This window comes from Bacillus sp. FSL K6-2971 (assembly GCF_038006405.1).
Classification (GTDB): domain Bacteria; phylum Bacillota; class Bacilli; order Bacillales; family Bacillaceae; genus Bacillus; species Bacillus pumilus.
This window is the reverse complement of record NZ_JBBOVD010000001.1, coordinates 1,035,965-1,093,635: the sequence shown is the minus strand read 5'-3', so window position 1 is coordinate 1,093,635 and position 57,671 is coordinate 1,035,965. Positions and strand designations below refer to the sequence as shown.

Genomic DNA, 57,671 nt, shown 5'->3' with positions numbered 1-57,671 from the left:
ATATCATCAGCTCCCCTACAGATGATCATCAAATTCTTTGGTACCAAACAGACGAAGGCGAATTATTTGGAGTAGACAAATCAAAGCTTACAGCTAGAGAAACACTTCTCCTCAATACTTTCCTTACACCAATTGATCTTTCTCACACAAAGCAGACTGAGGATGAACAAAAATGGTACAGCTATCTTTTTGATAACAAACCACTAACTGTTCAGCACCCCGTCCGTGTATATTATTTTAAAATGTCACATCAAGCAGAACAAAGGCAGCAAATAAAAGAGGCTGTGGTCCACAGCCTCGAACAAACTCATTTCATTTGGACAGGCGCTCATACAGCGATGCTGATTCAAACAAACGCTACATCAGAAAATAGTCAATTAGAGCTACTATATGATTTGTCTCTAGCCATTACAAGTGACTTTTTAACAGACTCAGTCTTTTTACAAGGACAGCTCCATTTGCCAAATGAACATTTACAGAATAAATTGTTAAAAGAACAGCAGCTTGTCTTGGGCCATATGCAGCGAGCTAAGCCTAGGTCAGGGATTTGCACAATTTATCAATGTCTACCCTCACTCTTACGTTATGATGAATCCGCCCTCTCTCATGCTATTTCAGATGCTTTTAAAGAGGCGGTCCTTGATCGGGACGTTTACCGTACCCTCATGACTTATATGCAATGTAACTTAAATGCATCTAAGGCAGCAAAAGCTTTATATGTTCACAGAAACAGCCTTCAATATCGAATTGATAAATTTATTGAGCGAACAGGAATTGATATACGACATTTTCCAGAAGCATCTGCCGTCTATTTTATGATGAATCTTCTCGACCTTTCATAACATTCAGTGACATGAGCACCCTGCCCAAAAATGAAAATGAGATGTTGTGCACGTTGTCCATTTACAGACGCTTCCCCATTTTATACACTTTATTTACAAGTAAAGCGCTTTCAACAAGTAAATGGGGAGGTTATCATCTATGGCTGAAATGATGCTCAATCAAATTTATAAAGTGTATGATAACAAGGTAACAGCAGTAGACAACTTTAATCTACATATAGAAGATAAAGAATTTGTTGTATTTGTTGGTCCATCTGGGTGCGGAAAATCAACAACCCTTCGCATGATTGCAGGACTTGAAGAGATTTCACAAGGGGATTTTCTTTTAGACGGAAAACGGATGAATGATGTAGCACCAAAAGACCGGGATATCGCAATGGTTTTCCAAAACTATGCATTATACCCTCACATGAATGTATACGATAATATGGCTTTTGGATTAAAGTTGCGGAAGTTCCCGAAAACAGAAATTGATGAGCGGGTTCGAAATGCCGCTAAAATATTAGGCCTTGAGCAATATTTAGACAGGAAACCAAAAGCACTGTCTGGAGGTCAAAGACAGCGTGTTGCACTCGGGAGAGCAATTGTGCGTGATGCAAAGGTCTTTCTTTTGGATGAGCCGCTTTCTAATTTAGATGCAAAACTTCGCGTTCAAATGCGTGCTGAAATATCTAAGCTTCATCAGCGTCTGCAAACGACATTTATCTATGTCACACATGATCAGACTGAAGCTATGACAATGGCTACTCGTCTTGTCGTAATGAAAGATGGCTTTATTCAGCAGGTTGGAGCGCCGAAGGATGTATATGAAAATCCAGAGAATGTATTTGTAGGTGGATTCATTGGTTCTCCTGCGATGAATTTTTTTACAGGAAAGCTCTCTGACGGTGCCATTGCAGTTGGAAAAACGCATATACGTGTACCAGAAGGAAAGATGAAGGTATTACGCAGCCAAGGTTATATAGGAAAAGATATCATCCTTGGTATCAGACCAGAAGATTTTCATGATGAACCCGTGTTTATAGAAGCGTCTGAGGGCACAAAGATTGATGCTAACGTAGAAGTTGCTGAATTAATGGGAGCAGAAACGATGCTTTACTCTTCTCTCGATGGTCAGTCTTTTATTGCACGTGTTGATTCTCGTACCGAGGTTCAGGCCGGACAATCTATACCTCTTGCCATCGATATGAACAAAGCCCACTTCTTTGATTCGGATACGGAGCTCCGCATCCGTTCCGCTGAATAAAGAGATATATGCAGTGCCATCACTCATGATTGAGTGATGGCTTTTTTGCATGTTGAACAACATTTACCATGTTCTTTTCTCGTATGTTTTTTTCGAAAATCACCATAATACTTAGTACAAAGCAGTTACTGCACTGGGTTTCGCCAAGTGGCAAATGACTTGATCATTTCGCTGGTGCGATTCCAGCAAACCCAACCAAAAACCAAATCATATACAAAAAGGAGATTCACATCATGGCAAATTCTAATAGTTCAAATCAATTACTAGTTCCAGGAGCAGAGCAAGCAATCGATCAAATGAAATACGAAATCGCTTCTGAATTTGGCGTTAACCTTGGAGCAGAAACTACAGCTCGTGCTAACGGTTCAGTTGGTGGAGAAATCACAAAACGTCTTGTGTCTTACGCGCAACAACACATGGGTGGAACAAAAGCTTAATTTCATATCTGGATATTAGAAGGCACCTCTTAAGGTGTCTTCTTTTTTTATTATTCTCCCTCACCAATCTCCTTTCCAACTCATATCATGGAGTAGAAAGGAGCGGATCTTCATGGACATTATTTCCGGTATGAACTTTGAACTTCTACAATTCGTAGGTATCTCTCTATTATGTGAATATGCTCATAGTATTCGGTCCTTTCACCTTTATAAAAAAAGCATCACATAAAAGTTGTACCATTTTCGGTTCTTTTCACTTATAGTATGTAGTGGAGGGATCGAACAGATGAAAATAGCTATTTTCGGTGCTCATGGACGTGTAGGACAAGCATTTCTTCGTTTCGTTCAAGTAGATGATCGTTACATAGTTCGTTCATTGATTCGGACAAACCGAGAAGAAATGCTTGCGGGTATGTTTCAAGTCACCGGCAATTCAAGAAATCGAGAAGATGTGCTTGAGACGATCAAAGGAGCAGATATTGTTGTGAGCTGTCTATCGACAGATGGTGATGATACATTATCTGTTTCAATGGAGCATATCGTAGAAGCCATGAAGCAATCAAATACATCAAGAATTATTACAATAGGTACAGCAGGTATTTTAAAGGCAAGGCAGCAGCCGGAACTTTACCGTTTTGAAACAAATGAATCAAGGCGGACCACTTCCCGAGCAGCTAAGGAGCATGCCAAAGCGTTTGAACTCCTTCAATCGACTGATTTAGATTGGACCATTATTTGTCCAACCTATTTACCAGACGGAGAAGTGACACGGTCATATCGCTATGAGAAAGATTTTCTCCCTATAGATGGAAAGAAAATTTCAGTTGAAGATACCGCACACTTTTTATATCAGCAGTTAAATTCGAAGGAATTTGTACATCAACGCGTCGGCATTGCCTACTAATGACGCATAACGAGTAAAGATCGAGGTCAAAAACGATTTCTCGACTTTTTTATGCAAATCAAAAGAGCCTCATTCAATATGAATAGGCTCTTTTTTGTGATTCATCAACTGTTTGCCACAGCACCCTTTTGCAGTTCGTACATTTGCGCATATAGCCCTTCTTGCTGCATGAGTTGATCATGACTACCCCGCTCGACAATTTCCCCTTTTTCTAAAACCAAAATCATATCGGCTTTCTTAATGGTGGATAATCGGTGAGCAATGACAAAAGTTGTTCGTCCTTCTTTGACGACATCAAGTGCTCGCTGAATGATCGCTTCTGTTTCTGTATCAATGTTTGCGGTGGCTTCATCTAAAATTAAGATCGCTGGATCGTACGCTAGTGCACGAGCAAATGAAATTAACTGACGTTCCCCTGAGGAAAGAGTACTTCCCTTTTCAACGACTGGTTCATCAAATCCTTCTGGCAGATGCTTCAATAACTCTACTGCGCCTACTTGTTTTAATGATGCTTCAATCGTTTCTCTTTTAATGTCTTCATTTCCTAAGCTGACATTAGATGCAATCGTTCCGGAAAATAAATACGGGTCTTGAAGCACAATGCCCATTTGTTTCCGCAACGTTTGCCGAGACTGGCGATAAATGCTTTCTCCATCAATGAGAATGTCTCCTTGCTGAATGTCATAAAAACGCAGCAGCAAGTTCATGATCGAGCTTTTCCCAGAACCAGTATGCCCCACAAGTGCAACCGTTTGGCCTTTTTTTGCCTCGAACGTAATGTTCTTTAATACATTATTTCCTTCATTATAAGCAAAGGTGACATCTTGGAACTGAACGTGTCCCTCCATTTTCTTTTGAACAGGTTCTTCCACTGTTGTTCCTGGCTCATCCAATAATCGGAAAACCCTTTCCGATGAAACCCTTGCTAATTCCAATCTCGAGAATTGGTTCACAATACCTGTAATCGGCTGAAATAATCGATTTAAATAATCGACAAACGCATAGAGCACACCAATTGACACAATGCCCGTCGGACTTAAGGACGCACCGCCAAAATACCAAATGAGTGCCACATAGGCTAAATTCCGAAGCAGGTTAACCAAGTTATGCGACAGAAGTGAATTTAAATGCAGCATCTTTCGCTGATATCGAAAGTGATTGTTGTTCAGCTCATCAAATTCCTCTTTCGTCACTTTTTCATGACGAAACGCTTGAATAATGGTCATCCCTTGAATGGCTTCATTTAGCTTGGCATTGATGTCACTAATGATCGAACGAATGCGGTGGTTGTACACTGATGCAAACTTTCTGTAGGTCATCGACCATAGGAAAATAATCGGTACCGCCACTAAACAAATGAGTGCCAGCTTCACATTTAATAAAAACATGGCAATATAAATTCCTATCATGTAAATCGCACTCGTCACGAAATTAGCGAGGACTGTCACATATAAATCACGAATGGTTTCTGTGTCATTGGTAATCCTCGCTACGACCTTTCCAGCAGGTAAATTATCAAAATACCGGATAGGCAGTGTTTGAATATGCTCAAATACATCCACCCTCATTTTTTGAATAATTCGGTTGGCTATTCGCTGTAACAGATAATGCTGCGCATATTGAAAGAAAATCGCAATAACGAGAAGCCCTAGATAAAATAGAACAAGCTGCACCAAACCACTGATTTCCGGCTCATAAAAAGAGAAAATTTCCTCTTTCGATAAACGCTGTACTTGATAGGTCTCGTGCTCGTTTCCATTTTCAATGGTAAGCTGATCTCCCGAGATCTTTCGGTTTCCATCAAAGCGAATCGGCTCATTCACAAAATAGTAACCGAATCCGACTTGCACCACATTGATTTGTTTTCCAGATTCCATACCACTGTCTAATCGATCGCTTCGTATATAGTTATTTCCCTGGTAATAAACGGTTTTGTCTGTTTTTTCATTGACCTCGACATAAGGCTTTTCTACACCTAAAATATGATCATCAATCATTTTCTTCCCAATAAATGGTCCTGTCAGTTCAGCACCTACTGCAATGATGAGAAAGATCAAGGCAACAGACAGTACTTTCTTATAAAGGAGTGCGTAGGCAAGGAGTCTTCTTCCTGTTGTCATGCCTCATCCCCTCCTTCCAGCTGGTTTGTCAGCTGCTGACGTAGAAATTGTTCTTTGTACCATCCATCTTGCTGAATGAGCTCTTCGTGAGTTCCCTTTTGGACGATGCGTCCTTCTTCCATGACAAGTATGAGATCTGCATGCTCAACAGCTGATAGACGATGAGTCGTAATAAACGTCGTTTTCCCATGACGATTTTGCCTTAAATTTTCTAAAATAGCGGTTTCTGTTTTTGCATCTACCGCAGAAAGCGAGTCATCCAGTATTAAAATGTCGGGATCTATTAATAAAGCGCGTGCAATGGAAATTCGCTGCTTTTGTCCACCTGACAGCGCCACACCTTTTTCTCCGACCATGGTTTCGAGACCCTCTGGCAACAGACGTAAATCTTTTTCGAAATAAGCATCTTTGATCGCTTGTGCTAATTCATTTTGTTTTGCGTCTCGATGACCAAAACGCATATTCTCTTCTACACTTTTAGAAAAAAGAATATGATCTTGCGGTACGTATCCGATCCATTGAAATAGCTGATCCAATTCGATTTCTTGGATTGGGACTCCTGATAGCAGGATTTGACCATCACCTGTTGGATACTGGCGCAGAAGCTGTTTTACGATAGTCGTTTTACCGCTTCCTGTTTTGCCTGTAATTCCGATCGTCTGCCCCTTTCGAACTCTAAAGGACACATCAATTAAATTATCTTTAGGGGAAGTTGGATACCTGAATGTCACTTGGTCAAACCGAATATCGCCAGGCTCTTGTAACGTTTTTGGCTGAGAAGCGTCTGTGACATCCGGCTTGTAGCTGAGTGTATGATTCAACCGGTCTAACGACGCATTTCCTCTTTGCATAATATTAATCAACTCGCCGATCGCAAACATTGGCCAGATCATCATCCCAAGATAGACGTTAAAAGCGACAAGCTCACCAATGGTTAAATCGCTTTGGAATACAAGATAGGCTCCGTAGCCAATTCCTATTAAGTAGCTGACACCGACAAGTAATTTCACTGTCGGCTCAAACAATGAATCAATGACCGCCACTCTCATATTTTTTTGAAATACATCATCAGTCATTTGACGAAAGCGTTCGACATCTTGCTTCTCCTGTACAAAAGACCGGATGACCCGGACGCCTGCGACTGATTCAAGGACGCGGTCGTTCATATCACCAAATGCATCTTGAGCAACTGTAAAGCGATCATGAATCTTGCTGCCATAATACGCAATCAAGAGCGCCATTAGCGGCATAGGGATAATCGCCATTAAAGTTAATTTCCAGCTAATCGTCAGCCCCATCGTAAAAAAGATCATCAGCATATAAGCAGTGGAATCCACCAATGTCAGAACGCCAAAACCTGTCGTTAAAGCTACAGCATTCAAATCGTTTGTACCTAATGCCATTAAGTTACCTGTTTTTTTCTTCTCATAAAAGGTAGGTGTCATCTTAAGTAAGTGGCGCATGAGTTTCCCACGCATTACACGCTCCATGACATTTGCGCCGCCAAATAACTGATACATCCAAAAATATGTCAGCGTATAGACGACGACACCTAGCAAGCAAAAAATAGTGACATAAAACATTATACTGGATGTTGTAAATTGACCAGAACGAATGTCATCAACTGCCTGCCCAAGATATCTTGGCGGCAGCATTTCAAGCACATTCACAATGAGCAGGAGTGTAATGGCGATCGTATAACGCCTCCACTCTTGTTTGAAGAACCAGCCTAATTTCGTAAATACTGAAAACATGTGTGTCTCTCCTTTTAAAGCTAGCCGCTTTCTAGATTTTCTTGGCTGTCACCTTGAATTGTTTTTTTGGTTTTTGTCATTTGTCTTGTTTTTGGCATGTTCACATGCTTTCACTCCTCTTCATTTACTTGTTGATCTTCATCCCTTTATTTCGAAATGCGAAATGAATACAACAAAAAAAGAGGCAACCAGCTATCTGGTACGCCTCTTTTCGTCATGTAAAAAGGCGCATGTTGACAAATACGCAACATACGCCTTGATTCATCCGATCAATTGGAACATACGAGTCCCTTTTCAATGACCAATGAAGGTGTAATTGTCACGTGAATCAACCCATTCATACAGTTTGATTTCATTCTTCCAATGATGTTGCACATGACATTTCCTCCTTTTGGCTCTTGAATCTTTTTTTATCTTATAGTGGCTGTCACCATTTTGTCAATAAATATTTTTCAATAAATGAAATTTTCTAACAAAAAGTTCACCGCCTTCATGTGTATCTTTTTCAGATAACGGGTATACCATGAGTGTAAAGACTCCTTTTGAAAGGAATGAGGACATTGTTTCAAGCTGATCGGATGGTCGTTGCGTTTGATGGACATGAAGACAGTAAGAAAGCATTAAAAAAGGCAATCGCTTTAGCCAAAACCTTGAATGCCAAGCTGACCGTTGCCTATGCACATGATGGCAAATCAAGCAGACAGGTGTTTGATGCACCGCGCCCAATGACTGGCGGAGCTTATATCGGCGGCGGCATGGCAGACCTTCAAACACCCCCTGTGTATGTACCTCATGATGAACAGCAAAGTCCTTTGATTTTTGAAGATCATACAGAAGAGGTCGTTGCAGAAGCAAGAATGCTTTTAAATGAGGAGCAGTTTGAAGCTGCCATTGAAATTGTTGAGGGGGAACCAGCGGAAGCGATTATCGAATATGCTGAAGACATTTCAGCAGACCTCATCGTCATGGGAGCCCGTGACCAAAGCAGATTGAAAAAAATGCTCTTTGGCAGTGTAAGTGAAAAGTTATCATCAAAATCAGATATACCTGTGCTTATTGTAAAATAAAAGAATCACAAAAGGCTGTAAACATTCGTTTACAGCCTCTTTTTATTTATGAAGAAATCGATGCTTCACTTTCCTGTTTAATTTTTTGTTGGAAGCCTTCCTGTACACGCTTTGTCAACTCTCCTGGAACGCCTTCACCTACTGGCTGACCATCAATTTCAACAATCGGAATGACCTCAGCCGTCGTCGAGCTGATGAAGATTTCCTGCGCGCGCAGCAGCTCTTCTTTACTTATACGCGTTTCTTCAACGCTACATCCCTCTTCATCACATACTTCAAGAAGCTTTCTACGGGTAATACCGTTTAGAATAAAATTGTTTGCGGGATGTGTGCGAATCACGCCATCAATGATGGCATATACATTCGAGGAAGTACCCTCTGTCACAAAACCGTCTCTAATCAGAATGGCTTCAAACGCACCAGCTTCAGATGCTTTCTGTTTTTCCATGACGTTATATAAAAGATTTAAGCTTTTAATATCACATCTTAACCAGCGAAGGTCCTCAGATAATATAGCCTTTGCACCAGCTGTCTGCTCATGAACAGGCTTTTTCACCTGGAACGTATATGCTGTAATTTGAGGAGTGAGAGAATTGCCATATTGATGTTTACGAGGTGCGACGCCCCGCGTGACTTGAATATACACACCGCCATCTGTTAATTGGTTATGGGCGACGAGCTGTTTTAACTTTTCTTCCATATCTGATACTGCACCTTGAAGATGAATGCCGATTTCTTTTGCACTCTTGAACAGACGCTCTGCATGCTCTTTTAATGTAAACAAATTCCCATTGTATACACGGATGACCTCATAGACGCCGTCACCAAATTGATAGCCTCTGTCTTCAATATCCACATGTGCATCCTTTTTTTCAATGAAATCGTCATTATACAATACTTTCATACGGAATCTCCCCTTCGCTTCGCATTAATGGTTGAATCTGATGCTATCTTAGCGGATAAATGGGTACGTTTCAATGATTATTCAGAATTATTTCACATCATGGTAAATAGTCAACTTTCTATTGTAACAAACATAGACTCATAACCAAAAAGATTCCAATTTTTTAGCATCTTCTATATTCATAGGCTCTTTTTTCCTGTATACTTACTCCATATGAACACGACAAAAAACAATGAAAAAAGACAGAATCTACTACATGATTCGACACAAATTTTTGATTTATTGGAGCGATTGAAATGCAACGGGTTACGAAAAAACAGACACCTTCAAACACGATGCTGCTCTCAAAGGCGATTGGTTTAGTGATTTTGTCACTGATCCTCTTTTTTATTTGGGATATATCTAAAACCAATATGCAGGCAGCAGATCAGCCGGCTAAAATGTCTGCGAGCAGTCAATTCCGAGACACAAGCACAAGTCTGAAAGCAAAAGATGATTCTACGAAAACATTAGATGCACATTTTAAGATCAACCCAAACAAACATGTAACGAATCAAACGATCTTTTTAACCTTCGATGATGGTCCGTCAGCGACATCAAACCAGCTTTTAGATGTGCTTAAGGCACATCAAGTAAAGGCCACATTCTTCATGCTTGGGCCACAGATTAAAGAACATCCGGCAGCTGTGAAAAGACTTCATCAAGAAGGTCATCAGTTAGGGCTTCATGGGATCACACATGATGTGAAACGCTTTTATCAAAAAAGTGATTCTCCCGTTAATGAGATGAAGGAAGATCAGCGCATTTTGGCTTCTGTCACAGGAGAGTATACACACCTTGTGAGAACACCTTATGGCAGCGCTCCAAATTTAACGGATCAGCAAAAAGCACGTTTAAAACAAAAAGGCTTTATCTACTGGGATTGGACAATTGACAGTCTTGACTGGAAATATAAAAGCTCTAAATATGTACCAGAGGTATTGAATCAGCTGCAAATGCTAGAGACAAAACATCCAAAAGAACCAAAAATCATCTTAATGCACGATCAGCCAGCGACAGCAAAATACTTAAACAGTTTGCTCACACAGCTAAAAGCGAAGGGCTATACATTTGAAGTCCTTGATGAAACAATGAAGCCGCTACAACAATAAAGTAAGACCCCGCTCCTTTTTTGGATGCGGGGTCTTTGATGATTTATAAAGCTTTCACGAGATCGCCAATTCGTTCATGAAAGACAAGATCAAACAGTGGATCGTATTCTGTTTCACTCAAATTCATCATCACCTTGAAGATGGAAGGATTTTGAGCGGCATCTTCTGGAATATATCTTGCTGGCGCTACTTCTAGGGAAGTCCCCATGACGAGCAGAAGGTCCGCTCGCTGAAGTGATTTCTCTACTTGATCAAAATGTTTGACCCTGTCTCCAAAAAGGACAACATCTGTTTTCAGCACTTGTCCACATGTCCGTCCGTCTAAGGAAATCTTTAGACATACAGGCGCTTCTTCTTGTAATAAATAAGGCAGTTCATATGTCGCTTGGCATGATGGGCAAGTAGCTGTTTGAATGGAGCCGTGAAGTTCATATACATGCTGGCTTCCTGCTTTTTTATGCAGGCCATCAATATTTTGGGTAAAAATCTCTACAAGTTTTCCTTGTTTCTCAAGGCTGGCTAAAAAGGTATGCCCGCTATTCGGCTCGTACTCCCCGCTCATTTTCATCTGAAACAATTCCTTGAATTTCGGCCAGAATTGATGAGGATTTGATAAAAAGTAGGATCGGCTCATCGCCTCCATGCGAGCGGTGTCTTCAGTCCATAAACCGCCTGTTGACCTAAAATCAGGAATACCTGATTCCGTGCTCATACCCGCACCTGAAAGTACCATTATATGTGAAGCCTGCGTTAATTTCTCTCTTAGCACTGCCACCTTTGTTTGATCCACTCATCCTTCCTCCTTTATTCACTCAGCTGTTTTTCACCTTTTTGTTTCATGTAAATGGTCTGTCCAGGGAAGGCAAATTCTACACCTTCTTCATGGAAGATATCCATAATACGGTAGTTAATGTCCTGTTTGATATTCAGGTTTTCAGCCCAGGCCGTCGTGTTTGTGTAAAAGTTAAAAAATAAATTCAAATAACTGTCTGCCAGTACATCGAGATTCACCATGATTGTCTCCTTGTGCACCCCATCATGTTCATGAAGCATTTGTTTGAGACGTTTGATACAATGATCCAGATTTTCCTTTTGTGTATTGTAGGATACACGTACGGAAAACGTAATTTGGCGTTTATTCATTCTCGTCCAGTTCGTAATTGGTTCCTTTGAAAGCGTAGAATTCGGAACTGTCACGACAGCTTCAGCAGGTGTTCTAAATTTTGTACTTCGAAATGTAATGTCCTCGACAGTCCCAAGAACACTTGGTGTCTCCACAAAGTCGCCCATTGTAAAAGGCTTCTCTGTAATGATGACGACCCCTCCAAAAAAGTTTGCCACCGTATCCTGTGCAGCAAGCGCAAAGGCTAGACCCCCTAGACCAAGACCTGCCACAAGTCCATTTACATCATAATTAAATTCCTGTGCAATGACACTAATACTTAGTGCAATAATAATAAAACGAAGCACCTTCGATAAAAACGGCGCTAAAATATCATCCATTTCTAATTCAAATTTCGAATTTACTTTTTGAAATAAGAAAGAAGAAGCTGCGGTTAAATTACAAAGCCCCCACGTCAGCATCAATATAATGGAGGATCTATATAATTTGACGATGACATCCATATGATGCTCAAAGTATGGTGCCTGTCTTAACGCAAAATATAACCCAAGTGCGACAAAAAACAGTCTGGCTGGCTTTTCGAATGCCACAACAATTTGGTTAATGACCTCCGTTTTAGACCGATTGGTCAGCCTAAAGAGAAGATGAAATAAGTACTTCGTAAATACTTTCCGAAGCAATAAAAAAAGCAATAAAATACAAAGGCTAATACCGATTTGGATCGCAACATCTACTGTAAAATATGTATCCATCCATTTTTGTGTAAACATGTTTGTCTCTCTCCTTTAAAACAATCCTCTCTAGTTTATAATATAACCTTCGTTTATGTCCTCTCATAAATGTCTGACCTCTAAATAAAAAGCCTCGGGACCAGTCCCGAGGCATGATGTTCAATTATGAAATTTTGGCTAGAGACATATCGACGGGCAGCAAACTACTTTTTCTTCTGAGCCTGATCAAGGAGAGTCGCTTTAAACATTTCAGCATCCGTTTCGACCTTAATACGTTCTTCCACTCTAATTCTCCCTTTACCCAATCATCTCGCCTCCTTTTCATCATTATAAAACATCAGAATTTTCAGTCAACATGACGAAAGCACTAATATTTTGGCGAACGCTGACGATTTGGACAAAATTGATCGAAGAAAAAATTGATGTACTTCAGATTTACTCAATCATGGCTTGGGATATTCCTGCAACTTATCACATTTGTATTATCATACTTTCTTAGCAATCCGCTTCACCATTACATACAGCTCTTCTTTCGTCCATATAGTAAAGAAGGAAAAACGGTAAAGCATTTGATATGATAAGACCAGAACTTAAGTCAGGGAGCTGGAGCATGTGTATATTATTGCGCATAGAGGGTCATCAAGCGCTGCCCCAGAAAATACAATTGCTGCATTTGATTTAGCTGTTCAGCAGGGTGCAGATTATATTGAATTAGATGTACAGCTCACATTGGACCAGCACGTCGTCGTGATCCATGATGATACAGTTGACCGAACGACGAACGGGGCCGGCTTAGTCAAAAGCTATACACTTGATCAGTTGAAAAAACTGGACGCAGGAAGCTGGTTTGACCAACAGTACACGAATGAACGAATGCCAACATTACAAGAGATTCTTGAAAGATACAGCCAGCGGATTGGGATATTGATCGAGATCAAACACCCAAAACGGCAGATAGGAATTGAAAAGGCAGTTGCCCGCATCATCAATCGGTTTGCCTATTCTCGTCATATCATGATTCAATCTTTTGATGATCATGCACTGCAAAGAATCAAAGCATTCGCCCCTTCTCTTCGAACAGCTTTGATTATAAAGCCCAATGCATTTAAACTGACGAAAAGAAAGTTAACGGCATACAGTTCGTTTGCAAATTGTCTTAATATGAAAAAAACGATGATCAACAGGTGGTGGATAGACCGCATCCACGCATTCGGGATGGATGTGTTTATATGGACTGTGAAAGATCAAAAAACAGCCGATCGAATCAAAAAATATCCCGTTGATGGTGTGGTGACGGATCACCCGCCATTTTTTCTAAAGGAGAAATGATGTAAATGAAAGCGTATCTTGCCGTATTTATTGGTGGACTGATTGGGACACTTTGCAGATATGAACTAAGCCAATCGATCGTCAGCCAAACATTCCCCTATGCAACGCTAATCGAAAACGTAACAGGCAGTCTGCTTCTTGGTTTTTCAACAGGATATTTTATGTTCCAGAAGGGAAAAAAATATCTTGCCGCTTTGATCGGAACAGGTTTTTGCGGAGGTTTTACGACAATGTCCACTTTTTCTAAAGAAACGATTCTTTTATTACAGACTGGGCAATTCACTTCAAGTGTGATTTACATCCTGCTCTCAGTCATTGCCGGAGTAGCCGCTGCCTTATGTGGTCTAATGCTAGCTCAGCAGCTCTTTCATCAAAATAAGCAGCAGAGAGGAGGCAGATAAATGATCGTTTTATATACAGCTATTGCCGGCGGGATTGGCAGCGCCCTTCGTTTTTTCATTAGCCAATCGATACAGAAAACTAAGTCTCATGCTCGTTTCCCGTACAGTATTATTCTCATCAACTTATTAGGTGCTGCCGGTTTAGGTATACTGACAGGTGCCGTGACTGCCAATCATCCGCTGCTTGTGATCATTGGAACAGGTTTTTTCGGTGGTTTCACAACATTCTCTACGTTTAGTGTAGAGTCTGCGACCATGCTAGAGCAGCGGCAAAACGGAAAACTTGCTGTCTACTTATTGACGACAATCATCGGGTCTTTCTGTCTCTTTGCTGCGTTCTATCAAATAGGACAACACCTTTTTTAAATATTGGTAATCGCAGCTAAGCTAATGAGCAGTTGATCCATAAGCTGGCGCTTCATTAAAAAGAGGGTTTTTTCACTATAGCCGATTTCCATCGCACATTTGGCCATACGCCAATCTCGAAAGTATTTGTAATCGATGAGCTGCTTCTCTATCTCATCCAGCTCTTTTAGTGCTGTTTCAATACAAGCAACGATGAGTTCATACTGATTTTTTTGCTGTTCTAACTTCTTCCGTGTCATGTGATCCAAATGATGCGTACTTCTTTTTTCAAGCTGTCTTTCGATATTTAAAATCGCAGCCTGGTAATTTTTGAAATTCTTCAAATGAAACTCAATTCGTTTCATTGAGGTTTTTTTCTCCGTGATACTTGCTGTTTCATACCAAAGCATGTCCATCCCCCTCTATCGAACGTTTGTTCTTATTATAACCCGAACGAACATTCGTAAAAAGAGACTAAATACCTAAAAAAACCTTGAGCTTATTTTTCGCTCAAGGTCATTTCATTTACTAACAGCGGCTCTTTTATATCAAGCCCTGTGCGTGCATTTCCTTTTTCTGATGATGTGACGCCTTTCTTCAGGTCGATCTTTTTCACATAGCGTCCATCCATCTCCAAGACCTTCATCCGAATATCATCAAGATAAATGGATTGTCCCTCTCGGATATCAATATTCTCATTTAAGATTAACCCGCCTATTGTATCAATTTCTTCATCATGATATGACATTTCAATCAAATCTTGAACTTCATCTAATCTGACTTTGCCATCTAAAACATAATGATGATCGGCTCTTTTTTGAATAACCGGCTGTTCATCTTCATCGAATTCATCTCGAATATCTCCAACAATCTCTTCTAAAATATCTTCTGTGGTGACAAGTCCAGACGTTCCGCCATATTCGTCGGTTAAAATCGCCATATGCATTCGATCTCGCTGCATCTTGACGAGAAGCTCCTGAATAGGAATCGTATCAATGACCTCAATCACTGGATATATATAATCTTGAATCTTCAGTTGATCTTTTTCTCCTTGATACACAAGATCTGCAAAGAGCTGCTTTTTGTTCAGCATGCCGATAACATGGTCTTTATCGCCTGAAAACACGGGAAAGCGTGTATACTTCTCCTGCGTCATGATGGAGAGGATATCATCTAGCGGCATATCTTCTGGAATGGCACAAATTTCTCTCCGCGGGACCATGATCTCTCTGGCAATTCGATTATCAAAGTCGAAAATTTTGTTCATATAATTATATTCTGATGGGTTGATTTCCCCATTTTTTAAGCTCTCAGATAATAAAATCTTTAATTCCTCTTCAGAATGGGAATGTTCTTTTTCAGACCCCATATCGATGCCCATCATTTTGGTTAGAACACGGGCTGACCCGTTTAACACATAAATGAAAGGGAACATCAGGATATAAAATGCATGCAGCGGGCCTGACAGCCAGAGCGTCATTTTTTCCGCCTTTTGAATCGCCAGTGTTTTTGGTGCAAGCTCACCGACGACTACATGCAAAAAGGTAATAATAGAGAACGCAAGTGTTGCTGAGATCAGGCTGATTGCTGAATCAGGAATGTTTGTCAAACCGAAACCTCGAACCAAAAGTTCTTTTACAGCTGGCTTACCAATCCACCCTAAACCAAGGGATGTCACTGTAATACCTAGCTGACAGGCTGACAAATATTCATCCAGCCTTGATGTCACCTTTTTCGCCACGATGGCCTTTTTAGACCCTTCGGCAACAAGCTGATCAATTCTTGAGCTTCTCGCCTTTACTATGGCAAATTCAGATGCAACAAAGAAAGCTGTTAAAGCAATCAAAACACCGACTATACTCAGATTAACAATATCGTCCATTTAACCTTGCTCTTTCTTAGAAGAACAAGGAGTCACCTCCTGATTGATGATGTTATGTTTTGCAAAACGGTTAACTGATTAAATAAGACTATATTGAGGGCCCCACTTAACCACCTCCGGTTCACGTATAAATCCGCTTCTCTACATATATATGAAACGGTCTTCATTTTATCTTACCATAAATAATCTGAAAATTCCTGTATCACTATGTTAAATTTGCCAGGTCAATCTAGACTAAGAAACCCTTCTTTACTCTTCATATCGGCAGGAAATATGAACAATTAACTTGTATTTCAGGCTAGAATTATATTAAACTATTTTCATAAACTATAACGTGACGGTTAGGAGGAGATGTTCAGATGGGGCTGAGAAAAAGTATCGTATTGGTGAACTAGCACAGATTGCACAGGTGACGAAACGTACTGTAGATTATTATACAAATCTAGGGTTGCTTGCGCCTGTTAGATCTTGCTCAAATTATCGTTATTACGATGAACATGCTTTAAAACGATTACAATTAATCGTTCTTTGCAAACAGCAGAGATTGGCTCTTTCTGACATCAAATCCAGATTAGATGAACAATTCCCTTCTCAAAAGGAAGATCCTGATGAACTTGTCCATTTAACCTCTGATATCGATCGGATGAACGAGCATATGGACCGCATTTTGGTACGTTGTAAGCAGCTTCAACCAGAACAACGTGAAAAATTAAAAGAACAGCTTACACCTGAGAAGATGACGGCTGTCCAATCATTTTTACTGCTGTTAAGTTAAAATTTTTACTAAACAGGAGGTGTTACCTTCGTTCTCAAAGTCAGAACGAAGGCCTTAATTGGACATAGTTAATTTACTTATAGTTGCTTTGCTTATAGCTTTAACCGCATTTTTCGTTGCATCAGAGTTTGCGATCATTCGCTTAAGAAGCTCAAGAATTGATCAGTTAATCGCAGAAGGTAATAAAACAGCAGTTGCTGTCAAGCATGTCACGACTCACCTTGATGAGTATCTGTCGGCCTGTCAGCTCGGTATTACCATTACCGCCCTTGGTATTGGTTGGTTAGGGGAAGAAACAATTGCGCACATGCTTGCTCCACTATTTGTAGAGCTGTCCATTCCTCAATCAGCTAGTTCTATTGTCACTTTTATTATTGCGTTTAGTATTATGACGTTTTTACACGTTGTGGTTGGAGAACTTGCACCAAAAACACTCGCCATTCAAAAGGCGGAGCAAGTATCTCTTCTTTTTGCTAGACCGCTCATGATTTTTTACAAAGTGATGTTCCCGTTTATCTGGGTATTAAATGGATCTGCTCGTTTGTTAACAAAAGCGTTCGGTCTTCAGCAAGTTTCTGAGCATGACATGGCGCACTCTGAAGAAGAATTGCGGATTATTTTATCAGAGAGCTATAAAAGCGGCGAAATTAACCAGTCTGAATTCAAATATGTAAATAAAATTTTTGAATTTGATGACCGTCTGGCGAAAGAAATTATGATTCCTCGTACCGAAGTTGTCAGCTTCCCTCATGATATTACCATTGAGGAAATGCTGAAAGTGACCAAGGTAGAGAAATATACACGTTATCCAATTGAAGATGGCGATAAAGATAATATGATTGGTGTTCTGAACATTAAAGAGGTTCTTACTGCTTGCATTAGCGGTGAGTGTTCTACAAGTGATACGATCGAAAAGTTTGTCAATCCAATTATTCATGTGATTGAAACCGTTCCTGTACATGATTTATTGCTCAAAATGCAGCGTGAACGTGTACACATGGCGATTTTATCAGATGAATACGGCGGTACAGCTGGTCTTGTGACTGTAGAAGACATCCTTGAAGAAATCGTCGGTGAAATTCGTGATGAATTCGATATGGATGAAATCAACGAAGTGCGTAAACTTGGAGAAGACCATTACATCTTTGATGGAAAGGTTCTAGTGGACCAAGTCAACCTGCTCTTAGGTACGCAGCTTGATAACGAAGAAGTCGATACGATCGGCGGCTGGTTCCTTACTCAGAAATATGAAGTTGAGAAAAATGACACCATTCGTGAACAAGGCTATGAATTTATCATTAATGAGGTCGATGGACACCATGTGGTATATATCGAAGTCAAAAAGTTAAATGAACAATTAGCAGAAGCCGCTGAAGAAGGCGCTTCTTAAGAAAAAAACGACCCTTGCCAAAGCAAGCGGTCGTTTTTCTTATGCCTTTTCCATTAATTGAGCTTCAAGTTCTTTAATTCTCGTGTTTAATACTTCCGTCATGGCACCTAATCGTTCTTTTGGCGGCAGATGCTCAAATTCTGACTGCTCAATCGGTTCACCAATAATTAAGCGCATTTTCCCCTTTTTGAAAAGACTTTTCGCATTGGACGGTCCTTTGTACGCTGCTGGAACGATTGGCGCTTTACCGAGCTGTGCAATAGTAACCGCACCTCTTTTTAAAGGTACATCCTCTGTTGTACGTGTTCCACTTGGAAAGATCCCGACGATCTTTCCCTCTTTTAATAATTTAATGGGCGTTTTAATACTGCTTGGCCCAGGATTCTCTCGATCAACTGGAAAGGCATGAATCTTTTTTAAAAATCCACCGATCCATTTGTTTGCAAACAATTCTTTTTTCGCCATATAGTGGATCTCAAACGGAAGAATTCCTGCGCCTAATGCAAGAACATCCACAAAACCCTCATGTGTACATGCAATGACAAATCCCCGATCCGTTGGCAGATTCTCTTTTTGATATACTTTGATTCCGCCTCGGAGAGTAAATACTACTTTAATGGTATAGCCTGAAAATTTATACATAGTGCACTTCCTTTGTTTAAAGAATGAAGGATTTGTTTCTATTATAACAAATTTTTTATTACCTGGTACTAAAATTTTCATGAAGCAGCCAAACCATCACATCATTTTTCTTTTTAAATCATCGTTCTTTCTGTATTCAGGTCTATGGTTTTAGGAGAGAATAGAAGAGGAATTGTGTCCAATTTTGTCGTTTTTTAAGGTTTTTTCCTGATTTGTTCAATTGAAAATGCTTTATAAATGGTGCAAATTTCGCTATGATAAGGAGAAATGATTTTGATTCGGCGAAAGAAATGAGTATTGTACGGTATTGAGAAGTTTCGTGCAACTTTATGCCTTTCTTATGCGTGTATAACATAGAGGGGAGAAAAATCAGTGACGATCGATGAAATTTATCAAATGTATATGAACGATGTTTACAGGTTTCTGCTCTCCATGACAAAAGACAAACATTTGGCAGAAGACTTATTGCAGGAAACCTTTATGCGTGCTTATATACATATTCATTCCTACGACCATAGCAAAGTGAAACCTTGGTTATTTCAGGTGGCACGAAATGCTTTTATTGATTATGTCAGGAAACATAAAAAAGAAGTGACCATATCGGATGATCTTATTGGCGGCCTTTTACAAACGTCTGTACAAAGCCCTGCTGAACAGGTTGAAATAAAAGAAGTCCTCAACATGTATTTAGAACAGCTTCCAGATAACTACAAGGAAGCGTTGACATTGTATTATTTAAAAGAACTGAATTACAAGGAAGCATCCAAGGTCATGAATATTACTGAAGCAAATTTTAAAAGTGTTTTATTTCGTGCAAGGCAGCGCCTAAAAGCACTTTACAACAGAGGTGTTAATGATGAATGAAGAGTTTAACAAGCGATGGGAACAATATAATAATGGTGAGATGAACGAGGAAGAAATGATAGCGTTTGAAGAAGAGCTTGAAGAAAACGAAAAACGCTTAAGTCAGGAACTGAACGACTCGGATTGGACCGATTTTTCCATCAGTCCTGAAAAGCAAAAAGCCATCTTGCAATACGGAAAAAGAAAGTCTTATTTACGTATTTCTGTACTTGCTGTCATCTCTACACTTATTATTTTACCGCTTTGTACATTAGGGAGTTATCTATACTACGGCGTTGGCGGAGCAGAGAGTAAAGGGAATCACTTCATGGAAACAGCCGCTGTAACAGTCGCTTTGACGAAACCAAACGTGGCGATTGATATGAAGGATTTAAAAGGCCAAGTCAAGCTTTTTGGAATGAACACCGAATTGAAGCTGCAAAAACAAATTGGCAATAAAACAGAAGCCATTGGCAGTGAACAAATCGAGATGTTTTTCGATAAATTAAAACAGCCAACCATCTCATATTATGGTGACAGCGCACGCGATACGGAGGATTTTTTTACCCATCCTTCTACTCAGGCAGATGCATCAAAAAAACAAACACTCACTACTTTAGACAAGCTTCCTGAAGGAACAGTCAGTGAAGTGTATGTCTCCTATGACAAAGCGTATACACCAATGGACGTTTATTCCTTTGCTAAAAAATATGATATGAAAGTGCTCTGGAATGCGATTAAAACAGAGGATTCATTAAGCGAGAATCAGCGGCCAATTGGCTTTCCTGGAAGAGACTCTGAATTCTTAAAAGAGCTTCAGCACACATCAAAAACAGAGGTAGATCAATTTAAAGATGCCCTTACTTATGTCAATCAGCACCCAACCTGGGCAAAAACAATCTCTGGCAGACCTGAACTGGATCTGTCAAACCGAATACGCTATATCAACCAAAATGGTGTCACGATTTATGGCTCTGTGATCACAGGTCCTTCGAAAGAAATCGAGAAATTTGTGAAGACAAAACGCATTAAAACGGCAAAAGTGAGCGAGGTGGAATTATGGAATTGGTAAGAATTTTTAAAGAGCATAATGTATTTGGCTGGATTTCTGTCGGTACTGCGATATTATCCCTGCTCATGCTGAACCTCGCCATTATCAGTAATGTGACATTTTATTCTTTTCAGATGCTCCCTTTTGCAATGGCCGCAGTTCCATTTGGCATTATTGAACTGTTCATTAAAAAAGGCCGTACGGGCCCTGGGTTTCTCGGTGTCGTACTGAATATCTTTGTCATTGTATGTGTCTATGCCATCGTATCAATCGATATCGATCTTCAATTAGGCTTTTAAGCCGCTTTCAACATGAAAAGCCCGTGTTACTTGACTAATGCCAAGTAGCACGGGCTTTTTTGAATATCGATTTATTTTCTTAAGTCTACAGCGCAAATAAAAAAGACTGCTTCATCAGCAGTCTCAGCGTGTAGACAAACCCTCGCATTCGGTGTCAGTCCTGCGTGCTGGTGCTCACGAATGTCGAATTCGCTCCGCGCCAGTACTCGTCCTTCCTAGACTGCAAAGGTTTTCTATCACGCTGAAAAGAAGACAAAGGGCTAAAATCAAGATCATTTTAGCCCTTTGTCAACAATCTGAGACTGCTTCATCAGCAGTCTCTTAAAATAAATTAGTTTACAAATGTTTTCGCTCCAAGGTAAATCGGCTTCCAGTAGCTTGAATTCATATCACTGATCGTCACACCATCGGAAGCAGCATGAATAAACTTGTTGTTCCCAATGTAGACACCCATGTGAGATGGACCCGATTTATATGTTGTAAAGAACACAAAATCGCCAACCTTTGGAGTTGATACGCTTTTCATTGATCCCCAAAAACCTTCAGTTGTTTGTCTTGAAATCTTTTTTTGTTTGTTAATGATATACCACATAAACCCGCTGCAATCAAAGCCCTTTGGTGTCGTTCCACCCCATCTATATGGTGTGCCATTGTGCGCTTTAGCATCCGCAACAAGCTTAGACGTGTTTAAAGAAGAAGCAGAAACTGTTTTTTCTTTAACAGGTGTTGTTTTCACTTTTTTAGACGTCTTTTTGACCTTTAGCTTTTGCCCAATTTTGATCAGGTTTGTTTTGAGTTTATTTAACGATTTCAGCTCTTTTACAGTCATGCCGTACTTTTTGCCGATTTTAGATAATGTATCACCTTTCACAACTTTATGAGTGGCTGTGGCTGACGCCGCTTTTACTTTTGTTGTTGTTTTTGATGTTTTCGTTATTTTTTTTGCGGCAGTACCATTTACTTTTAACGTTTGTCCAACAAATATCGTGTTAGATTTCAGCTTATTGTCTGATTTAATCTTGCTCACGCTTGTTTTGTATTTTTTCGCTAGAACAGAAAGAGAGTCACCTTTTTGAACTTTTACTGATTGTGCTGAGGCAGCTCCGGCAAATAATGTCGTCCCAAGTAAAACTGCACTTGCAGCTGTGATCAATTGTTTTTTCATTTGTTCCTCCTGTATGTATCTATCGAGATCCGAATTTTTATCTACTTACTATTATAAGGATCAAATACCAGAAGAAATAGTCTTGACTTCCTACGACATTATGCTTATTAATTCGGCAAAATTTATTTTTTTTTAGGGTTCTTTATATTTCATTTTCATTACACAATCATGACAAAATAAACGCATCTTGTCATGGATAAATGATACATTCATTTCTCTTTTTGGCTCATTCTATGTAAAGTGGGCCTTTACAATTTTAAAGGGAACTTTACGATCCTGTAAATGGGAATCCACAATTCTGCTCTACCATTGTAAACGTAAGAGCGATACATAAACATTGAGGAGGCAAAATGAATGAGTGTGTTGAAAAGCTCGAAAACGAAAATCGCTGCAGTGGCGGCAGCATCTGTGCTATCGATTGGCATTTTTTCAGGAATTGAATTTGGACAAGCTGACAAAGCAGAGGCTAAAAAGAAGCCAAAAAATGACGTGCAAAATGTGATCGTGCTGATCGGGGATGGCATGGGAACACCGTATCTTTCAACTTACCGTTCATTTAAGCATAACGGAGACCTTTCAAAGCAAACAGCGTTTGACCCTTACCTCACTGGCATGCACAAAACATACCCTAGCGACTCGAAAAGCAATATCACTGATTCTGCCGCAGCTGGTACAGCTATGGCAACTGGTAAAAAGACTTACAACAATGCGATCAGTGTCAATAAAAACGGTAAAAAATTAAAAACAGTTCTAGAAGAAGCAAAACGGAAGGGAAAATCTACGGGACTTGTCGTGACCTCTGAATTAACAAATGCCACCCCTGCTGCGTATGTGGCTCACGATGTATCGAGAAAAAACACAGCAGCCATCGCTGATGATTTCTTCGATGAAAAAATCGGTAAACAGCATACAGTCGATGTCATGCTTGGCGGAGGTCTCGTCGATTTTGTCCGAAAGGATCGTGATTTAACGAAGGAATTTAAACAAGCCGGATATGATTATGTCACCAATAAAGATGCCTTACAAAAAAACAAAAACCAAAAGGTGTTAGGCATTTTTGCTGATGGCGGTCTTGATAAAGCGATTGATCGTGATAAAAAGACCCCTTCCCTGCAAGACATGACATCTTCAGCCATTAAACAGCTGTCTAAAAACAAAAATGGATTTTTCCTTATGGTAGAAGGCAGTCAAATTGACTGGGCAGGACATGATCATGATATTGTGAGTGCCATGAGTGAAATGAAGGATTTTGAAAAAGCATTTGAAGAAGCGATTCGTTTTGCAAAAAAGGATAAAAATACGTTAGTCATCACCACTGCCGATCATTCAACTGGCGGACTTTCCTTTGGGGCAGACGGCTCAGGCAGCTGGGATTACAAACCGGTAAAAGCAGCGAAAAAGACCCCTGATTTTATCGCAAACAAAATCGTCAGTGGCATGCCTGTTGAATCAGCGCTGAAACAATATATCGATCTTGATTTCACAAAAGAAGAAATGGCCTCCATTCAAAAGGCCGCTGAAACAAAGGATGCTCTTAAAATTGATGATGCGATTGAAGAAGTGATCAACGTGAGATCACATACAGGCTGGACCACATCAGGTCATACGGGCGATGAAGTGCCATTCTTTGCGTATGGCCCAACAAGCCAAAAGCTAAAAGGTCTGATGGAAAACACCGATCAAGCAAAACACATTTTCAAACTGCTGAAAAACCAATAAAACTGGCAAAAAAGATGTCTGCTAAGAGACATCTTAGATTGTTGACAAAGTGCTAAAATGATGTTTATTTTAGCACTTTGTCTTCTTTTCAGCGTGATAGAAAACCTTTGCAGCCCTAGGAAGGGCGGCTACTTTTGCGGAGCGAATTGAACATTCGTGAGCACCAGCGCGCAGACCTGACAACGAATGCGAGGGTTTGTCTACACGCTGAGATGTCTGCTAAGAGACATCTTTTTTTGTTTTTTTATGCGAGATATTTTCTGTGGACTCCTTTTCCATCATACGAAAACATGACTTCTTTTCCTTCAAGAATGGATTCGATATGCACACTTCTTCCCCATAGCTGATGCAAATATGGGAGTACTTTTTCTAAGTATTTCAGATCTAGTTCAATGCCCTCATACCAATGTTTAATATAGAGTTCATTGTTTTTTAAATAGTCGCCATCCATCACGGTCAAATAAGGAAAGCCGCCATTGACCCTCATGCTGACTAGCTGATCACGAACAGCCTTCCATTCTTTATCGATGACTTTATAATCTCTCCCTTGTTTTTGAAACAAGTACAAATCTTCTCTCATCACAAGGTCTTTTGTTAAGTAATTTCGAATGAAGGAAATATCTGATTCAATCTCCCTTACTTCAAACATTTTGCTTCGGCCCGATCCTTCTGTCACCCCTGCTTTTTTTAATTCTTCACATGGGTTGTCATAGCGCTCTTCGATATCTTCAAAAATCTTCAAACCTAAATAGTAAGGATTGATGCCTGTTTTTGATGGCTGTACCACGCCAGCATTTAATTTGGCAAACTCGATCGATTCACTTGAATCTAAATCAAGCTCTCGCATTATCCGCTGATGCCAATACGATGCCCAGCCTTCATTCATAATCTTTGTTTCTAGCTGCGGCCAAAAATAGAGCATTTCCTCCCTCAGCATCGTGAGGACGTCGCGCTGCCACGGCTCTAACTCCCGGGAGTGCGCCTCAATAAAAAGTAAAATATCTTTTTCCGGCTTTGGGGGAAATGGCTTGGCGATTTTCTTTTTCTCACGTATTTTCGGCTCATCCATTCCCCACAAATCATCATACGGCGTCTGACGCTTTGGTTGGTCATCTTCATATTCTTCTTCATCGCCGATATTCCAGCTTAGTTTTGAACGAACAAGAGACGGATCAATATGCTCCTGAAGAGCCAATACGGCGTCTAAAAAGGATTCAACTTCTTTTGTTCCATGAAGATGCTCATATTCCTTGATCCGCTCTGCCGCTGCTGACATGCTTTCTACCATGTCTCGTTTTGTGTTTTGGAAACGGCAATTATTTTTGAAGAAATCACAGTGTGCCAGTACATGAGCCACAATTAATTTATTTTGAACAAGCGTGTTGTTATCAAGTAGAAAGGCGTAGCAAGGATTTGAATTGATGACTAGCTCATAAATTTTGCTTAATCCTAAATCATAATGAAGCTTCATTTTATGAAATTGTTTACCAAAGCTCCAGTGGCTGAATCGTGTTGGCATTCCGTATGCACCGAACGTATAAATAATTTCCGCGGGACAGATTTCATACCTCATCGGATAAAAATCTAGACCAAATCCTTCTGCAATTTCTGTAATTTCATCAATGGCTCTTTGTAAAAGACGTTTTTCTGATACGCTCAAGGAAACCATCCCTCCTCATCGGACTTATCCCTACTATATGAGCGCATCTAAAAAAACATGATGTTCCGCCATTCGTTTAGACGACTTCCATTTCTTTCGTGGATTGCCCGCCGAATGACTCGAAATGTATATTCTGTTCTGGAATTCCCAGCTCTTTTAGTATATAAATCATCTCCTGTGTAAACACCGGGGATCCGCATAGATAAAATTGGCCTTTCCCTTCTCCAACCACTGATTGAAGGAAAGGACGGTCAATGCGGGAAGCTGCCTTTTCAACAAGCTCACCCTTACCCGACTTCGCAAATTGTTCATTACATAAGATGATGCGGCCATGCGGAGCTGATGCTAGAACGCTTTCAAATTCATTTTCAAAAGCGGTGACATCCTCTAATCGATCTGCATGAATCATTGTAAATGGATGGCTGTTTTGCGCTGCTGTTTTCAATAAACCGATCATTGGCGTGACTCCAGAACCAGCACTAATGAAATAAACAGGCTCTTTTGTGGCTTCTTGCAAGCAGAATATTCCCTGCGGCATACTCACTTGAAGAACGTCTCCTTCTTCCATTTCATCATGCAAAAATGTAGACACATGACCATCGCGCTTCACTGTGATGCGGTAATAAGATGGATGATGCTGATCTGATAAGCTGTATTGTCTGCTACACATATAAGCCTCACCTGGCATATCTGCCTGAACCGTCATATATTGACCTGCTTCAAACATTGGCAGCTCTGATTCATCTTCTGGTACTAAGTAAAAGGAGATCAGCGCTGGAGATTCCTGTACCTTTTTCTTTATCACAAACGGCTTCACATCTGCCCATCCACCAGGTTGCTTTACATTCACCTCCATCATTTCTGCTTCAATCGTGATAAAAATATTTGCAATGATGTCATATGCGGCCTTCCAAGCTAAAAGCGTGTCATCTTTTTCCGTTAAACCAAACACTTCTTTCATCGCTTCAATCAAGTGATATCCGACGATTGGATATTGCTCTTTTTTGACCATCACACTGACATGCTTATGGGCAATCTGTTTGACCGCAGGAAGTAATTCTTCTAATCGATCGATGTGTAGTGCAGCTTGATATAGTGTCGCAGCAAGCGCCTCTGGCTGACTTCCGTTCATGAGGTTTGTTTGATTAAATTGATTGAGTAGCTCTGGATGCTGACGAATCATATTTTGATAAAAAACAGTCACAAGGTTGGTTCCCTCGGCTTTTAATAGAGGGGCTGATTGTTTAATAGCATTCATTTGATCTTTAGATAACATCGTCATTCCTTCTTCCTAAAGATGTATTTTAAATATATCTTTATCGTAACGGATGACAGCTTATAAAAGCAATATTTATAATACATGTTTTGAATGTTGACACATTTAACACTTTCTCGAACAGTTCTTGTCTAAAATGTGTTACGATGATACAAAACTCTATAGGGTTTAGAGGTCGTCAAAATGAAACTAACGAATTATACAGATTTCTCATTAAGAGTACTCATTTATTTAGCATCAAGAGAGAACAATGAACTGTCAAATATTCAGCAGATCGCCGATGTTTATGGCATTTCTAAAAATCATCTGACAAAGGTGATTTATCATCTTGGAAAACGCGGCTATGTTGAAACGATCCGTGGAAGAAATGGCGGGATTAGGCTTGGGAAAAGCCCAGAAAGCATTAACATTGGAGAGGTTGTCCGTTATACAGAGGATGATTTAGTCATGGTTGAATGCTTTGATCCAAGGAAAAACAGCTGTATCATCTCCCCGATTTGTTCATTAAAGCATGTACTTCATGAAGCACTTACTGCTTACTTGCGCGTTCTTGACAAATACACATTAAAAGATTTAACACAAAACAAAGATGCTCTTAGAGAGCTCCTCCTTTAGACGAAAGAATTCTATTCTTTCGTCTTTTTCTTTACCTTCTTGTAATAATAATTAATTTAAAATTATTATAAATAGATATTGACTATCATGTTTGATTCAATATAATTAGGGTATATAGATTGCTAGAAACCATTTTTTTGTTTACAGGAGGAGAAAAAGAATGACAAATTCAAATCATAAAAATTTGACAACGAACCAAGGCGTACCTGTTGGCGATAACCAAAACTCAAGAACAGCTGGTCACCGCGGACCTACATTTCTTGATGATTACCATTTGATTGAAAAACTTGCACACTTCGATCGTGAACGTATTCCAGAGCGTGTCGTTCATGCGAGAGGCGCCGGCGCTTATGGTGTGTTTGAAGTTGAAAATAGTATGGAGAAACATACAAAAGCGGCTTTCTTAAGTGAAGAAGGAAAACAGACAGATGTTTTTGTTCGCTTCTCAACCGTTATTCATCCTAAAGGTTCACCTGAAACATTGCGTGATCCGCGTGGCTTTGCTGTCAAATTTTACACAGAAGAAGGCAACTATGATTTAGTTGGTAACAACTTGCCGATCTTCTTTATACGTGATGCATTGAAATTCCCTGATATGGTTCACTCTCTCAAGCCAGATCCTGTAACCAATATCCAAGATCCTGACCGTTATTGGGATTTTATGACCTTAACACCTGAATCCACTCATATGCTCACATGGCTCTTCTCTGATGAAGGAATTCCAGCGAACTATGCTGAAATGCGCGGTTCTGGTGTGCATACATTTAGATGGGTCAACAAATATGGAGAAACAAAATATGTGAAATATCACTGGAGACCTTCAGAAGGTATTCGCAATTTATCTATGGAAGAAGCAGCAGAAATCCAAGCGAATGATTTCCAGCATGCGACAAGAGACTTATATGACCGCATTGAAAATGGCAACTACCCAGCATGGGACTTATATGTCCAGCTGATGCCTCTGAGCGATTATGATGATCTTGATTATGATCCATGTGATCCAACAAAGACATGGAGCGAAGAAGATTACCCGCTTCAAAAAGTAGGACGCATGACTCTGAACCGCAATCCTGAGAACTTCTTTGCTGAAACAGAGCAAGTTGCTTTCACACCAAGTGCACTTGTTCCAGGAATTGAAGCATCTGAAGATAAATTGCTTCAAGGTCGTCTGTTCTCTTATCCAGATACGCAGCGTCATCGTCTTGGTGCCAACTATATGCGCATTCCGGTGAACTGTCCTTATGCACCTGTACACAATAATCAGCAGGATGGCTTTATGACAACGACTCGTCCAAGCGGTCATATTAACTATGAACCAAACCGTTACGATGATCAGCCAAAAGAAAATCCTCACTACAAGGAAAGTGAACAAGTTCTTCACGGTGATCGTATGGTGAGACAAAAAATTGAAAAACCAAACGACTTCAAACAAGCTGGGGAAAAATATCGAAGCTATTCTGAAGAAGAGAAACAAGCATTGATCAAAAATCTAACCGCTGACCTGAAAGACGTAAATGACAAAACAAAATTACTTGCGATCTGCAACTTCTATCGTGCAGATGAAGACTACGGACAACGATTAGCCGATTCACTTGGCGTGGATATCCGCTCATACCTTCAAGGAAGCATGAAATAATTGATCCGGAAATAGCACCTCTAATAAAGAGGTGCTTAGATTGTTGACAAAGTGCTAAAATGATGTTTATTTTAGCACTTTGTCTTCTTTTCAGCGCGATAGAAAACCTTTGAAGTCTAGGAAGGGCAGCTACTTTTGCGGAGCGAATTGAACATTCGTGAGCACCAGCGCGCAGACCTGACAACGAATGCGAGGGTTTGTCTACACGCTGGGCACCTCTAATAAAGAGCTGCTTTTTTATAGACGGAATACGTTAATACTAATCAAATGACCGGTCACCGGGTGAAAATAGATTTCTGCATGCGCAGCAAAAAGCGTTGAGCCTTCCTTCACGGTGACGCGAAAGACATCTTTTGTCTGATCTTCATTTACTTGTGTACGCCCGATATATTGATAATCGTTTAAAGCGGCGCCTTCATATTCCTCTTGCAACGCTGTGTACGCAAGTCTTTCCCAATTTTCAACAGGCTGCATCGCTGCATTTGTTGGAGGATGGATCATGAAACTGCCAAACAAAACCATTCCTGCTGCAAAAGGCACCCACCATTTCGGCTGCATGATATCATTGCTCTCACTTTCATGTATATTTTGTTTATGTTTTGCTGATCGATCCATTTTCATACATGAAGCATTTATTCAGCCTATAATTCCCGGTACACGATTGATGCGGACACCAACTTTTCCCCTGAAAATGTCGATATGTTCCGAGCAAACTAATGAGGACTTCTCAAGGGAAAGGAGAAGGTTTGATGAATGTGGCGGATTATGATAGAGCACTTTATTATACGCATCGCTCGCAATGGGATAATTTACTTATTCTTATGGTACGTACGCAAGATGACTTGCTCTCGAAACGTATTGAGCATTTCTTACACGCGTATCAATTTAACCGGAACGATGCTGATGTTGAAAAATGTTTATATGGGCTCCTGCAGTACATTGACCATGCTTCAGAGGCTGCTGCTTCTGAAGTTTATTCACAACCGATGTACACATAAAGAAAAAGGCTGATGATCAGCCTTTTTACATACATTTAGCAGTGCGCAGTGATTGGAAGCATAAAGTGGTCTTTTACCCAATCTTGTTTTGTATAAACAAACAGCGCATCCTCGTCATTTGGTGCCTTCACCGCGTGTAAGCCGTCAATTGACGTATCAGGTGTAAAATAGAACAGCACTTTTTCCGTCGTTTCACTCACAATATATGCAACAACTTCCTCTATATTTTGTCGCTCGAGAGAAATGATATCAAATACATGTATGGTTTCATTTTCTTCATTCATCAGAACAATCGTATCCAACGCTTCAATATAGAAAATGGCATCCCGCCAAACGAATGTAAAATAAAACATCAATAAGCTGCCATGATCCTTAGCATCTAATTTCATTGAGCCTGTTTGGCGTTTCTCTGCGAACTGTTCAAGTAATGGCAGGTCATGTTCCAACGTCAGCTGCTTGAGACGCACGTTCTTTTTCATTTGAATAGCGCTTTTGCCGATATTTAAACTAAATTCACTTTCGTCATAACGAGTAAAGCCGAACCTTGGATAAAAATCCAGTACAGTTTCATTGGCAAAAAGAAAGATCAAATCACAATCATGTTCGTACGAATCCATAATATGCTGCATTAACTTTGTCGCTAATCCCTTGTGGCGGTAGGCTTGATCCGTCATCACCGTGCCAATTTGAACAGCTCGATACGTTTGGCCATCAATGATCAGCGACATGAGATAGACGGAAGCGTTTGAGATCACTTTCCCGTGATGGACAAAGGAATAAGGAATATATTTTTCATCCCAATACCCTCTTTTGTACCAGTCACTAAAATCCAAATCAAATGTCTTGATCGCTAACTGATTAAAACTTTCTTTCAATTTTTCATTATGGCGATAATCACTCACTAATTCATATGTCTCCATGCTCATTTCCTCCTTTTATCATTTCACCTTTAGTCAGCCGGTTTATCCCCCCCTTCAAAATAAAAAAAGACTTGATGAGCATATACTCATTAAGTCTTTTTTCGTTTTACTCATAGAAATTAGACTGAACATGCTTCTCTTTTCACGCAAAAGGGCACGTCAAATAAACCAACAACCGTGCTCTTTTTATTCAATTCATTGAACTGAATGTGCGCTTAAAAGTTTTAGCATAACGACTAAATTCCCTTCCGTTATAGCAGCTCTTTAGGCTGACTTTTTTGATAATCCACTGCATACAGAGCCGCTTGGGTACGATCTGCCAGCTCTAGTTTTGATAATACATGAGATACGTGCGTTTTGACAGTTTTTTCAGAAATAAACAAGGATGAGGCAATTTCTTTATTGCTTTTCCCCTTTGCAATTTCGAATAAGACATCTCGCTCTCTATTGGTCAGCTCTTTCATTAACTCCCATTTTTGCTCTTTTGGCTCAGTCAAATGCTGCACAAGAAAATTGGTGATATGACCATCTAATTGATAGGTGCCTTTTTGTACGTCAATCATTGTCGTAAGAAGTTTTTCTGGCGCTACATCCTTGAGTTGATAGGCTTTTGCCCCTGCTTGAATGGCGGGAATAACATAATCTTTATCCGCATAGCTTGTCAGGATCACAATGGGGGTATCAGGCATTTCCAGCGTCATTTGTTTCGTTGCCTCAATGCCATTCATTACAGGCATCGATAAATCCATGAGAACGATATCAGGCCGCGTTTGTCTGACAATTTCTAATGCTTCTTCTCCATTAGAAGCCTCACCAACGATTTCGACGTCAGGCTGTGTCTGCAGGAAAAACACAAGCCCTTTTCTCACAATATGATGATCATCTGCAATGACAACTCTCATGACGACCCCTTCCTTTCTTGAGAAAATGGCACCTTCACTTGAATAGTGGTTCCTTTACCGAGCTCAGACTCTATACAAAATGTTCCACCAGCTCTTTTGATACGGTCAGACATCCCTTTCAGACCAAGTGAAGGGAGGCTCATTTGCTCGTCATACTGAAACCCTTTTCCGTGGTCGATGATTTTCATCTCAAACGTGTCTTTTGATTGTTCAAGCTGGACCTTGACTTCCTCTACTTCCGCATGTTTTTGACAATTATTCAGCGCTTCTTGGCATACCCGAAACAACGTTTCATGCTGGGAATGATCCATCTCCATACAGCCTGATAACGATAATGTACAGCGTAATCCTAAAAGCTTTGCATACTCTTGAATCCCTGTTGTGAATCCTTTTTCAAGTCCTCTTGGCCTTAGCTGCCAAATGAGTGACCGCATTTCAACCAGTGCATCTTGTGACAAATGCTGAATAAAATCAATCATTTCCCCTAGATTCTGATCGTTTGTCATTTGACGGGCGGCTTTAGCAGTCAGGCTGACTGAAAATAGCATTTGGTTAACGGAATCATGTAAGTCCTGTGCAAGCCGGTTTCTTTCTTCCAAAAGAGCATGCTGATGTTCGTTTTGCACAAGCTTCATCCGTTGAATGGCGGTACCAATTTGAAGCGCAATGCTTTCAAGCAAGTTCAATTCTTCTTGCGTAAATGTGACTTTTCCTTTTGCCGCCACATTCAATAACCCGAACGTACGCTTACATGCTTTGAGGGGAACCGTCGCATGATGCGTAATTCCTTCAGTATCCCCAAGCTGCTTTTTCATCGCCGTTTCGATGCGTTTACAATTCATAATGTTTGTGGCTGATTGGAGTGAACCTTTTGTGTATCGATTGATGCAATAGCAATCGTTTTGGCACATGAGCTGCTTTTGATGCTTTGCCAGCGCTTCGGGTAAGGAGACCTCTGCCATCAGTTCGTACGAGCCGTCTTTTTCTATAAAATAAATCCATGCGGAATGAAAGCCTGTGACATCCATCAGCATATGGAGCACTTCATGAAGCGTATCTTTCATTTCCGTGCCTTCATTTAGCTTTTCAGCAATTTCTTTTAACGTTTTTAATGTTTCAACCTTCTCTTGATATTCTCCCATACTGTTTACCCCCGGCATTTGCTGCCTTCTCTTTTCATTACGCTCATTATATCATGAGCATTCTGCCGGTTCTTTCTCTAAAAGGATGATTTTTTCTCATCCTTTTGATGGAGAAAAAGCCATCATGTATTCACACAATGGCCTTGTTTGTTTATTTAGCTGTTTCTTCCACAATTTCATAAACGACTTTCATCACTTCTTCTGACAAATGCTTCAGCTTTTCTTCGCTATCTGTTAACGATGTACCTTTGACAGCAATATAAAATTTCACTTTAGGCTCAGTTCCGGAAGGTCTTAAGCAGAACCACGAACCATCCTCAAGGAAATATTTCAGCACGTTTGATGCTGGAAGGTGAATGGTTTCTTCTTTCTTTTCGGCAATCAGATATCTTTGACTTGATTGGTAATCCTCGATGACAGTGATGCGCTGACCCGCGATAGCAGCTGGCGGATTTGTTCTAAAGGTATGAAGGATCGCTGAAATTTGCTCTGCTCCTTCTTTTCCTTTTAAGGTTAACGACTTTAACCCTTCCCGGTAAAATCCAAACTCCTTGAAAATATCAACAAGCGCATCATACAAGGACTTGCCTTGTTTTTTATAGAAAGCAGCGACTTCGACAGCTAACAGCGCTGCTTGCACGGCATCTTTATCTCGGGCAAAGTCACCGATCAAATAGCCATAGCTTTCTTCGTACCCGAATTGAAACGTGTATTCCCCGCTCTCTTCGAATTGCTTGATTTTTTCACCGATAAATTTAAAACCAGTAAGCGTGTCAATCGTATGGGCACCAAATGCTGAAGCAACAGCACGCCCGAGCTCACTTGTGACAATCGTTTTCATCACAACAGGACGAGGCGGCAGCTGACCAAGCTTTTGTTTTTCAGACAATAAATAATGGAGCAATAGGGCTCCTGTTTGGTTGCCTGTTAAGACGGTAAACTCTCCATCATGATCTCTGACCGCAATACCTAGCCTATCCGCATCTGGGTCTGTTGCAATGAGGATATCGGCATTCTGCTTTTCGCCAAGCTTGATGGCATACTCAAATGCTGCATGCTCCTCTGGATTTGGCGATGTCACTGTTGAAAATTGTGGATCTGGTCTTTCTTGTTCAGGTACAACGGTTACGTGCTGATAGCCTAAAGCTTGAAGCCCTTTTCGGACAGGCTCGTTGGCCGTACCATGAAGCGGTGTGAAAACGACTTTGACATCGACCTCATCTGCCAGCTCAGGGTGCACACTGATGGTTTTTAATTTTTCAATATAAGCATGATCGATTTCTGCTCCGATCATGTTGATCAGCCCTTGTTGTTTTAACATTTCTTCTGAATCAACTGAAATCGACAGTTCATTTTCTATTGCATCTACTTCTTGAATGACTTGATCTGCTTGAAGTGGAGGCAGCTGTCCGCCGTCTTCTCCATATACTTTATAGCCATTATATTCTGGTGGATTATGACTTGCTGTTACGACAATCCCAGCAAATGCATTCAGCTCTCGTACAGCAAAGGAGAGCTCTGGTGTTGGACGCAGTTCGTCAAATACGTATGTTTGAATGCCCTGCGCGGCAAGAGTTTTGGCTGCTTCCATCGCAAATTCAGGCGATTTATGGCGTGAATCATATGCAATGGCGACGCCTCTTCTTTTTGCATCCTCTCCATGTTTCGCAATATACGCAGCAAGACCTGCAGATGCTTTACGAACCGTGTACACATTCATTCGGTTCGTGCCAGCACCAATCTCCCCGCGCATTCCTCCAGTGCCGAACTCAAGGTTTTTGTAGAAACAGTCTTCAAGTGCTTGTTGATTATCTTGATGTGCCTCCAGCCATTCCCTTAGCTCAGTATCCAGGTGCTTCTCATTGATCCATCGCTCATAATTCGTCTTCCAACTCATGGTCGTCCTCCCAGCTCTTATCATCAATAAAATAACCTCTACTGCTATTTTATATGGAATCAACCTTTATGTCATGCTATATCATTGAGAGATGAAGAAAATGCTGAACAAATAAAAAAAGCCGATGCATGATCGGCTTTTACTTATTGCTGACAAAGGGCTAAAATGATCTTTATTTTAGTTCTTTGGCTTCCTTTCAGCGTAGTCTGAAAACCCTTGAAGTCTAGAAAGGACGAGCACCGGCGCACAGACCAGACAAAGAATGCGAGGGTTTGTCTACACGCTGAAAAGCCGATACATGATCGGCTTTTCTTTTATTCAGCATCAAGCGGTACAACTGCTTCATGGAATAGTTGATCTAATTCTGTTTGATGCTTCTGTTTTACTGCTTCATCCCAGCCAAAACGCTCTGCCATATAATCAGCGACTGGCTGTGCATATTTTTTTGCCCAGTTGATATTAAATAGTAGGCTTCCTGTTCTTCTTAAGAAGAAATCGACAGGAGTAACAGCTAATTCTTCTTCGATTGCATAGACAAGCTCTGCGAGTACATACGCTGGAATGTTTCGTTTGTCTGCTTCACCTTGAAGCTGCTCTACACGCTTGAAGAGACTGCTGACGTTTGAGCCATATTTTTCGGCGAGTTTTTGAGCAATCGGTTCTGTTAAACCAACAGATGCTCCTTCTGCTGTTTTCGCTTGGACAAAGGCAGCCATATTTTTAGATCCGCCTACATGACCGCCTGAAATTGGCATATGCTTTGTTTTACATGGCCCGAAGTCTTTGCCTGTTTCTTCTTTCAGTCCATCACGTACAAGATTCACAATGTGCTCAGCCATTTTGCGGTAGCCTGTTAATTTACCGCCAGCAATGGTGATTAAGCCTGAAGATGATGTCCATACTTCATCCTTACGAGAAATTTCTGAAGGGTCTTTGCCCTCTTCATGAATAAGTGGACGAAGACCAGCCCAGTTAGATTCAACATCTTTTTCTGTAATATTGAGATCAGGGAACATGTATTGAATCGCTTTGATGACATAATCTCGATCTGCTTTTGTCATACGCGGATGTTCCAACTGCTTTTTGTACACTGTATCTGTTGTTCCAACGTACGTTTTTCCTTCTCTTGGAATCGCAAAGACCATCCGTTTATCAGGTGTGTCAAAGTAGATCGCTTGTTTTAATGGGAAGACTGATTGGTCGAATACTAAGTGAATACCTTTTGTATGCTGTAAATGCTTCCCTTCTTTTGAGTGATCCTTGTCTCTTAGTTGATCGACCCATGGACCTGTCGCATTGACGATTTTCTTCGCATATACATCGTAGGTTTTCTCCGTCATGACATCTTCAATGACAACACCGACAACTTTGCCTTTATCATAAATAAATTCTTTTACTTTCGCATAGTTGACCGCTTCTGCTCCGAATTTCACAGCCTCTTTCATGACTTCGATTGTAAGGCGTGCATCGTCCGTACGGTATTCAACATAGTAGCCACCGCCTTTTAAGCCGTCCTTTTTCACAAGCGGTTCTTTTGCAAGTGTTTCCTTCGCGGTCAGCATGCTTCTGCGTTCGCTATGCTTGACGCCAGCTAAAAAGTCATACACTCTAAGCCCAATGGATGTTGAAAACTTACCGAATGTCCCGCCTTTATGCATCGGCAGAAGCATCCATTCTGGTGTTGTCACATGAGGACCGTTTTCGTATACAATGGCACGCTCTTTACCGACCTCTGCGACCATTTTTACTTCAAATTGTTTTAAATAACGAAGTCCACCGTGCACTAGTTTCGTTGAGCGGCTAGATGTACCTGCTGCGAAATCCTGCATTTCTGCAAGACCGACGCGCATTCCCCGTGAAGCCGCATCAAGTGCTGTACCCGCGCCTGTAATACCCCCACCAATGATAAACACATCATATGGTTTTTTTGTCATTTCCTGCAGCATTTGTTCTCTTTCTAAGCTAGAAAAAGTCATCTCTTGTTCCTCCCATGTTGTACGGTAAAGAAGAAGAGACCGCAAACACCCAAAGCGTATTTCTACACTTCGGTGCCTGCGGTCTCTCCAGTTCTCCAACCGTTCTATTAACTTAATTGAAGTATACCATACTTTTGGCTTATTTGAAAGCTTGAGCTGCTTTTACAGCCTTTTTCCACCCGCTGTATAACGAGTCACGGCTGTCTTCTTCCATCTTAGGATCAAAGCGCTTGTCAAGGTTCCATTGTTTTGCAATGTCTGAACGGTCGTTCCAGAAGCCAACTGCTATTCCCGCAAGATAGGCCGCACCGAGTGCCGTCGTTTCATTAATTTCTGGACGCTCTACAGGCACATCCAGTAAATCACTTTGGAAGCCCATTAAGAAATCATTTTTTACAGCTCCGCCATCCACACGCAATGTTTTTAATGAAATGTTTGAATCCTTTTCCATCGCATCTAACACATCTTTCGTTTGATAAGCAAGTGATTCTAACGTTGCACGGACAAAGTGCTCTTTAGAGGTACCGCGTGTTAACCCGAATACAGCGCCTCTGACATCACTATCCCAGTATGGTGTGCCTAGACCAACGAATGCCGGAACGACGTATACGCCATCTGTTGACTCAACGCGCTCTGCATAAGCTTCGCTGTCTTTCGAGTCTTTAAACATTCTGAGTCCATCACGCAGCCACTGAATCGCTGAGCCAGCAACGAAAATACTTCCTTCTAAAGCATATTCAACTTTGCCGTCAATGCCCCATGCAATCGTCGTTAATAAACCATGATCCGACTTAATGGCTTTTTCCCCTGTATTCATCAACATGAAACATCCTGTACCATATGTGTTCTTCGCCATTCCTTCTTCAAAGCAAGCCTGACCGAATAAAGCAGCCTGCTGATCTCCCGCCGCTCCTGCAATCGGAATATTTCTGCCAAAGAAGTGATAGTCTGTTGTTTCACCATAAATGTGTGAAGATGGTTTCACCTCTGGAAGCATAGAAGCCGGTACGCCAAGGATATCAAGTAATTCTTGATCCCATTTCAGATCGTAAATGTTGAACATTAATGTTCTTGACGCATTGGAGTAATCTGTGACGTGTGATTTACCGCCTGTCATCTTCCAAATAAGCCAAGTATCGATTGTGCCAAACAGTAAGTCGCCATTTTCTGCTTTCTCACGGGCACCTTCTACATTGTCTAATATCCATTTTACTTTTGTACCTGAGAAATAAGCATCGATGAGAAGACCTGTTTTATTTCTAAACGTTTTACTGTGTCCTTGCGCTTTTAACTCTTCACAAATGCCAGATGTTTGTCTTGACTGCCAAACAATTGCATTGTAAATAGGTGCGCCTGTATGTTTATCCCAAACAACCGCTGTCTCACGTTGGTTCGTAATTCCGATACCAGCGATTTGGTCTGCTTCAATTCCTGATTCAATTAAAGCAGTTGAAATGACCGATAGAACAGAGCTCCAAATTTCATTTGCATTGTGTTCTACCCAGCCTGGGTTCGGAAAATATTGATTAAATTCCTTCTGAGTTGTATGTGCAATTTTGCCTTCTTGATCAAATAAGATCGCTCTTGTGCTTGTTGTCCCTTGATCTAATGCAAGAATATATTTTTCTTTTGTCATGATGTTTTCCTCCCCTTACATACTTTCATTTACAGCATTTGTTTGGTTTTTCGTAGTGATATAGAGTCCTAACAATACCACAACTAAAATAACGCTTACAATCCAAAAGGCTGGTGTGACGTTCGCTTTAAAGGCTGCATTGTAGAAAACACCGCCAAATGCACCGCCTAAAATTGGACCAACGACTGGCACCCAAGCATACTTCCAGTTCGATGGGCCTTTCCCTGGAATCGGCAAGATCGCATGTGCGATTCTCGGACCTAAATCACGTGCAGGGTTAATTGCATAACCAGTTGTTCCACCTAAAGAAAGACCAATTGCAACAATTAAGAAACCAACAATCAGCGGATTGACTCCGTCTGCAAATTTATTTGCACCAATCGCTAAGATTCCTAGAACCAATACAAATGTACCGATGACTTCACTAAGTACGTTTGCAAAAGTATGCGGAATCGCAGGACCAGTTGAGAATACGCCTAGCTTTGCACCTGGATCATCTGTTGCTTTCCAGTGCGGTAAGTAATGTAAAAAGACAATAGTAGCCCCTATTAGTGCACCAAGCATTTGACCAACAATATACATTGGAACATCAGCCCAAGGAAAAATTCCTTCTAGCGCAAGCCCAATTGTGAGTGCAGGGTTTAAATGCGCTCCGCTAATTCCACCAGTTGCATATGCTGCAATGGCTACTGCAAATCCCCATCCGAAAGCGATTACAATCCAGCCGGATTGATATGCGAGTGATTTCTTTAAATTAACTGCCGCACACACACCGCCCCCAAAAATAATGAGCAGCATTGTACCTACGACTTCTCCCCAAAATGGTGTCATGAAAAATTCCTCCTCTGGTTCAGTTGCCATCCCCTATGAATGTGTAGAAAAGATAAAGAAAAAGATCCACAACAAACATACTTTACATCAGGGTCATTTGTCACCTAGTAAAGCGTTGTTGTGGATCTCCGTTTCTCCATCACATGATATTAACTTAGTGCAATAGTATCAGAGGATGAAAACGTTGTCAATAAATATTCACATTTTATCTTTTCACTTTTGGAACGCTTTCCAAAGGGTGGTATTTGAGGTCGTCACAGCTGTAGCCCCTGCTTCAAGCGCTCTTTCTACATCTTCTTTTGTACGGATAAATCCGCCTGCAAAAATCGGGATCCCAGTTCGCTCGCGCACTTCTGTAATTAAATCTGGCACGACGCCCGGCAATACTTCAATAAAATCTGGACGATGTTTCCCAACGAACTCCATGCTTTTTTCCATGGCACTCGTATCAAGTAAAAACATTCGCTGAATGGCATATACCTTTTTTTGCTTGGCTTTTACTATGACAGAAGACCTAGTAGAAATTATTCCTGCTGGCTTCATTTCCTGACAAATAAATTCCGTTCCATACTCATCATGTTTAATCCCGTGAATGAGATCGACATGGACAAACATTTTTTTGTGATGAGCATTTGCCTCATTCATGATGCCCTTAAGCCGGCCTAAGTGAACATCAAGTAAAACACCATATGTAAATGGGCTTTTTAAAAATTCCTCAAATTGCTTCATATTGCGTACAGCAGGTAAAATGGGTTGATCATGAAAACTCATAAGCCGTCTCCTTCAAAAGTGTATTGGATCAGTCTTCTCCTAACAGTAATTGAAACTCTTCTATTTTTCAATACACCTAGTGTGCCCAATACCGATTTCATCTCACATCATCTTCATAGAACTAGCTCAAAATGATGGAAAGCAAACTTTTATTCCATAAAAAAAGCAGAGAAGTTCTCTGCTATAGCTGTGCCATGCTTTCTTTTAAGGTATTGATGATAAATGAGGCGTCATCATCTGTTATATTAAGCGGCGGTGCAAGCTGGGCAACGTTATTATAGCCCGCCACTGTATCCCCATTTTTCCCGATGATCAGTCCGCGTTTTTTACATTCAGCAATCAATTGACCGACGACATGTGGCTCAGCTGGCTTTTTGGATTGTTGATCCTGAACAAGCTCTATGCCAAACAGCAAGCCTTTTCCTCTGACATCTCCGACAAATGGGTGTTCTTTTAACTCTTGCAAACGTTCAAGCATATCCCGGCCGAGCGCATCGGACCGTTCAACTAATTGCTCGTTTTCCATAATCTCTAGGTTGGCAAGTGCCACCGCACAGGAAGCAGGGTGCCCGCCAAATGTATTCACATGACGCAGCCTGTCATACGTATCTTCTCCTGCATAGGCTTCATAGATTTCTCGTTTCACGCACGTTGCAGAAAGCGGTAAATAGCCGCTTGTGATCCCTTTTGCCATGGTGATAATATCCGGCTTTACTTCCTCATGCATAAAACCAAACCGCTTCCCTGTCCGGCCAAATCCGCAGATGACTTCATCTACAATGAGGAGCGCTCCATGAGCTTCACAGATGTCTTTGACCTTCTTCAAATACCCTTTTGGCGGCATTAGGATACCTCCGCCCGTAATGATCGGCTCCATAATGACCCCTGCTATCGTCTCACTTAGTTCCCACGTCATGGCCTGATCAATGGCCGCAGCACTTGCCAAATTCTCTTGATCCTCAGGATGACGATACACATCAGGCGGTGCGACATGAATAAAGCCCTGACCTAATGGTTCATATTTATATTTACGCTGCGCTTGACCGGTTGCAGCAAGAGCAGCTGCTGTATTGCCGTGATACGACCGGTACCGGGAGATGAACTTTGTCCTAGCACTCTCTCCTTTTTGCGCATGATATTGTTTGGCCATTTTAAATGCAGCTTCATTGGCTTCAGAACCGCTGTTAGAAAAGAAGATGACATAGTCCCCGCCAAGCCACTCATTTAGCTTTTCAGCCAGCTGAATCGCCGGCACGTGGCTTTGTGTAAGCGGATAGTAAGGCATTGTCTTTAATTGCTTATACGCCGCTTCTGCAAGCTCTTTCCGGCCATATCCGGCATTTACACACCAAAGGCCTGACATCCCGTCTAAATAACGATTTCCATGAATATCTGTCACCCATGCGCCTTCTGCCTCGTGAATGACCATACTTTCATTTTCCTTGTTTGTTCCTTTCATTTGATGCCAGATCAACTGATCATCTTTTGCCTGAAGATTTTGAGCCTGCTCATGTATTTTCATCTTCCCGCCCCCATGTATCCGTTTTCATCATTAAAGAAGCTTAGACCAATTCAGCAGCACATTGCCTCTCCATTCATTATATGGATGAAACGTGAGGCATATGAAACTGGAACCAGGCCGCCCGTAAGAGAGAACCAATCGTTACTTTCATTATAAAAAAGGGGTCAGGCCGATTACATTAGACAGATCGTCAACTGATTGAACACCAGCATAAGACACTTTTCTTGATGCCTTGGCAAAATGGAGCACACTCTGCTAACGTCGATTTCCTTGCAGGAATTCATAAGCAAGAATCGCAAATTCAAGCGCCTGTCGTTTCGGCGCCTGCATCATATCCTCACCGAGCAAGGCATGCAGTTTATCCAGTCTATGATAAAGGGTTTGCCTAACAATATAAAGCTGGCTTGCGGTTTCTTTTTTAGAACCGTTTGTCTGTAAAAAGATATTCAGCGTTTGATAGAGTCTCCCGTTATTTTGATTATCGTATAAAATCACGGGCTCTAAATACTCTTTCACCATACATTCAAGCAGACCGCTTTCCTTCATCATAGGCATGAGACGGAGCATATGTAGATCTTGGTAAAATGGACTTTCCACCCGCTGAGGCATCACTTTTTTTAAATGCAGCACTTCTTTGGCTGCTTGAAAGCTTTTTCTCATGTGCTGAAACTTTTCACAATATTGCCCGATACCAAAATTGATCTCGTCCCCTCGGGGCTGCTCTCGGTCATACAATTGTTTGATGTCGTTTGCAGCCTTTTCTGCACGCTCTTTCCAGTCCTCTTTCTTTCTCGTGTTTAATAAAATAAACAAGGTTTGTTCTTGATACTCATATGCAATCAGATGGAAACCCGCACGCTGAAAAATGGAGCGGCAAGAGACAAGAAAGTAAAGATTCCCTGCGATTTCTTCAATTTGATGATGCTTTTGAAAGAGCAAGACTACGCAGCCAGTTGGCTTTTTCACCCCTTCTGTTTCTTCAAGGTGCTCTATGATCTCTTGTTCTGTATGCTCTTCTTGAAACCATTTTTGCAGCCATTCAATTTCTTTTGTCTTCTTCAGCTCTTCTGTATAAAGCTCTCTTAATGTTTGCTGGGCTAGAGCATTCGCTCCTTTATCCATCACAAGCAGTTCGAATTCAGAGAGCATGTCCGCTTGATGAATGAGCACAAGATCTGCAAATGTTTGTTTGAGCGCAAGCACTTGTTTTTGTGTCACTTCGTATCCTTTTGGCACGGAAGCAAACTGCAAATAATTCATGACCAGATCTTCCGTTTGTTTGGAAGAATCACATAAAATAATCGGCTCGCCCTGAACAGGGAGGAGTAAAAGAATCCCCCTTACGTGCTGATACACTTGATCCAAAATATCCATCTGCGGATGCGGGGTCAGTAAAAGCTCATTTAGCTTTGATGATAGTGCTTCTAAATCAGCCATCATTTGATACTGACGCTCGATCATCATCGTATGAAGATGCTGCGTGATGTTGACGAACTTCACTTCTTTTGTAAACAGAATAAGTGGAAAATCTCTTTCTTCTGCATAAGTCAGTAATTCTTCTGGCACTTCGAATCTTAGCGGAACAAATTCAATACACAAGCCGGCCGCCCCTGAATCAATCAGCTGTCGTAAAAACGCTTGAAACACATCCAGTTGATCATGGAAGCCTGCGGCTGTCGTTAATATCAGCTCGCCTCCATTTAATAAATCCTCTACATCAGGCACTTCTAACACATGTATCCATTTGACCTGCCGAAACAATCCTTTTTCCCCTGCTAACACTTTTGCATGCGCAAAATGCTTCGTTTTCAACACGTCACTCACTTGGAAATGAACATCTACATTCATTCATATGTCCCCCTTTGTTTGCCGCCTATCCCCTATCCCAGAGGGTGCATGGATAAAATCCATAATAAAACTGGTAATGTCACGATACTTAAGATTGTACTGAGAAATGTCGTGCTTGAAACAAACTCAGGCTTCGTTCGAAATTGTACAGCCATCAGCGTGGTATTTGCTGCTGTCGGCATGGCTGCCACTAAGATCATAATTTGTTTCACCATATCATCTACCGGTAAAATAAGCGTAAAGCCAAATGCAATAAGTGGGGAGATAAACAGCTTCAGCAATACAGCATAAGAAATATTGCGATAATCCACTTGCTTAAAAGAGATCACAGCAAGCTGCATACCTAAAATAAGCATAATCGTCGGTATGGCAGCATTCCCTACAAGCTGAATACCCGTCATCAGCTCTTTAGGTAATGAAAGATCAATCAGCTGAAATAATAGACCGATGAGTGCCCCGTAAGCAACCGGCATACGCAGCACTTTTTTCAAGACGACCTTTCCATCTCCCGCATCCTCTCCGCCCTTTGCTGCATAATACATGCCGATTGTACTCATGACAAGCTGCTGCAGCACCATCAACACAATCGCAATATCCAAACCTGCGGCTCCGAAGACAAGCAGCACAACAGGCGTGCCATAGTTTCCATTGTTCATAAAAGCTGACGACAGAATCATGGCGCAATACGTTTCATTCGAATACCCATAAATACGAGATAAAATAAAAACACATAAAATAAGTGCAAGACAAAGCCCGACAACAAAAATGGATAAATACACATAGTCCATCGACACTTTGTTTTGATAAAAGGTTTCAAACGCAAGAAATGGTGACATTAAATATAAAGACATTGATGAGAGCGTATGTATGTCAAAACCAATCGCCTTCTGCCCGATATACCCGATCAGGAATATGCCGAACACTGGCAGTAAGACAAGTAAAAACTCCATGCTGCACCTACTTTTCTCTAGTTGAATTCCAGATTCCTTCTGCTCCTCATTATCATACCACTGATAAACAATAAAAAAGAAGCACCCTTATGAAAGGCCGCTTCTTTCCTCATCCATATAAAACACTTCCCACAAATGACCATCAAGATCCTGAAAGCTCCATCCATACATGAACTCATGATCCTGCTTCTCCTTAAACGGTGAACCCCCTGCCGCCATTGCCTTCTCGACAAGCTCATCGACCTCTTCTCGTGAATGAACACGCATAGAGATAATCACCTCTGATGCCTTTTTTGCATCCACTAATTGTTTCTCTGAGATGGATTGAAAATGCCTAAGAGATAACAGCATAACGGTGATCGTGTCATCAATGACCAAACAGGCCGCCTGATCATTCGTGAACTGCTGCTCAAAGTCAAAGCCCAGCTGCTCAAAAAAAGCGATAGATTCCTTCACATGATTTACCGGCAAATTGATATACAGATGTTTAGATTGTCGCCCCATGTTCCTCTCCTTTTTGAACACATAATCTCCTTTCAGTATATTCAGCTTTTTCTCCAGCATCCCTTTGGCAATTGAAAAAATCTGATGTCATCAAAAAGTAGCGCCTCAACAATAGGCGCTTCTTTTCATTATTTCTTATATTCAATATGGTACACGTCTCTTCTTCGGTCTTTCAGCTGACGTACGGTCCCATCTTGCCTTTGTCTTCTTAAAATTTCTAAATCGACATCACCTACGACGACCATCTCAATGTTTGGATTACACTCTCCTACAATCCCATCTCTTGCAAATTCAAAGTCTGATGGGGCAAATATAGCCGATTGCGCATATTGAACATCCATATTTTCGGTTTGCGGAAGGTTGCCAACTGTTCCCGAGATGACGGTATAAATCTGGTTTTCAACCGCTCTCGCCTGTGCACAGTAACGTACTCTTAAATAGCCTTGGCGGTCTTCTGTACAGAACGGAGTGAAAATAATTTTCGCTCCTTTGTCAGCTGCGATCCGTGCAAGCTCAGGGAATTCAATATCGTAGCAAATTTGGATCGCAATTTTGCCGCAGTCCGTATCAAATACCCGAACCTGGTCACCAGCTGAAATCCCCCACCATTTTCTTTCATTCGGCGTGATATGAAGCTTATATTGCTTTTCAATCGTTCCATCACGTCTAAATAAATAGGCGATATTGTAGATTTTCCCTTCCTCTTCTACAAAGTGGGACCCGCCGATGATATTAATGTTATATTTCACAGAAAGGTCTGTGAACAAATTAATGTAGTCCTCGGTATATTCCGTGATTCGCTGCACAGCAAGACTTGGTGACCGCTCTTCTAAATAAGACATGAGCTGCGTCGTGAAAATTTCTGGGAATACCGCAAAGTCAGCTGATGCATCTGATGCGACATCCACATAATACTCGACCTGATTCATAAATTCTTCAAAGGAGTGAATTTGTTTCATCGCATATTGAATCACACAAATTCGAACAGGGAACGCCGATTTAAAATATCTTTTCGATTGCGGGCGATAATCGACATTGTTCCATTCCATTAACGTGGCATATGTGCTGGATGCTTTATCATCCGGCAAGTAATTCGGATTGATCCGCATGAGACTAAATTCATTTAACAGCTGAAAAGATAAAACGGGATCATAGATTTGGTGAATCGTGACCTGCTCTACATACTGGCGAGGCGTCATTTCCTCTTGGTATTTATGATAATTCGGAATGCGTCCGCCAATGATGATGCTTTTTAAATTTAATCTTCTTGCTAAGTCTTTTCTTGCTTCATACAAACGATGTCCAATTTTCATGCGGCGGTACTCAGGACTCACCATGACTTCGATTCCGTACATATTCATCCCATCAGGATTATGGTTTGTGATGTACCCATCATCTGTAATGTCCTGCCACGTGTGGCGATCATCGTATTCATCAAAGTTAATTAATAAACTTGAACAAGAGCCAATGATTTCCCCCTCGAATTCAGCACAAAACTGTCCTTCTGGGAAATGCTCAAGGTGGCTTTCAAGATGCTCCCGTTTCCAAGGATCCATGCCCGGAAAACATACCTCTTGTAAGGCAATGATTCGATCAATATCCTCTTCATGGATATTACGGATCACTATTCTTTTTTCAAACCGCGTTAAGTCTAGTTTTTCTGCCATGATGTATTTGCCCCCTTACTGATCCTCTTTTTCAAGCTGATGGAATAGCTGGAGCAATTCGATTTCAGCCATGGATTCTAATCTGACATCATATTCTTCAAATTGCAGCGTGCTCGTCACTTTGTTTGGGACGATGACACATTTCATACCTGCCCGTTTGGCAGCTACTGATCCATTTACAGAATCCTCAAATGCCACACAATCTTTTGGCTCTACCCCTAAGCAGCGTGCGGTTTGCAAATAGAGCTCTGGATTTGGTTTCACTTCTTCCACATCATCTGACGTGCGGATACATTCAAAATAGTCGAAAAGACCAATCTGCTTCAGGTGATCAGACACCCATTTATAGTCTGAGCTGGAAGCAAGTCCAATCTTGATCCCCAGCTCCTTTGCTGCTTCTAAATAAGCTTCTACACCAGGTCTTGCTGATTCGTCCTTCATTCTTTTTTGAAAACGAGAACGCCGATCTGCTGTGAGTGTCTCATGATCCAGCGTCTTCCCTAGCTGCTTTTCCAAATATTCAAATGGCTTAAAGCCTGCCTGCGTACCAATGACCTTGCCCCATACGGAAAGAGGCAGATCTGACTCATGCTCCGCAAACATTTCTTGTAAAACCTCATATTCATGTGTTTCTGTATCTAAAATTAATCCGTCAAAATCAAATATAATCGCCTTTACCAACGAGGCCACTCCTTTTTTTACAAAAGTCTTAAAGATATACTCAATGCTATCATATCGTGAATAAAATTGACTTTCAAAGATGAATGTCTGCTAAAATGATTATGTATAAAAGGAGCCTGCACCGTTTTGTCAGGCTCCTACTCGTGTTCGGTTCATTCTGCAAGAGATCCAAGCGCTCCGATTCGTGGAGAAATAGGCAATGTTGAAAAAGAGCGGGTTTGGTATTACAGATCTTAAAGGTTTCTCCGTTCCCTTAAAAATAGTATGTGCGAGGTCCTTGTAAGTTAACAAGGAAGTTCACACCATCTTTTACGCATTTTGAAGGTGACGGCTGGCAAAATCGTCTAGATCAAACGGAAAAGAAAAGCCGCAGGCATTGACCTGCTCACGGTTTCGCTCGAATAGTTCACGATCTCGTTTAGTGAGATGACGTTTCGGTTTTACAATGATGGTATGTAATAGCTGAAGTCCCGATAAAATACGAAAAGCATCATCCATCGTCCCGTTATATACGCCATCAATAAAGGTAAGGGAGCGATCTTTTTGACGCATATCCCGTTGCTGTCCATTGACAGCATGAGAAAGAAGATCTTCAACATCCTTTGATATTTCTTCAATTGCCTGCTCTTGCAGGTCTGTAGCAGCTTTCATTAATCTCACGTGACATCTACCTCTCTGTCGTTATTCTCCATTCAGAATAGCACAGAAAAAAAGGCGTTCGCCAAGGTAAGTGTTTCCTATATATACCCATAGAGAGGAACGGATATCATGATCATAAAAGGACACACGCTCTCACTCAAAGTAGACGAGCAGTATCATCACACTTCACTCAGTCATTTTTTAAAGACAGCCGTCTTTGCATCAAAACCGATTATTCATTTTTGGATGGAGCATCAAAAAGTTCGTTTAAATCAAAAGCCTGCCCATCACGCGGCTAAAGTCAGTCAAGGCGATCAGATCATCATTGATTTATTTGAAACAGAAGAAAGTGATGTGACACCGGAATACGGTGAATTAGAGGTACTCTTTGAGGACGAGCATTTATTAATTGTGCAAAAACCTGCCGGCCGGCCAACTCATCCGAATGAACAAGGACAAACAGGCACACTGGCAAATCTTGTGGCATTCCATTTTCAAGCAAATGGAGAAGAAAAGCGGGTAAGACATATCCACAGGCTAGATCAAGACACGAGCGGCACCGTCATTTTTGCAAAGCATAGGTTAGCCCATGCGGCTCTTGATCAAATGCTTTCTAAAAAAACAATCAAACGCACATACATCGCCATCGCAGAGGGACTTTTCAAAAAAAAGAAAGGCACCATCGAGGCAGCGATCGGCCGTGACAAACACCATGCAGTCAGACGAAGAATCTCCCCTAATGGGCAAAAAGCTGTGACTCATTTTCAGGTCATGGACATGAATAAACGTCTGCAACTGACAGCCGTTAAACTTCATTTAGAAACGGGTAGAACGCATCAAATTCGTGTCCACCTGAGCAGTCTCGGGCATCCACTAGCTGGGGATACATTATATGACGGAGTTCGTGATTACATCAACAGGTGTGCTCTTCACGCCAAGCAAGTAGACATGAAACATCCTTTTACAGGTGAGCATCTGATCATCGAAGCACCTCTACCACCTGATATGGACCAGCTCATGAGTCAAATCATCCATTAACAAAAGAGCCTGCGTTTGAAAGCAGGCTCTTTTTCTTTATTCAGACACTCTTTTTGCATAAATAATATACCGCTCTGGCGCATTGCCGACGAAATGAAAAGGATAGCATGTGGTTAAGACCAGCTCTTCCTTTTCATTCTGCAACGTAATGATGGATGTATCATGCTGATCAACAATTTTCGTATGTGTGATTTCATATATAAATTCACCATACGGCACAGTGATTTTCAGCTGATCTCCAATATCCAGTTCGCCTGTCCTGCGAAACACCGTGTCACGATGGCCAGAAAGGACGATTTGTCCATTTTGATCAGGATAATAACTGCCTTTGTAGTGTCCTACTCCCTTTGCTAGGTCATCCGCATCCGTCCCTTCGACAATGGGAAGGTCTGCTTTTAATTTTGGAATCGTCAGGATGCCAGAAGCTTTCCCCACTTCTGGAGCAAACTGCTTCTTGGACATCCCTTGATCGTCCGCCACGACCTTCTTCGCTTCGTCTAATGATTGGGCGGTTTGAAGATGAGTAGAGGCGATTTGCCAAATTCCCCAGCCGAGCAGCACAATCCCGGCTGTCATCACAGTCAGTGCAAGCCACTTTTTCATGCTTAAACTCCTTTGCCTGTTACGTTTCTCTTAGATGATACGCTTTTTAGCTTGCTGCTTTTTCTTCTTGTTTTGCTTTTTGAATTCGTCCTTCTTTTTGATACACAATGGAAGCTCCCTCAAAGCTTTTCACAAAATCGACAGTGGCTTCTAAGTCTTCTGGGCCTGTTTCAGGGTTTTGCCCAAGCCTGCCTATTGGTGCATATTTACTGCCAGTTGCAGTTGCCATGAAGTTATTCACAGTGAGTGTATACGTTTGATCGAGAGCTACGGCTGAACCATCTGGCAGCTTCAAGTCGACTACTTTATATGTTACAGGATCATAGGAATATGAAAAGCCTGAAATGCTATAATCTGGTCCAAATTGCGGAGAAATTTGTGCTTCTATGATCTCTACTAAGTCTTTTCCCTTGATCTCTAGTTTGACTAAAACGTTACCAAATGGCTGAATATTAAAGAGATCTCCCCATGTTATCGGCCCTTTTTCAAGGTTTTGCCTAATGCCGCCTCCATTCATCATGGCAAAGTCACTTTTCATTGAATATCTCATACCATCCGCAATCAAATTACCAAGCGGCGTGTCTCCATCATTTGAATAGCCGCCTTCCATTTTGACCCTGGCTTCTCCAACAACCTCACTAATAATCGGCTCCACTTCTTTCCCGTAATGAGCCAAGATGTCTGCTGCTTCCTTGTCCTTTTCTATACCAGATTGATCTACATACTGGATATTCGCACTCTTTTTGACGATATCCTTCGTTTTACGGTCAAGTGTCACATTGACTTCGCCAATCGCCTTCCCGTATTCAAAGGCTTGCACAATTAATTTTCCATCGACCTCTCCATTGACCACTTCGTGATTATGCCCTGCAAAGATGACGTCAATTTCATCATCACCTTCTTTGGCAAGCTTTGCACTCTCCCCAGTGATCGTATCGCCATTTTGAGAGGCTGTCATATGAGCTAAAACCGCTATAGCTTTAACTCCTTTTTGTTTTAATTCCTTCGTGGCTTCATTCACAGCTTTGACTTCATCTGTAAACTGAATGTCTTTAATCCCTTCTGGCATGACCATTCCTGCGGCTGACTTGGTCACAACGCCGATAAATGCGACTGGGATTCCTTCGACATCGATGATTTCATAAGCCGGTAAAAGTGGTTTGCCAGTATCCTTGTATTCACAGTTCGCACAAACGAGCGGAAAGTTCTGTCCGTCATATCCCTTTGTGCCTTTAGGATGATCTCCGCCATTTAAGATACGCAATAGCTCGTCTACCCCTTCATCGAATTCATGGTTGCCGACCGTGCCGACATCAAAGCCAATGTTCTCCATGAGTTCAACGGTTGGTTCATCTTGCAGAAGAGAAGATATTGGAGAGCTCCCGCCAATCATATCTCCAGCATGGACCGTGATCGTATTTTTGTGCGCTGCTTGTTTTTGCTTCATATAGGCCGCGACATAATCCATCCGCCCATACATGCCTTTATTGCCATCATCTTTTAGATCCAACTCGTATTCTTGATCAATTTTACCGTGTAAATCATTCATACTTAAAATCGTTAATGGTACTTTGCCCGATTTCTTTGCCGGCTGATAACCAGCCTGCTCTGCTTCTTCTTTGGAAGCAAAAAAGATCCGTTTATCCACATCGATTTCTTTCCATTTGTCAGGGGACACGTAGGTTTTGACAGATGAATCACCAACATAGCGTGTCAGTCCTTTTTTCTGTTCACGTGCTCTAAATTCAAATGGCTGTTCCAGCAGAGGGTCCGCTTCGTTCCATATGCCCAGTCCTTTTTCCTTTGCTTCTTTTACTGCTTTTTGAAACGTATGATAGTCCTTTTCATCTCCAACTGGCCAGATGAAATAAGTAGGGGCATATCCTTTTTTCACAAGCTCTAGATTTGTATTTAACCCTTTTTTGGTTTTCACTTGAGCTAAAAGACGTCCATAGTTATCTTTCGCTTCAGGACCAATCTTTAATGTGACTTGGTCACCGCTTGAAAGTAGTGTTTTTAAATAGTCAGTCGCTTGCTGTCCAAAACGCAATTGGTTTTTGTCTAATTCGCTTTTTGGCTGATGATACGTTTCCGGCGTGTCCATATTCACAAAACGCACCTTTGTTGTACCTAGAACGGGCTTCTTTAGATGAATCGTATCTCCATCCACCACACGGTCAACCGTTGCTTTGTATTCTTTCTTCATCTTTGGCGGCTTTGGCTGACGTTTCAGCAGGTTGATATCATCCTTATGTCTTGGAAGCAACTGCAACGTATCATACCTGCTTAACACCCCTGTAAACTCGTACCATTTTCCTGTCTTTACTTTATCAATCGCATTCGTATCGACCATCACTCTCAAAGTGGTGCTGTGATATTTTTTATCAATGATCACTACATTGTATCCACCGCCAGCCGGCTGCGCTGGTTTTGTTTCTACATAACCTTTGACCTTCACTAATCTTCCTTCATGCTTACCTGCTTGTTCCGTTTCTAGCTGCTTCACAGACACTCGTTTCGCCTTTGGCAAGGTTTGGTTCACAGCATCTATCTTCAGACTGCCTTGATCTGGCACAATTTCAATCAGTCCTTTATAAGACGTGATTTTACCAGTCACTGTCACCTTCATCCCTGCTTTTAGTTCCGGGAAGTGATTGGGCTGCGCTGAATAAACATTGATTCCAGCTGATTTGTCTTGAATGTATGTGGACAGTTTCCCATTGCCTACAGCTGATTGATCTGCTGTCACAATTCCGCTCACTGTCACGGTCTCTCCTATGAGCTGACGGGCTTTTTTGATGTGCACAATCTTTTTTTGTTTCCACACCATTTCTTTCTTTTCAGATGCATTGACCTCGCTCCCTGCGGACATACCAGGCAATAAGGATTGCAAACTAAAGATCACCAAAACCAAACAACAAATCATTCGAATAGATAGCATTCGTTTCATTAGACCTCTCCCCTTTGCGCTTCATCTCTCATAGTGTACAAAGTAAATATTGATGTTGAATGGATTTCATGTAAAACTTGTCTTTTTAACTCATTGGAAAGGTAATAATTACTCGTGTCCCCTCAAAGTTTTTGCTTTCAAAACGAATGGTGCCGCCATGGCTTTCAATGATTTTAATGGTCATCATTAAACCAAGGCCTGTCCCCTTTTCTTTTGTTGTATAAAATGGTTCACCGAGTTTCCCTATTTCGTCCTCTGGTATTCCCTTTCCTTGGTCTTCAAATATCAACATCATTTGATGATCTTTCATGAGAGAGGTCACCTTGATGACGCCTGTCACACCATCCATCGCTTCTATTCCGTTTTTAAGGATGTTTAGGAAGACTTGTTTCAGTTCATTCGGAATGCCTTGAATGTTAGGGAGCGACGGAGACAGCTTTTTCTGAATGGAAACACCTTTTAAGACCGCCTGGGATTCAACGACCATGATCACTTCTTCGAGCAGAAGATTGACATGTACCGGTTCAAATTTCACCGATTTGCTTCTAGAAAGAACGAGGAATTCATTAATAATTGACTCGAGCCGATTAAACTCTGACATCATCACATCTGCATAATCTTTCTGATACTTTTTACTTTGAATCATCAGCTGTAAAAATCCTTTTAATGATGTCAGCGGGTTCCGTATCTCATGAGCGATGCCTGCTGCAAGCTGCCCTACTGCTGACAGCATCTCTGATTTCATCAGCATCTTCTCTGACTGCTTTTGATTGGTGATATCCTCTGAAATCCGCATGACGGTTGACTGCATTTTGTCAGGGTCATCGATTCGATGTAAAGAGACTCTCTCCCATCGTTCGCGTCCAGATAAATCTTGAAAGTACAGCTCACCTGTCCAGCTGCCCTCTCTTAAACAAACCTTCCATTGCTTCTCTAAATCATCACATTGACATAGCGAATGATAGACAGAAAAAATATCTTTGCCGATCAGGTCAAATTCATGCTGCTGGACAAACTGACAGAAACGCTGATTCACGCATTGGATGACTCCTTCCTCAGTTGCCACAACAATATGAATATGGCTGTTATCAAGTGCCGTCACCGCTAGATGAAGCGACTGCTTGATTTTCGTTACTTCAGTCATTTTAATCCAAGTCATCACTGCTCCTTCATGTTCTTCATCGAAGATGGGTGTGATGTGAACGGTGAATTGCTCGCCTTCGTTCGTTTCAATTTCACGTTCGATCGCGCGTCTATCCGAGATGACGGATTGGATATCATGATAGAGCGTTTCCTGCGTAAGCTTTTTAGCCATCGACCGAAAGGATTGCTGATGTCTGATTTTCGCAGAAGTAAATAAAGAGGCAGCTGTAGGAGTGTAATAGCGAATATTCATGTCCCTGTCCACAAACAACGTCGCAAGCTCCGGCTTGACAGAGGGTCTGTACAGTTCTTCTCTTGTCACCCTCAAGTTGTTTATGATATTTATATAATGCTCGTGTTTTTTCTCAAACTCCTCTAATTGCGTGTGTTTTGCTTTTAATTGAGCCCTTGCCGCCTGCTCCTTTTGTTTGACTTCATTGAGTTCATTTTCTAAATCGACAATACGCTGTTGATAGACTGAATTCTGATCTGACATCCCTATGTCCCTGCCGTTCTTTTGATTTTTTCCTCTCTCATTCATTCGAATGAGAATGACGTAAACTCCCTTAAAACGGCGGTCAAAACTTTTCACGGTAAAATCTGCATACTGCTTGCTGCCTTTTTCCGAAATGAGAACATGTTGAAACACAACCTCTGTCTCGTCTGTCCACACCTTTTGAAAGGTTTGACTGAGCATCTCTTTCATATAATCAGGTGTCACATATTCACATGATTGATCTGACACTTCTGTATGGTCTAAAAAAGAATACGCACCCTTTGATACTGCCAGGATTTTATCACTATCATTGATGATCATACATGCATCATAATCCTTGCTTACTTCTTGCATATATTGTTCGGCTCGCGCTTTCAACTCGATATCACGAGCGTCTGGTGTCCAAGGAACATGTGGTTTTGAAACGTTTGAATGGGTGTAAATGTTCCATTTTTCATTGAACAAATGAAACAAACGAGGGATATTGGGTACAGTTTCATTTGGCCCTAATATCAACATCCCTTGATCTTTTAATGCATATTGGAATCGGGACAATACTCGTTTTTGCACTTCAGGCTGGAAGTACATCAGAACATTTCGGCAACTGATAAAATCGAGGTGGATAAAAGGTGAATCGATCAATAAATTGTGAGGTGCAAAAACAATATGTTTTCTAAGCGACTGCTTCACAATAAAAGCGTCACCTTTCCTTTCGAAATATCGCGTCCGCCATTTTTCCGGCATCCTTGCCATAGACTCTACTGAGTAAAGACCTTTACTAGCTGTTTGAATGGCTTTTCGGTTGATATCTGTTGCAAATACTTGAAGTTCAATGGTCACTTGTCTTCTCTTCATTTCTTCTAAAAATAAGATCGTAAAAGAATAGGCTTCCTCTCCTGTCGAACATCCCGCAATCCAAATACGGCATCGAGATTTCCCGTTTTTCACCGCATTTTCAATGATCGACGGAATGATCTGATGTTCACATACACGAAAAGCCTCCATATCCCTAAAAAAAGATGTCATACCGCTTAGAAGCTGTACGTGCAGAAGGTCAAGCTCATCTGGTTCTCTTTCTAATAAGCAGTCGTACTCTGCTAATAATGAAATCCGTTTTTTTGCAATCCTCATTCGTTTTTGAATGACAGATAGCAGCCTTTTCTTTTGATAAGTTGAAAAGGCAATGCCTTTATACATTTCAAGACGTTCAATAATTCTCAGTAATACAGGATCTGCCTCATCGATGTGCGGAACGTTAATGATATTGGCGATAAATGCCGCAAGGGTGGAAGGGTCTTTGAATGTTTGTTGATACAAGGTGTCAAAACCACTTTCTACCTCACTGCACGATAAAGCTGTACCGCCCTGCTCAACCAACTGAAGCAAGCCACTTCCCACACAATGACCTTTTTGAAAGAAAATCGCAAAAGCCTCCTCCTTTTGAACGCTGGCGAGAGACTGAAAAAGCAAATCCACAGAGCAAGCCATGCACGGAGGCAGCTGCTCTGATAGGTGCAGCCGCTGATCTTCTGTTAACGTCACTACCGCATGCTGTGGACAAAAATAAATCGTCTTCTTCATGACTTTCTCACCATGTTTAATCGTTTTTGCCCGGTAGCCAATCGGTAAAACAAGTGCTTCCAAATCAGTTATACAATCGCCTGTCACATGATTTTGTACAACAATAAAAGAGGCATTTAGTTCATGTGGAAATGATTGAAAAAAAGCCTCAAGATGATGCTGTTCAAACGGCGAAACACCGATGCCAATCACTGGTGCCTGCACATGTTCGTCTTCTATCAAACGATTAATGATTTTGTCCTGCATCTGGTACCCCCATGTTCATTCGTCTGATACTTTTTTTCGACAAAAAGGAAGAAAACCCTCTAATTGTAAATAATGTTTTTTGCATGAAAGAAGGAAAACATCCTCACATTAAAACTGATTGTATAAACAGAAGGAGGAATCTCAATGCAAAACGATCAGCAGACAAACGTTCAAGGAAATGTCCAGCAGCCTCAATTCAATCATGGCGGGCATGAGTTATTTGATTTACATGAAGTATTAGCAGGGACCATTAATATTTTGGATCAATACATGATCTTTCGCCAATTCATCCAAGATCCCGCATTATCCGACATTTTAGATCGACAATATCAATTTGTATTGTCACAGTATAATGTCACGGTAGATTGTTTTTCTACTGGTCAAAAGCATAGTGAAGAAACATCTACGTATATGATGAAAGAACAAACACAGGTGACATACGGAATAAAACCATCTCAGCCTAAGAAGCCAAATCAATCGTTACAGGATGTAAAGGACTCGGGAATTACAGGGCATATGCTAGGTCTCGTGAAATCACATGCTGGATTACTTTCAATGACTGCACTAGAGGTAACAAACCCTGTGGTGCGACGTGTGCTTGCAGCGCAAATTCCGAACTTTATTGAAATGGCGTATGAAATTTTCTTATATCAAAATAAACATAGCTATTATCAAGTTCCGCAGCTTACAGCTCAAGATATGCAGGCGATGACGTCTACATTTGCCCCAATGAAGGGCCAAGTTCAAATGCCGCAAAACAAAGCCAATCAGCAAAAACCGCTTCATTAAACAAAGAACGGCCGACCTATATCCTCAGGTCAGCCGTTTTTTCTTTGATAACTCAGTTTAAATTGCTCTTCAAAATCTGCCAGACGTTGTCCTGTCGCTTGTTCAAAACCTCTATCAAAACGGCCAGTCTTCGCCGTTTCCTCCATAATCTCATGTATGACGTCTCGTCCATAAAGCTGCACGAGCTCATAAATCATATAGTAGCTTTGCACATAAACATCTGTCTCATACGTCGTGCGAGAATCTTGCCAGTCTTGATCAGAATAAAGAGATTCAAAAGGAATGACATCGAACCGTTCAGACGTGGCATTCAGCACATCATAGGCCGTCCATTCTGCTGTTCCTTCATGGAACCAAAGGGGAAAGATCACCGGGGACACTTCGTAAGAATGAACTTTTTCATAGAAAACAAAGTGAGCATATTCATGAATCAATAACGTGTTGAAAAAGTATAAAGGGAGTGTCTCTTTCTTCAATAATGCTTCCCGCTTATCTGGATATAACCCTATCATTTGATCATGATCGGAGTAAAAACCCGTAATATGCTTGATTCCTGCAAATTGCTCGATTGTCTCTTTATCATCAAAATAAATAATGTCTAAAGGTTTGTCAGTTTCAAATTGAAATACTGACG

The 57,671-nt window shown here is 41.1% G+C and carries 52 protein-coding genes (2 of these 52 running past the window's edge); 20 read left to right on the top strand and 32 right to left on the bottom strand.

Annotation, left to right across the window (positions count from 1 at the left end):
* The 4 genes from MHI33_RS05440 to MHI33_RS05425 form a co-directional block, all read left to right on the top strand.
* Positions 1-842 carry the 3' portion of a helix-turn-helix domain-containing protein gene (locus MHI33_RS05440; protein ID WP_065098941.1) on the top strand. Its footprint begins 34 nt before the window's first position, so only the last 842 of its 876 coding nucleotides appear in the window; its start codon lies off the left edge, out of view; the stop codon is at positions 840-842.
* A gap of 139 nt (positions 843-981) precedes the next feature.
* A complete protein-coding gene (locus tag MHI33_RS05435; protein WP_065098942.1) occupies positions 982-2,088 on the top strand; it encodes an ABC transporter ATP-binding protein in 1,107 nt (368 codons plus the stop codon).
* A 233-nt stretch (positions 2,089-2,321) separates the two neighbouring features.
* Positions 2,322-2,525, top strand: a complete 204-nt coding sequence (locus tag MHI33_RS05430) for an alpha/beta-type small acid-soluble spore protein (protein ID WP_003210761.1) — start codon at positions 2,322-2,324, stop codon at positions 2,523-2,525.
* 286 nt (positions 2,526-2,811) lie between these two features.
* On the top strand, positions 2,812-3,429 hold the full coding sequence (locus MHI33_RS05425) for an NAD(P)-dependent oxidoreductase (protein WP_340909703.1): 618 nt from the start codon (positions 2,812-2,814) through the stop codon (positions 3,427-3,429).
* A gap of 104 nt (positions 3,430-3,533) precedes the next feature.
* On the opposite strand, the gene MHI33_RS05420 is transcribed toward MHI33_RS05425, so the two are convergent.
* On the bottom strand, positions 3,534-5,549 hold the full coding sequence (locus MHI33_RS05420; RefSeq protein ID WP_065098943.1) for an ABC transporter ATP-binding protein: 2,016 nt from the start codon (positions 5,547-5,549) through the stop codon (positions 3,534-3,536).
* Positions 5,546-7,303 (bottom strand): ABC transporter ATP-binding protein, encoded by a 1,758-nt coding sequence (locus tag MHI33_RS05415; protein WP_065098944.1) that lies wholly within the window; start codon positions 7,301-7,303, stop codon positions 5,546-5,548. The genes MHI33_RS05420 and MHI33_RS05415 overlap by 4 nt, the downstream gene beginning before the upstream one ends.
* 560 nt (positions 7,304-7,863) lie before the next feature.
* Here MHI33_RS05415 and MHI33_RS05410 point away from each other — a divergent pair.
* Entirely contained in the window at positions 7,864-8,370 is a 507-nt protein-coding gene (locus tag MHI33_RS05410; protein ID WP_003210990.1) for a universal stress protein, read from the top strand.
* Positions 8,371-8,416: 46 nt separating this feature from the next.
* Here MHI33_RS05410 and dat read toward each other — a convergent pair whose 3' ends face one another.
* On the bottom strand, positions 8,417-9,274 hold the full coding sequence (gene dat / locus MHI33_RS05405; RefSeq protein ID WP_340909700.1) for a D-amino-acid transaminase: 858 nt from the start codon (positions 9,272-9,274) through the stop codon (positions 8,417-8,419).
* A gap of 296 nt (positions 9,275-9,570) precedes the next feature.
* Between dat and MHI33_RS05400 the strand changes: the two genes are divergently transcribed.
* Entirely contained in the window at positions 9,571-10,425 is an 855-nt protein-coding gene (locus MHI33_RS05400) for a polysaccharide deacetylase family protein (protein ID WP_065098946.1), read from the top strand.
* A 43-nt stretch (positions 10,426-10,468) separates the two neighbouring features.
* On the opposite strand, the gene MHI33_RS05395 is transcribed toward MHI33_RS05400, so the two are convergent.
* The 3 genes from MHI33_RS05395 to MHI33_RS05385 all read right to left on the bottom strand — a co-directional run bounded on the left by MHI33_RS05395 (position 10,469) and on the right by MHI33_RS05385 (position 12,584).
* Entirely contained in the window at positions 10,469-11,200 is a 732-nt protein-coding gene (locus MHI33_RS05395) for an NAD-dependent protein deacylase (protein ID WP_376699993.1), read from the bottom strand.
* Positions 11,201-11,229: 29 nt separating this feature from the next.
* Positions 11,230-12,318 carry a mechanosensitive ion channel family protein gene (locus MHI33_RS05390; RefSeq protein ID WP_044140662.1) on the bottom strand — a complete coding sequence of 363 codons (1,089 nt, stop codon included), beginning with the start codon at positions 12,316-12,318 and terminating at the stop codon, positions 11,230-11,232.
* A 164-nt stretch (positions 12,319-12,482) separates the two neighbouring features.
* Entirely contained in the window at positions 12,483-12,584 is a 102-nt protein-coding gene (locus MHI33_RS05385; RefSeq protein ID WP_008359843.1) for a YhdX family protein, read from the bottom strand.
* Positions 12,585-12,891: 307 nt separating this feature from the next.
* Between MHI33_RS05385 and MHI33_RS05380 the strand changes: the two genes are divergently transcribed.
* From MHI33_RS05380 to crcB (MHI33_RS05370), 3 genes are read left to right on the top strand one after another with little or no spacing between them, the layout of a single operon-like run.
* Positions 12,892-13,608: a glycerophosphodiester phosphodiesterase gene (locus MHI33_RS05380; RefSeq protein WP_044140661.1), complete on the top strand. Its 717-nt coding sequence runs from the start codon at positions 12,892-12,894 to the stop codon at positions 13,606-13,608.
* Positions 13,609-13,613: 5 nt separating this feature from the next.
* Positions 13,614-14,009 (top strand): fluoride efflux transporter CrcB, encoded by a 396-nt coding sequence (gene crcB / locus MHI33_RS05375; RefSeq protein ID WP_044140660.1) that lies wholly within the window; start codon positions 13,614-13,616, stop codon positions 14,007-14,009.
* The gene (crcB, locus tag MHI33_RS05370) at positions 14,010-14,375 is read left to right on the top strand and encodes a fluoride efflux transporter CrcB (protein WP_044140659.1); all 366 of its coding nucleotides are present in this window, start codon (positions 14,010-14,012) and stop codon (positions 14,373-14,375) included.
* Here the strand turns inward: crcB (MHI33_RS05370) and MHI33_RS05365 are convergent.
* Together MHI33_RS05365 and MHI33_RS05360 are read right to left on the bottom strand one after the other, a co-directional pair.
* On the bottom strand, positions 14,372-14,764 hold the full coding sequence (locus MHI33_RS05365; protein WP_044140658.1) for a hypothetical protein: 393 nt from the start codon (positions 14,762-14,764) through the stop codon (positions 14,372-14,374). The two genes, crcB (MHI33_RS05370) and MHI33_RS05365, sit on opposite strands and share 4 nt — an antisense overlap.
* Before the next feature lie 89 nt (positions 14,765-14,853).
* The gene (locus MHI33_RS05360; RefSeq protein WP_044140657.1) at positions 14,854-16,236 is read right to left on the bottom strand and encodes a hemolysin family protein; all 1,383 of its coding nucleotides are present in this window, start codon (positions 16,234-16,236) and stop codon (positions 14,854-14,856) included.
* A gap of 334 nt (positions 16,237-16,570) precedes the next feature.
* Here MHI33_RS05360 and MHI33_RS05355 point away from each other — a divergent pair, with 334 nt between their 5' ends.
* Positions 16,571-17,011 (top strand): MerR family transcriptional regulator, encoded by a 441-nt coding sequence (locus tag MHI33_RS05355; RefSeq protein WP_034620022.1) that lies wholly within the window; start codon positions 16,571-16,573, stop codon positions 17,009-17,011.
* Between the two features lie 58 nt (positions 17,012-17,069).
* Positions 17,070-18,401, top strand: a complete 1,332-nt coding sequence (locus tag MHI33_RS05350) for a hemolysin family protein (protein WP_034620023.1) — start codon at positions 17,070-17,072, stop codon at positions 18,399-18,401.
* Between the two features lie 39 nt (positions 18,402-18,440).
* Here MHI33_RS05350 and MHI33_RS05345 read toward each other — a convergent pair whose 3' ends face one another.
* Positions 18,441-19,043 carry a lysophospholipid acyltransferase family protein gene (locus MHI33_RS05345; RefSeq protein ID WP_003212102.1) on the bottom strand — a complete coding sequence of 201 codons (603 nt, stop codon included), beginning with the start codon at positions 19,041-19,043 and terminating at the stop codon, positions 18,441-18,443.
* 372 nt (positions 19,044-19,415) lie between these two features.
* On the opposite strand from MHI33_RS05345, the gene MHI33_RS05340 reads away from it, so the two are divergent.
* The 3 genes from MHI33_RS05340 to MHI33_RS05330 are packed head-to-tail and all read left to right on the top strand — an operon-like array spanning position 19,416 to position 21,236.
* Positions 19,416-19,907, top strand: a complete 492-nt coding sequence (locus tag MHI33_RS05340; RefSeq protein WP_003211938.1) for a sigma-70 family RNA polymerase sigma factor — start codon at positions 19,416-19,418, stop codon at positions 19,905-19,907.
* On the top strand, positions 19,900-20,958 hold the full coding sequence (locus tag MHI33_RS05335) for an anti-sigma factor (protein WP_185107619.1): 1,059 nt from the start codon (positions 19,900-19,902) through the stop codon (positions 20,956-20,958). The genes MHI33_RS05340 and MHI33_RS05335 overlap by 8 nt, the downstream gene beginning before the upstream one ends.
* A complete protein-coding gene (locus tag MHI33_RS05330) occupies positions 20,946-21,236 on the top strand; it encodes a hypothetical protein (RefSeq protein ID WP_044140655.1) in 291 nt (96 codons plus the stop codon). The genes MHI33_RS05335 and MHI33_RS05330 overlap by 13 nt, the downstream gene beginning before the upstream one ends.
* Positions 21,237-21,567: 331 nt before the next feature.
* Here MHI33_RS05330 and MHI33_RS05325 read toward each other — a convergent pair whose 3' ends face one another.
* A complete protein-coding gene (locus MHI33_RS05325) occupies positions 21,568-22,401 on the bottom strand; it encodes a C40 family peptidase (RefSeq protein ID WP_065098947.1) in 834 nt (277 codons plus the stop codon).
* A gap of 354 nt (positions 22,402-22,755) precedes the next feature.
* On the opposite strand from MHI33_RS05325, the gene MHI33_RS05320 reads away from it, so the two are divergent.
* Positions 22,756-24,120: an alkaline phosphatase gene (locus MHI33_RS05320; RefSeq protein WP_185107621.1), complete on the top strand. Its 1,365-nt coding sequence runs from the start codon at positions 22,756-22,758 to the stop codon at positions 24,118-24,120.
* A gap of 244 nt (positions 24,121-24,364) precedes the next feature.
* Here MHI33_RS05320 and MHI33_RS05315 read toward each other — a convergent pair whose 3' ends face one another.
* Both MHI33_RS05315 and MHI33_RS05310 read right to left on the bottom strand, forming a co-directional pair.
* Entirely contained in the window at positions 24,365-25,789 is a 1,425-nt protein-coding gene (locus tag MHI33_RS05315; protein WP_376699992.1) for a SpoVR family protein, read from the bottom strand.
* Positions 25,790-25,856: 67 nt separating this feature from the next.
* The gene (locus tag MHI33_RS05310; protein WP_340909685.1) at positions 25,857-27,056 is read right to left on the bottom strand and encodes a globin domain-containing protein; all 1,200 of its coding nucleotides are present in this window, start codon (positions 27,054-27,056) and stop codon (positions 25,857-25,859) included.
* Between the two features lie 183 nt (positions 27,057-27,239).
* On the opposite strand from MHI33_RS05310, the gene MHI33_RS05305 reads away from it, so the two are divergent.
* Positions 27,240-27,671: an Rrf2 family transcriptional regulator gene (locus MHI33_RS05305; RefSeq protein WP_003210795.1), complete on the top strand. Its 432-nt coding sequence runs from the start codon at positions 27,240-27,242 to the stop codon at positions 27,669-27,671.
* 160 nt (positions 27,672-27,831) lie between these two features.
* Complete coding sequence (locus tag MHI33_RS05300) at positions 27,832-29,307, top strand: catalase (RefSeq protein ID WP_003211348.1); 1,476 nt, start codon at positions 27,832-27,834, stop codon at positions 29,305-29,307.
* A 237-nt stretch (positions 29,308-29,544) separates the two neighbouring features.
* On the opposite strand, the gene MHI33_RS05295 is transcribed toward MHI33_RS05300, so the two are convergent.
* Positions 29,545-29,928, bottom strand: a complete 384-nt coding sequence (locus tag MHI33_RS05295; RefSeq protein ID WP_003211293.1) for a YqzG/YhdC family protein — start codon at positions 29,926-29,928, stop codon at positions 29,545-29,547.
* 128 nt (positions 29,929-30,056) lie between these two features.
* Between MHI33_RS05295 and MHI33_RS05290 the strand changes: the two genes are divergently transcribed.
* A complete protein-coding gene (locus MHI33_RS05290; RefSeq protein WP_340909680.1) occupies positions 30,057-30,305 on the top strand; it encodes a YhdB family protein in 249 nt (82 codons plus the stop codon).
* 35 nt (positions 30,306-30,340) lie between these two features.
* Here MHI33_RS05290 and MHI33_RS05285 read toward each other — a convergent pair whose 3' ends face one another.
* From MHI33_RS05285 to MHI33_RS05215, 15 genes are all read right to left on the bottom strand, one after another.
* Positions 30,341-31,225 carry a GNAT family N-acetyltransferase gene (locus MHI33_RS05285; protein WP_340909677.1) on the bottom strand — a complete coding sequence of 295 codons (885 nt, stop codon included), beginning with the start codon at positions 31,223-31,225 and terminating at the stop codon, positions 30,341-30,343.
* Between the two features lie 251 nt (positions 31,226-31,476).
* Positions 31,477-32,127: a response regulator transcription factor gene (locus tag MHI33_RS05280; RefSeq protein ID WP_340909674.1), complete on the bottom strand. Its 651-nt coding sequence runs from the start codon at positions 32,125-32,127 to the stop codon at positions 31,477-31,479.
* Positions 32,124-33,269 (bottom strand): GAF domain-containing sensor histidine kinase, encoded by a 1,146-nt coding sequence (locus MHI33_RS05275; RefSeq protein ID WP_106064897.1) that lies wholly within the window; start codon positions 33,267-33,269, stop codon positions 32,124-32,126. Before MHI33_RS05275 ends, MHI33_RS05280 begins: the two co-directional genes overlap by 4 nt.
* A 151-nt stretch (positions 33,270-33,420) precedes the next feature.
* Entirely contained in the window at positions 33,421-35,166 is a 1,746-nt protein-coding gene (locus tag MHI33_RS05270) for a phospho-sugar mutase (protein WP_340909672.1), read from the bottom strand.
* Between the two features lie 314 nt (positions 35,167-35,480).
* Complete coding sequence (glpD, locus tag MHI33_RS05265) at positions 35,481-37,142, bottom strand: glycerol-3-phosphate dehydrogenase (RefSeq protein WP_340909669.1); 1,662 nt, start codon at positions 37,140-37,142, stop codon at positions 35,481-35,483.
* 139 nt (positions 37,143-37,281) lie between these two features.
* Complete coding sequence (glpK, locus tag MHI33_RS05260; protein ID WP_268506930.1) at positions 37,282-38,778, bottom strand: glycerol kinase GlpK; 1,497 nt, start codon at positions 38,776-38,778, stop codon at positions 37,282-37,284.
* A 15-nt stretch (positions 38,779-38,793) separates the two neighbouring features.
* A complete protein-coding gene (locus tag MHI33_RS05255; RefSeq protein WP_340909665.1) occupies positions 38,794-39,609 on the bottom strand; it encodes an MIP/aquaporin family protein in 816 nt (271 codons plus the stop codon).
* Positions 39,610-39,822: 213 nt separating this feature from the next.
* Positions 39,823-40,380: a glycerol-3-phosphate responsive antiterminator gene (locus MHI33_RS05250; RefSeq protein ID WP_003212480.1), complete on the bottom strand. Its 558-nt coding sequence runs from the start codon at positions 40,378-40,380 to the stop codon at positions 39,823-39,825.
* A gap of 181 nt (positions 40,381-40,561) precedes the next feature.
* The gene (locus MHI33_RS05245) at positions 40,562-41,902 is read right to left on the bottom strand and encodes an aspartate aminotransferase family protein (RefSeq protein WP_126741914.1); all 1,341 of its coding nucleotides are present in this window, start codon (positions 41,900-41,902) and stop codon (positions 40,562-40,564) included.
* A 255-nt stretch (positions 41,903-42,157) separates the two neighbouring features.
* Complete coding sequence (locus tag MHI33_RS05240; protein WP_340909661.1) at positions 42,158-43,750, bottom strand: PucR family transcriptional regulator; 1,593 nt, start codon at positions 43,748-43,750, stop codon at positions 42,158-42,160.
* 32 nt (positions 43,751-43,782) lie between these two features.
* Positions 43,783-44,700, bottom strand: coding sequence for an AEC family transporter (locus tag MHI33_RS05235; protein WP_003212117.1), 918 nt, complete (start codon positions 44,698-44,700; stop codon positions 43,783-43,785).
* An 87-nt stretch (positions 44,701-44,787) separates the two neighbouring features.
* Positions 44,788-45,204, bottom strand: a complete 417-nt coding sequence (locus MHI33_RS05230; protein WP_034620024.1) for a VOC family protein — start codon at positions 45,202-45,204, stop codon at positions 44,788-44,790.
* 128 nt (positions 45,205-45,332) lie between these two features.
* Entirely contained in the window at positions 45,333-46,871 is a 1,539-nt protein-coding gene (locus MHI33_RS05225; RefSeq protein ID WP_003211656.1) for a bifunctional GNAT family N-acetyltransferase/carbon-nitrogen hydrolase family protein, read from the bottom strand.
* Between the two features lie 15 nt (positions 46,872-46,886).
* Positions 46,887-47,552, bottom strand: a complete 666-nt coding sequence (locus MHI33_RS05220; protein ID WP_003211898.1) for an HAD family hydrolase — start codon at positions 47,550-47,552, stop codon at positions 46,887-46,889.
* Positions 47,553-47,861: 309 nt separating this feature from the next.
* On the bottom strand, positions 47,862-48,212 hold the full coding sequence (locus MHI33_RS05215) for a DUF5365 family protein (protein WP_003212251.1): 351 nt from the start codon (positions 48,210-48,212) through the stop codon (positions 47,862-47,864).
* A 108-nt stretch (positions 48,213-48,320) separates the two neighbouring features.
* On the opposite strand from MHI33_RS05215, the gene MHI33_RS05210 reads away from it, so the two are divergent.
* Positions 48,321-49,229: an RluA family pseudouridine synthase gene (locus MHI33_RS05210; RefSeq protein ID WP_065098958.1), complete on the top strand. Its 909-nt coding sequence runs from the start codon at positions 48,321-48,323 to the stop codon at positions 49,227-49,229.
* Between the two features lie 36 nt (positions 49,230-49,265).
* Here the strand turns inward: MHI33_RS05210 and MHI33_RS05205 are convergent, their stop codons facing one another.
* The 3 genes from MHI33_RS05205 to MHI33_RS05195 form a co-directional block, all read right to left on the bottom strand.
* Entirely contained in the window at positions 49,266-49,832 is a 567-nt protein-coding gene (locus MHI33_RS05205) for a class D sortase (RefSeq protein ID WP_185107634.1), read from the bottom strand.
* A gap of 46 nt (positions 49,833-49,878) precedes the next feature.
* Entirely contained in the window at positions 49,879-52,782 is a 2,904-nt protein-coding gene (locus MHI33_RS05200; RefSeq protein ID WP_340909655.1) for a 5'-nucleotidase C-terminal domain-containing protein, read from the bottom strand.
* An 85-nt stretch (positions 52,783-52,867) separates the two neighbouring features.
* Positions 52,868-56,248 carry a CheR family methyltransferase gene (locus MHI33_RS05195; protein WP_340909652.1) on the bottom strand — a complete coding sequence of 1,127 codons (3,381 nt, stop codon included), beginning with the start codon at positions 56,246-56,248 and terminating at the stop codon, positions 52,868-52,870.
* A 144-nt stretch (positions 56,249-56,392) separates the two neighbouring features.
* Here MHI33_RS05195 and MHI33_RS05190 point away from each other — a divergent pair, with 144 nt between their 5' ends.
* The gene (locus MHI33_RS05190) at positions 56,393-57,037 is read left to right on the top strand and encodes a spore coat protein (RefSeq protein WP_065098961.1); all 645 of its coding nucleotides are present in this window, start codon (positions 56,393-56,395) and stop codon (positions 57,035-57,037) included.
* A 29-nt stretch (positions 57,038-57,066) separates the two neighbouring features.
* Here the strand turns inward: MHI33_RS05190 and MHI33_RS05185 are convergent, their stop codons facing one another.
* Positions 57,067-57,671, bottom strand: the 3' portion of a protein-coding gene (locus tag MHI33_RS05185; protein WP_044141640.1) for a hypothetical protein. It continues 271 nt past the right edge of the window; only the last 605 of its 876 coding nucleotides appear in the window; its start codon lies off the right edge, out of view; it ends in the stop codon at positions 57,067-57,069.

What these genes read in the sequence shown, in the direction of transcription:
- crcB (WP_044140659.1), top strand. Translation starts at nt 14,010, where the DNA reads ATGATCGTTTTATATACAGCTATTGCCGGCGGGATTGGCAGCGCCCTT.
- MHI33_RS05290 (WP_340909680.1), top strand. Translation starts at nt 30,057, where the DNA reads ATGAATGTGGCGGATTATGATAGAGCACTTTATTATACGCATCGCTCG.
- MHI33_RS05280 (WP_340909674.1), bottom strand. Translation starts at nt 32,127, where the DNA reads ATGAGAGTTGTCATTGCAGATGATCATCATATTGTGAGAAAAGGGCTT.
- MHI33_RS05235 (WP_003212117.1), bottom strand. Translation starts at nt 44,700, where the DNA reads ATGGAGTTTTTACTTGTCTTACTGCCAGTGTTCGGCATATTCCTGATC.
- MHI33_RS05305 (WP_003210795.1), top strand. Translation starts at nt 27,240, where the DNA reads ATGAAACTAACGAATTATACAGATTTCTCATTAAGAGTACTCATTTAT.
- MHI33_RS05270 (WP_340909672.1), bottom strand. Translation starts at nt 35,166, where the DNA reads ATGAGTTGGAAGACGAATTATGAGCGATGGATCAATGAGAAGCACCTG.
- MHI33_RS05315 (WP_376699992.1), bottom strand. Translation starts at nt 25,789, where the DNA reads ATGGTTTCCTTGAGCGTATCAGAAAAACGTCTTTTACAAAGAGCCATT.
- crcB (WP_044140660.1), top strand. Translation starts at nt 13,614, where the DNA reads ATGAAAGCGTATCTTGCCGTATTTATTGGTGGACTGATTGGGACACTT.
- MHI33_RS05255 (WP_340909665.1), bottom strand. Translation starts at nt 39,609, where the DNA reads ATGACACCATTTTGGGGAGAAGTCGTAGGTACAATGCTGCTCATTATT.
- MHI33_RS05300 (WP_003211348.1), top strand. Translation starts at nt 27,832, where the DNA reads ATGACAAATTCAAATCATAAAAATTTGACAACGAACCAAGGCGTACCT.
- MHI33_RS05295 (WP_003211293.1), bottom strand. Translation starts at nt 29,928, where the DNA reads ATGAAAATGGATCGATCAGCAAAACATAAACAAAATATACATGAAAGT.
- MHI33_RS05345 (WP_003212102.1), bottom strand. Translation starts at nt 19,043, where the DNA reads ATGTATAAATTTTCAGGCTATACCATTAAAGTAGTATTTACTCTCCGA.
- MHI33_RS05210 (WP_065098958.1), top strand. Translation starts at nt 48,321, where the DNA reads ATGATCATAAAAGGACACACGCTCTCACTCAAAGTAGACGAGCAGTAT.
- MHI33_RS05390 (WP_044140662.1), bottom strand. Translation starts at nt 12,318, where the DNA reads ATGTTTACACAAAAATGGATGGATACATATTTTACAGTAGATGTTGCG.
- MHI33_RS05425 (WP_340909703.1), top strand. Translation starts at nt 2,812, where the DNA reads ATGAAAATAGCTATTTTCGGTGCTCATGGACGTGTAGGACAAGCATTT.
- MHI33_RS05360 (WP_044140657.1), bottom strand. Translation starts at nt 16,236, where the DNA reads ATGGACGATATTGTTAATCTGAGTATAGTCGGTGTTTTGATTGCTTTA.
- MHI33_RS05250 (WP_003212480.1), bottom strand. Translation starts at nt 40,380, where the DNA reads ATGAGTTTTCATGATCAACCCATTTTACCTGCTGTACGCAATATGAAG.
- MHI33_RS05205 (WP_185107634.1), bottom strand. Translation starts at nt 49,832, where the DNA reads ATGAAAAAGTGGCTTGCACTGACTGTGATGACAGCCGGGATTGTGCTG.
- MHI33_RS05195 (WP_340909652.1), bottom strand. Translation starts at nt 56,248, where the DNA reads ATGCAGGACAAAATCATTAATCGTTTGATAGAAGACGAACATGTGCAG.
- MHI33_RS05335 (WP_185107619.1), top strand. Translation starts at nt 19,900, where the DNA reads ATGAATGAAGAGTTTAACAAGCGATGGGAACAATATAATAATGGTGAG.
- MHI33_RS05435 (WP_065098942.1), top strand. Translation starts at nt 982, where the DNA reads ATGGCTGAAATGATGCTCAATCAAATTTATAAAGTGTATGATAACAAG.
- MHI33_RS05225 (WP_003211656.1), bottom strand. Translation starts at nt 46,871, where the DNA reads ATGGCAGAAAAACTAGACTTAACGCGGTTTGAAAAAAGAATAGTGATC.
- MHI33_RS05415 (WP_065098944.1), bottom strand. Translation starts at nt 7,303, where the DNA reads ATGTTTTCAGTATTTACGAAATTAGGCTGGTTCTTCAAACAAGAGTGG.
- MHI33_RS05330 (WP_044140655.1), top strand. Translation starts at nt 20,946, where the DNA reads ATGGAATTGGTAAGAATTTTTAAAGAGCATAATGTATTTGGCTGGATT.
- MHI33_RS05285 (WP_340909677.1), bottom strand. Translation starts at nt 31,225, where the DNA reads ATGGAGACATATGAATTAGTGAGTGATTATCGCCATAATGAAAAATTG.
- MHI33_RS05310 (WP_340909685.1), bottom strand. Translation starts at nt 27,056, where the DNA reads ATGTTATCTAAAGATCAAATGAATGCTATTAAACAATCAGCCCCTCTA.
- MHI33_RS05200 (WP_340909655.1), bottom strand. Translation starts at nt 52,782, where the DNA reads ATGAAACGAATGCTATCTATTCGAATGATTTGTTGTTTGGTTTTGGTG.
- MHI33_RS05230 (WP_034620024.1), bottom strand. Translation starts at nt 45,204, where the DNA reads ATGGGGCGACAATCTAAACATCTGTATATCAATTTGCCGGTAAATCAT.
- MHI33_RS05420 (WP_065098943.1), bottom strand. Translation starts at nt 5,549, where the DNA reads ATGACAACAGGAAGAAGACTCCTTGCCTACGCACTCCTTTATAAGAAA.
- MHI33_RS05325 (WP_065098947.1), bottom strand. Translation starts at nt 22,401, where the DNA reads ATGAAAAAACAATTGATCACAGCTGCAAGTGCAGTTTTACTTGGGACG.
- glpD (WP_340909669.1), bottom strand. Translation starts at nt 37,142, where the DNA reads ATGACTTTTTCTAGCTTAGAAAGAGAACAAATGCTGCAGGAAATGACA.
- MHI33_RS05240 (WP_340909661.1), bottom strand. Translation starts at nt 43,750, where the DNA reads ATGAATGTAGATGTTCATTTCCAAGTGAGTGACGTGTTGAAAACGAAG.
- MHI33_RS05365 (WP_044140658.1), bottom strand. Translation starts at nt 14,764, where the DNA reads ATGCTTTGGTATGAAACAGCAAGTATCACGGAGAAAAAAACCTCAATG.
- glpK (WP_268506930.1), bottom strand. Translation starts at nt 38,778, where the DNA reads ATGACAAAAGAAAAATATATTCTTGCATTAGATCAAGGGACAACAAGC.
- dat (WP_340909700.1), bottom strand. Translation starts at nt 9,274, where the DNA reads ATGAAAGTATTGTATAATGACGATTTCATTGAAAAAAAGGATGCACAT.
- MHI33_RS05400 (WP_065098946.1), top strand. Translation starts at nt 9,571, where the DNA reads ATGCAACGGGTTACGAAAAAACAGACACCTTCAAACACGATGCTGCTC.
- MHI33_RS05275 (WP_106064897.1), bottom strand. Translation starts at nt 33,269, where the DNA reads ATGGGAGAATATCAAGAGAAGGTTGAAACATTAAAAACGTTAAAAGAA.
- MHI33_RS05245 (WP_126741914.1), bottom strand. Translation starts at nt 41,902, where the DNA reads ATGAAAATACATGAGCAGGCTCAAAATCTTCAGGCAAAAGATGATCAG.
- MHI33_RS05190 (WP_065098961.1), top strand. Translation starts at nt 56,393, where the DNA reads ATGCAAAACGATCAGCAGACAAACGTTCAAGGAAATGTCCAGCAGCCT.
- MHI33_RS05430 (WP_003210761.1), top strand. Translation starts at nt 2,322, where the DNA reads ATGGCAAATTCTAATAGTTCAAATCAATTACTAGTTCCAGGAGCAGAG.
- MHI33_RS05320 (WP_185107621.1), top strand. Translation starts at nt 22,756, where the DNA reads ATGAGTGTGTTGAAAAGCTCGAAAACGAAAATCGCTGCAGTGGCGGCA.